The organism is Cupriavidus sp. F041 (genome assembly GCF_057814235.1).
The window spans coordinates 1,929,414-1,986,057 of the sequence record NZ_JBVASY010000001.1; the positions used below are offsets into that span (position 1 = coordinate 1,929,414).

A 56,644-nucleotide genomic window follows, 5' to 3' on the forward strand; every position below is an offset into this window, starting at 1 on the left:
CCTTCTGGCTGCTGGGCATCGGTCGTTGGAATATCTTGCCGCGTCACGCTGGCGCTCCGTCTTGTGGGGTCCCTTGCCAACGAGGCACGGTATTGGGGGCTGTCGGGATTTCGCGAATTCGGTATACTATATTCATTTATTTGCAGAGGGCAAGGCAAATATTCAGACGGCCACGAACCGCCGCTTTCTGGTGCAATGCAACAGAAAATGGCACAAATTCGGGGTTGGAAAGCGAATCTGCGCGGAGGGGCCGCACCTAGATAGGGCGCATTTTTTACGATTTTGGTATACCGTTTTGGCTTGAGCGGCTTGAGGATAGCCGGCCTGGAGCACTACCGCTGTTCGAGCAACGCCTTCAATGCGGCAAGGTCGCGCCGGACCCACTCCGCGTCCGCTTGCAGTTGGGCATCGCTGACGCCTGGACTGCGCAGCAAGGTGAACAGCAGGGTGGCCCCGCCGCCATTGGCGATCACGCGCATCGGGATATAGATTTCCTCGCCCTGCGCCGGCTGCACATAGTGGTCGGCGACGCCATAGGGGTTGGGGGGCGTGAACCGGACCTGCATTGGGCCTTGGGGCGTGAGCGTTGACCAGCTGCCATCCGCCTGCTGCGACAGTTCCCCTAGCCCGCTGGCCCAGCGGGGATAGTTCTCGGGGACCGCAAGGAAGGCGGAGACGGTGGCGGCAGGCAGATCGATATCGATGCCGAGGCTGAGATAGTCGCTTTGCTTGGCCATGGTCTCGCTCCGCCGTGGGGTACTGCTAGTGCTCGAAGAAGGACAGGGTTTGCTGGTCCGGGCTGGATAGCCGGCGCCGGCGTGTGCCGGTTGGGGATGCGGGGGCTGTCCGCTGCGTTTCGCGCCGCGGCATCGAGGGCGCCTGAAGTTCAAATTGCCGGACGTTTCCCAGCGGCACGGCGCTGGCCAGCAAAGCCGCCAGCCTGGGCGCCAGGATCTGGTAGGTGTCCAGGTCGAAGCGCGCGGGCACGCACAACAGGCCGGCCGCTTCATCCAGCGTGGACACGGTGCCCAGGTAGCACCAGTCCTCGAGCACATGCCACCACGCCTTGGCGCCATCCTGCTCGCGCCACGCCACGGCACCCGCGAAAGGCCAGGGCCGCAGCGACAGGTCCGCCAGGGCCGCCACGGCACGTTCGCGGTGCGACGCCAGCGATTCGTCACCCGTGCAAGCCCCCAGGCAACGGTGCAGCTGGCGCGCGAAGCAGGGCAGGCCCCGCCGCACCGTCTTTTCCAGGGTGAGCGCGGCCTGGCAGAGCTGATGGGTTTGCGCCAGTTCGGCCAGGCGCGCCTCGGCGCTCGCCCGGCTGGGAAAGGCGCCATATAAGTTAGGGTGCCGGCTGAAATCCGTGTCGCGATCCGAGCGCAGCATAGGCGCGCTCAGCCCGGGTGCCAGTTCCCAGGAAAACAACCCTGCATTCTGCCGCAGCATCTGGTTGTGCAGTGGTTGCAGCGTCTTGATCAGGTGCGCTTCCAGCAGCAGCGCTCCCGCCTCGCCCCCGGTCTCCCGCCATTCGACCCGGCGCACCGCGCGCGCCAGCCGCATTTCCAGGGCGGCGCGATGATCGCCGGAAAAGTGTGCGCCGATGCGCTGGCGCAGGTGGATGCTCTTCCCTATATAGAGAGGCATATCCTGGTCGCCGTAGAAGAGATACACACCGGCGGTATCGGGCACGTCGTCCAGGGCGGTTTCCTCGAGGCCGGCGGGAAGGCTTGCGCGCTTGACCAGGGACCGCACCGCCGATTCGACCAGATCGACCGTATAGAGCTCGTGGATTTTCTGCCAGAACTGCCACAGCAGTTCGGCATCGGCCAGGGCCCGGTGCCGGCCCTTGGGCTGCAATTGGAACCGGGCGATCAAGGCATCCAGGCCGTGCCGCGCCACTGAGGGAAACAGCGAGCGCGAGAGGCGCACGGTGCACAATACGTCTGCGCGGAACGTCACGCCAACGCGGCGGAATTCATTCTTGAGAAAGCCATAATCGAAGCGTGCGTTATGGGCGACGAAGAGCTTGCCCTGCAGCCGCTCCGCCAGGCTCTCCGCCAGCGACTCGAAGCTTGGCTTGCCGCGCACCATGGCGTCGGTGATACCCGTCAGTTGCTGGATGAAGGGTGGGATGCCGATCCCGGGATCGACCAGGGTATCCCATTCGACAATACCGTCCGGCCCCACTTCCACCACGCCGATCTCGGTGATGCGGTCCCGGGTGGCGTCGGCGCCGGTTGTTTCCAGGTCGACAAAGACGATGGGGCGGGAGAGTGCGTCGGCCAGCGCTTGCGCATCCAGGTGCCGGGACGTGTTGACCCGCTGGCGCGAGGGCTGGTAGATGGGGAGGTCAGGCATCCGTTGATTCTAATAGATAGCAGCCACGTGGAAGCTGCCCCGCGCCGGGGTTCGGCAGCCGGCTTCATCACCGCGTCACAAACCGCTCTGAAGAAATTTCAGAAAACGCTTGCCATGGCCGAGGGGCTCCCTTAAGATTCGCCCCCTCGCAACACAACTACCGCGCTGCAAAGCAGGCGGGGCAAGGGTTGCGGGGTTGGCAGAGGTGGTTGGCGGCGCGAAAGGCGCAGCGAACGGAAGTAAAAAAACCTGTTGACGAAACGCTGATTGCTCTTCATAATCTCGTTTCTCTGCTGCAGAAAACGCAGCGACGCGGTAAGCAAAGCGAACCGCGGCCAGTTCTTTAACAAACAAACAACCGATAAGTGTGGGCGCTTGATAGCGGATGCGGAAGACTTCGGTCTTTTAGCTTACAAGTTATAAAGTGCTCGCACAGTAAAACATGTTGGTTATGTTCGGGGTGCAAATCACGGATGTAGCCAGTCAGTTTTCTGAGAGTGAGCGACCGCTCGAAAGAGCGAGGTTTCAGCAGGTAACTGCGCGGAACCACACAGGTATTAAACTGAAGAGTTTGATCCTGGCTCAGATTGAACGCTGGCGGCATGCCTTACACATGCAAGTCGAACGGCAGCACGGGAGCAATCCTGGTGGCGAGTGGCGAACGGGTGAGTAATACATCGGAACGTGCCCTGTCGTGGGGGATAACTAGTCGAAAGATTAGCTAATACCGCATACGACCTGAGGGTGAAAGCGGGGGACCGTAAGGCCTCGCGCGATAGGAGCGGCCGATGTCTGATTAGCTAGTTGGTGGGGTAAAGGCCCACCAAGGCGACGATCAGTAGCTGGTCTGAGAGGACGATCAGCCACACTGGGACTGAGACACGGCCCAGACTCCTACGGGAGGCAGCAGTGGGGAATTTTGGACAATGGGGGCAACCCTGATCCAGCAATGCCGCGTGTGTGAAGAAGGCCTTCGGGTTGTAAAGCACTTTTGTCCGGAAAGAAATCCCTTGCTCTAATACAGCGGGGGGATGACGGTACCGGAAGAATAAGCACCGGCTAACTACGTGCCAGCAGCCGCGGTAATACGTAGGGTGCGAGCGTTAATCGGAATTACTGGGCGTAAAGCGTGCGCAGGCGGTTTTGTAAGACAGGCGTGAAATCCCCGAGCTCAACTTGGGAATGGCGCTTGTGACTGCAAGGCTAGAGTATGTCAGAGGGGGGTAGAATTCCACGTGTAGCAGTGAAATGCGTAGAGATGTGGAGGAATACCGATGGCGAAGGCAGCCCCCTGGGACGTCACTGACGCTCATGCACGAAAGCGTGGGGAGCAAACAGGATTAGATACCCTGGTAGTCCACGCCCTAAACGATGTCAACTAGTTGTTGGGGATTCATTTCTTCAGTAACGTAGCTAACGCGTGAAGTTGACCGCCTGGGGAGTACGGTCGCAAGATTAAAACTCAAAGGAATTGACGGGGACCCGCACAAGCGGTGGATGATGTGGATTAATTCGATGCAACGCGAAAAACCTTACCTACCCTTGACATGCCACTAACGAAGCAGAGATGCATCAGGTGCCCGAAAGGGAAAGTGGACACAGGTGCTGCATGGCTGTCGTCAGCTCGTGTCGTGAGATGTTGGGTTAAGTCCCGCAACGAGCGCAACCCTTGTCTTTAGTTGCTACGCAAGAGCACTCTAGAGAGACTGCCGGTGACAAACCGGAGGAAGGTGGGGATGACGTCAAGTCCTCATGGCCCTTATGGGTAGGGCTTCACACGTCATACAATGGTGCGTACAGAGGGTTGCCAACCCGCGAGGGGGAGCTAATCCCAGAAAACGCATCGTAGTCCGGATCGTAGTCTGCAACTCGACTACGTGAAGCTGGAATCGCTAGTAATCGCGGATCAGCATGCCGCGGTGAATACGTTCCCGGGTCTTGTACACACCGCCCGTCACACCATGGGAGTGGGTTTTGCCAGAAGTAGTTAGCCTAACCGCAAGGGGGGCGATTACCACGGCAGGGTTCATGACTGGGGTGAAGTCGTAACAAGGTAGCCGTATCGGAAGGTGCGGCTGGATCACCTCCTTTCAAGAGCGTGCATCTAAAGTCGAGCGTTCACACTTATCGGTTTGTTTGCTGTTACAGCCAAGGGTCTGTAGCTCAGGTGGTTAGAGCACCGTCTTGATAAGGCGGGGGTCGTAGGTTCAAGTCCTACCAGACCCACCAAGTTACGGATGGTGGTTCGACGCTGAACCTCCGGACAGAAGTACATGGGGGATTAGCTCAGCTGGGAGAGCACCTGCTTTGCAAGCAGGGGGTCGTCGGTTCGATCCCGTCATCCTCCACCATTTACCGCGCACTTCGGTGTGCACCTTGGATTGGTCGTCAAAGGCAAGCGCTTAGGATTGAGCGTTTGCCTTTGGCCTTGGCCAAGACGTTGCGAGACCAAGTTTCGCACGGCTGTTCTTTAACAATATGGGATGTAGTAAAGGTGTCGTGAGCGTTGATGAGACGCTGAAGTAACACACGATACCGGGTTGTGATTGTATCAACCAAAATGTATTTAAGTGATCGAAAGATGACTTGGAATACGGCACAAATGCGAGAACTCATCCTGTAGCGAGCACGGCTTGAACGCAAGTTTGAGACACACTCGTTATAGGGTCAAGCGAACAAGTGCATGTGGTGGATGCCTTGGCGATCACAGGCGATGAAGGACGCGGTAGCCTGCGAAAAGCTTCGGGGAGCTGGCAAACAAGCTTTGATCCGGAGATGTCCGAATGGGGAAACCCGGCCCGAATGGGTCATCCCTGACTGAATACATAGGTCAGGGAAGCGAACGCGGCGAACTGAAACATCTAAGTAGCTGCAGGAACAGAAATCAACCGAGATTCCCAAAGTAGTGGCGAACGAAATGGGAAGAGCCTTGTACTCTTTAGCAGCATTGTTAGCAGAACGGGATGGAAAGCCCGGCCGTAGCAGGTGATAGCCCTGTATGCGAAAACAGCGTTGTGGAACTAGGTGTACGACAAGTAGGGCGGGACACGTGAAATCCTGTCTGAAGATGGGGGGACCATCCTCCAAGGCTAAATACTCGTGATCGACCGATAGTGAACCAGTACCGTGAGGGAAAGGCGAAAAGAACCCCGGGAGGGGAGTGAAATAGATCCTGAAACCGCATGCATACAAACAGTCGGAGCCTGGAAACGGGTGACGGCGTACCTTTTGTATAATGGGTCAGCGACTTACATTCAGTGGCAAGCTTAACCGATTAGGGAAGGCGTAGCGAAAGCGAGTCCGAATAGGGCGTTCAGTCGCTGGGTGTAGACCCGAAACCAGACGATCTATCCATGGCCAGGTTGAAGGTGCGGTAACACGTACTGGAGGACCGAACCCACTAACGTTGAAAAGTTAGGGGATGAGCTGTGGATAGGGGTGAAAGGCTAAACAAGTCTGGAAATAGCTGGTTCTCTCCGAAAACTATTTAGGTAGTGCCTCGTGTCTCACCTTCGGGGGTAGAGCACTGTCATGGTTGGGGGGTCTATTGCTGATTACCCCGCCATAGCAAACTCCGAATACCGAAGAGTGCAATCACGGGAGACAGACATCGGGTGCTAACGTCCGGTGTCAAGAGGGAAACAACCCAGACCGCCAGCTAAGGTCCCTAAGATTGGCTAAGTGGGAAACGAAGTGGGAAGGCTAAAACAGTCAGGAGGTTGGCTTAGAAGCAGCCACCCTTTAAAGAAAGCGTAATAGCTCACTGATCGAGTCGTCCTGCGCGGAAGATGTAACGGGGCTAAGCCAGTCACCGAAGCTGCGGATGCACGTAAGTGCATGGTAGGAGAGCGTTCTGTAAGCCTGTGAAGGTGTCTTGTAAAGGATGCTGGAGGTATCAGAAGTGCGAATGCTGACATGAGTAGCGATAAAGGGGGTGAAAAGCCCCCTCGCCGTAAGCCCAAGGTTTCCTACGCAACGTTCATCGGCGTAGGGTGAGTCGGCCCCTAAGGCGAGGCAGAGATGCGTAGCTGATGGGAAGCAGGTTAATATTCCTGCACCGTCGTATGATGCGATGGGGGGACGGATCGCGGAAGGTTGTCCGGGTGTTGGAAGTCCCGGTCCCTGTATTGGAGAAGGCGCTTAGGCAAATCCGGGCGCGGAATTCAAGGATATGGGGCGAGCGGCCTAGTGCTGCGAAGCAATTGGAAGTGGTTCCAAGAAAAGCCTCTAAGCTTCAGTCATACGAGACCGTACCGCAAACCGACACAGGTGGGCGAGATGAGTATTCTAAGGCGCTTGAGAGAACTCGGGAGAAGGAACTCGGCAAATTGGTACCGTAACTTCGGGATAAGGTACGCCCTTGTAGCTTGACTGGCCTGCGCCAGGAGGGTGAAGGGGTTGCAATAAAATGGTGGCTGCGACTGTTTAATAAAAACACAGCACTCTGCAAACACGAAAGTGGACGTATAGGGTGTGACGCCTGCCCGGTGCCGGAAGATTAAATGATGGGGTGCAAGCTCTTGATTGAAGTCCCGGTAAACGGCGGCCGTAACTATAACGGTCCTAAGGTAGCGAAATTCCTTGTCGGGTAAGTTCCGACCTGCACGAATGGCGTAACGATGGCCACACTGTCTCCTCCCGAGACTCAGCGAAGTTGAAGTGTTTGTGATGATGCAATCTCCCCGCGGCTAGACGGAAAGACCCCATGAACCTTTACTGTAGCTTTGCATTGGACTTTGAACCGATCTGTGTAGGATAGGTGGGAGGCTTTGAAGCGTGGACGCTAGTCTGCGTGGAGCCGACCTTGAAATACCACCCTGGTTTGTTTGAGGTTCTAACCTTGGCCCGTGAATCCGGGTCGGGGACAGTGCATGGTAGGCAGTTTGACTGGGGCGGTCTCCTCCCAAAGTGTAACGGAGGAGTTCGAAGGTACGCTTGGTACGGTCGGACATCGTACCTAAAGTGCAATGGCAAAAGCGTGCTTAACTGCGAGACCGACAAGTCGAGCAGGTGCGAAAGCAGGACATAGTGATCCGGTGGTTCTGAATGGAAGGGCCATCGCTCAACGGATAAAAGGTACTCTGGGGATAACAGGCTGATACCGCCCAAGAGTTCATATCGACGGCGGTGTTTGGCACCTCGATGTCGGCTCATCTCATCCTGGGGCTGTAGCCGGTCCCAAGGGTATGGCTGTTCGCCATTTAAAGAGGTACGTGAGCTGGGTTTAAAACGTCGTGAGACAGTTTGGTCCCTATCTGCCGTGGGCGTTGGAATCTTGACGGGGGCTGCTCCTAGTACGAGAGGACCGGAGTGGACGTACCGCTGGTGTACCTGTTGTCTCGCCAGAGGCATCGCAGGGTAGCTATGTACGGAAGAGATAACCGCTGAAAGCATCTAAGCGGGAAACTCGCCTGAAGATGAGGATTCCCTGGAGCCTTGAGCTCCTTGAAGGGTCGTTCGAGACCAGGACGTTGATAGGCTGGGTGTGGAAGCGCAGTAATGCGTTAAGCTAACCAGTACTAATTGCCCGTAAGGCTTGATCCTATAACCAGTGTGTTTCTGCTGGTTGAGTATCGCGTGCCGCTGCAGCAGCAACAAGCAGCTTGGCCGATACGCACAACCTCTACTACATCCCTATTCGCTGCGTTGACTCAACCTCAACGCGGCCACCGTTTATGCCTGGTGACCATAGCGAGTTGGAACCACCCCTTCCCATCCCGAACAGGACCGTGAAACGACTCCACGCCGATGATAGTGCGGATACCCGTGTGAAAGTAGGTAATCGCCAGGCTCTCCCTTGAAACCCCCCAGTACGAAAGTACTGGGGGGTTTTGCTTTTGGGGCTTCGTTTACGCTGATCGGTTCACTGTGACCTGATCCTTTGCGCCGGGCGTCAGCAGCACGCATAATCACTGTTCCGGCTGCCTTTGCGCGTCGCCCCTCTTCCCTCTTAAATCATCCGAATGCCAGCCGACGGCGAAGCCTCGTGGTTTCTTTACCTGCTCGAATGCGAGGGCAACACGATCTACACCGGTATCACAACGGATGTCGAACGGCGTTTTGCGCAACATCAGGCAGGAACGGGTGCTAAATATACGCGATCGCGCAAGCCCATCAGGATCCTGGGCTGGCAGCGCTTTGATAACCGCTCCGAAGCTTCAAAAGCCGAGGCGGCGGCGAAGAAGATGACTTCCGCACAAAAGCGGGTATTTTGCGTGCAGTTGACGGAAGAAGTGGCCCAGGCTCCTGGTGTCGATCCTGTTTGAGCTTTACCCCCGTACCTTTGTCCACCGCCTACCGGCGGCACCCTTCTTGCTCCCGACAGTGCCCTCTACCCTTCCTTAAGTCTGGTTTAAGGATCGCCCTTTAGGATGGTCCTGTCGCGTCCAGCCAGCCCGGACGCCTGAGGTAACCAAGAAAGGGAGAACGCCATGATTCGCCAGACGCTCGCACGCTCAGCCATCGGTATTGCTGCCCTGGCCGCTCTTGCCGGGGGGTATACCTATCTGCAGAAGGAGGTCATCACGCCGGGATATGCCGCACAGGCGCCCGTAACGGCCCAGGCCCAACCCCTGGCTGTGGCCGCTCCCACCGATTTCTCCAGCATTGTCGATCAGTATGGCCCGGCGGTGGTCAATATCAGCGTGACGGCACGCGCGCAGCGTACGTCGGCGCAAGTGCCGCAGGGCATGGACCCGGATGATCCGCTGTTCCAGTTTTTCAAGCGATTCGGACCGCAATTCCAGGGCCCGCAGAATGGCCAGCAGCAACTGGTGCGTGGCCTGGGCTCGGGCTTTATCGTTAGCCCGGACGGCCTGATCCTGACAAATGCGCACGTGGTGGACGGCGCGCAGGAGGTGACGGTCAAGCTGACCGATCGCCGTGAATTCAAGGCCAAGGTCCTTGGTGCGGACGCACAAACGGACGTGGCGGTGATCAAGATCGATGCCAAGGATTTACCAACGGTGCGCCTGGGCGACCCCTCGCGCGTGCGCGTGGGTGAGCCGGTGCTGGCCATCGGCTCGCCTTATGGTTTTGAGAATACCGTGACCGCCGGCATCGTCAGCGCGAAATCGCGCTCCTTGCCCGACGATACTTATGTGCCGTTCATTCAGACCGACGTCGCCGTCAATCCCGGCAACTCGGGCGGACCGCTGTTCAACCAGCGAGGCGAAGTGATCGGCATCAACTCGCAGATCTACAGCCAGACCGGTGGTTATCAGGGGCTGTCGTTCTCGATCCCGATCGACGTGGCGACCAAGGTGCAGGCGCAACTGGTGGCGCATGGCAAGGTCACGCGCGGCCGCCTCGGTATCGGCGTGCAGGAGGTCAACCAGGCCCTGGCGCAATCGTTCGGGCTGCCAAAGCCTAGCGGCGCGCTGGTCAACTCGGTTGAGCCGGACAGCCCGGCAGCCAAGGCTGGCCTGAAGCCGGGCGACGTGATCGTGCAACTCGGCAACGACGTGATCGATCACTCTGGCGACCTGCCGGAACATGTTGCGGATATCACCCCAGGTACGCAGACGTCGCTGAAGGTGATCCGCAAGGGCGAGCCCCTGACGTTGACGGTGAAGGTCGGTACGGCAAAGGATGCGGTCGTCGCCGGCAAGAGTCCCGCCAATGACACCGGCGGCAAACTTGGCCTCGCGGTGCGCCCGCTGAGTCCGACGGAGAAGCGCGACAGCGGCATCGAAGGCGGGCTGGTGGTCCAGGACGTCGCGGGCCCGGCCGCAAAGGTCGGCATCCAGCCGGGCGACGTCATCCTGTCGATCAACGGCACGCCGATCAGTTCGGCGGAGCAGTTGCGGGCACTGGTGGCGAAGTCGGGCAAGCAGGTTGCACTGCTGGTGCAGCGCGACGATGCCCGTATCTTTATCCCGCTGGATCTGGGTTGAGAATGAAGTTAACAGCCGAGTTAACCGCAGAGTTAACCGCGGTGTTAACATCGGCATGAAGTACGGGCGGGCCGGCGCGAAGGTATACGTGCCGGCCCGCCAAGCCTTATTGGGCGCGGAATTCCGGTGCAGAAGGGCTGCCAGAACGCTCGGTAACAGGTATTATCTCGACTGCGACGCAAGACACGCCGCGATGGCCCCGGCCATTGATGCGTAAATCATCTTGCTGACTCGATGACACAAGGAAGTCTATGCAGTTGGATTTCACCCGGACGTCCGCGACCACGGGGACCGAAAGGGCGCGGCGCCTGCCGCAAGCCAAGCCCGCCCCGCGCCGGCGCAAGAAGGCCGAAGCCGCTCCGCATTGGGAGCGTGGCTACCGTTCGCACTTCTACCGCAATGAGCGCGGCGAGAAGCTGGGCGAGGTACGCCTGTCCGATCGCGGCGATATGCCGGTGGTCTATCACTGGGCGGCCGGCAATTACTCCGGTGCGGAGGGCTCGCTCGCACATGCCCGCATGCGCGTGGAAGAAACCATTGGCTTTGGCATGCGCCAGCTGGCGCTGTTTTAAGCAGACCGCCAACAGAACGTTTTTTGCGAAGAACAGTACGCGCGCGCCTGGCGCCGCGTTTGAGCGGAGCGAACCGCTCCGGCACGGCCAGTCAGCCCCTCGCGTGGACATGACGCGGCCAGCACGGCAGACAGCTCTGCCTTCTCCCCGGCACCAACCTCCCAGTCGCCGGCAAGCGCTGTTCAATCGAGGCGGCGTTGCGCCAGCATAAAGACAGCTCCCGTCAGGGCAAGCACGGCGATCAGCCGGTAGAGATCCTCGCACGCGATCAGCCTGGCCTGTGTATCCACCAGTCCAGCCAGTTGCACGAGCGCGACCCGGTGGGCATGGATTGCATCGAGCCCGCGCGCGCCCAATACCGCTTGCGTTGTGTCCATCCACTGCTGCGTCTGCGCCGGATGCTGGCCGAGCGCGCTGGTCAGGCTGGTATGCACGGCAAACTGCCGGTTCTGCAGGAGTACCGCGCCAAGCGCTGACGCAAAGGAGGCCGCGATCTGGCGCAGCAGGTTCTTGCTGCGATAGCCGTGGGCGAAATCGTCACCGGCCAGCGAACGAAAGGTCAGGCCCGCAATGGGGATGATGACCATCACGCCAAACAGTCCCTTGCCGACCAGCCCCCATGCCAGCGTAGCCGGACCGGCGTTGGGCGGCATCGAGGAAAACCACCAGGCCGCAGCGGCCATCAGCAAGAGGCCGCCCGCCATCAGCGGCTTCTTGTGCGGCAGGCGCGGGGCGACGTGCAGGTAGATGAAGATGCCCGCCAGGCTAACTGTGGCCGCGAAGGTGTTGAGCCAGCCGGTTGCCGCCAGCGGCAGGCCTAGTGCCTGCTCGGCGTAGATCGGGAACACGTAACCGCTCAGGTTGCTGATCAGGTAGTAAACAAAGTACATGGCCAGCCCGGTCAGGTAGACCGGGTTGCGCAACGCCCGCAGATGGAGCACAGGCGTGCTGTGGTGCCATTGCTGCCAAAGGAACCACATCAACAGGCCGATGCCCAGCGCGCAGATCAGGGCCAGCCGCAGCGGGTGCGAGAAGATATCGAAGCGGGCTTCCGTCAAGGCGGCCTGCAAGCTCACCACGGCGGCACCGAAGAGCAGCAGCGGGCCCAGCGCGGGGCCGGGATCATCCTGGCACGGCTCGGCATCGGGCAGCAGCAGCCAGGCACCCAGCGCCGCCAGCGCGGCGAAGGGCAGCACGCCATAGAATACGTCCTGCCACACGCCGTGCTCGATCAGCTCCGCAGCCATGGCCGGCGCCAGCGCGGATGCCATGAAAATACCGAGCATGAAGATGCGGGAGGCGCGCGGCCGGTCTGCCGGCGCGAACATCACATTGACCAGGATGCGGCAACTGGTAAACAGCGCGCCGCCGCCGACGCCTTGCACAAAGCGCGCACCAACGAGCTGTGGCAGCGAATAGCTGGTGGCCGCCGCCAGCGAGCCCGCCATGAAGATCAGCAATGCGCCGGTAAGGTAATAGCGATAGCCAAAGCGTTGCGCCAGCCATTGTTGCTTAAGGATCATCAACATGCTGCCCACGGCGTAGGCGGCCTGGACCAGGGCGAAGCTGCGCGGGTCGGCATCGACGCCGCCGACGATATGGCTCGATGCGAACACGAACATGATGTTCTCGAGGAATTCCACTGACGTGGCAAGCGCGAGCAACAGCATGACCAGCGTCTGGCGCTGCCGGTGGCTGAGCAGGCGCAGCCAGCGCAGTCCCAGACGCAGCGGCTGCAGTGTGGAAGCTGTTTTCATGGTTCCAGCTTGAGCAGGTTCTGGTGCATGCGGCTCAGGGCGCGCGTGGAGGTGGCCAGGCCGCTTTCTCCCAACGGCTCCCAGGCCTCGGCGTAGGCAGCGTGCACGGCCGGCGCGACGCGCTCCAGCATGTGCAGTCCGGCGGCCGTCAGTACGAGTTCGGTACTGCGGCGGTCCTGTGCCGAGGCGTGCCGCCGCACAAGGCCACGCGCCACCAGGCCGTCCATCAGCCGGGTCATCTGGGTGCGCGTGGCATCGAGCGTGATGCCAAGTTCGGACGGCAGGCTGGGCTGGCTGTCGTCGGTGGCGAGCATGCTGATCGCCAGGTATTGCTGCAGGTCCAGCTCGAACGGCGCCAGCGCCCGGTCGATGTGGCTGCGCAGCAGGCGCGCGGTGCGCATCAGGAGCCGGGAGGCCAGGATGAGGTCTCGCGGTGCTTCCGGATGACTGGCACAGAAGCGGGCGATTCGGTCTTCGAACGACATGGCGGGGGAATCAGGTGATGCCGGCGCGACAGAAACAGATTGCGCCCGGCCATTTAGTTTCATTCGTAACTATATCATATGAAACTAACTGGGACGGCGACGTTCCTCAGCGCGCGAGCTGTCGCGACATCCGCCGCAACGCTTGCCGCAGGCCCGCGAGTTCGCCAGAACGCAGCGCCGGGGCCTGGCGGCCGTAGCGCAGCCGGGTGTAGCGCTCGCTGAAGTCCTGCACCGCTTGCGCCGCGGCAGGGAGGCGGCGCGCGGCCCGCGCGGCAAAATCCTGCGGTCCTTCCGCCGGCCCGCGCACGCACCCGTGGCGCGCCAGGTCGCGGCAGAAGCGGGCGTACAAGGCTTGGACGGGATCGGCCTGGCGGCGCCTGAGCACAAGCGGCACGAGTACCAGCAAGCTCAGCGTCGCCAGCCCGGCCAGCAACGCCTGCGGCAAGCTGTCGCCGATGCCGAGCTGCTGCATCAGGCGGGACTGCTGGTCGCGATCGTATTGCAGCACCCAGCGCTGCCAGGTGTAGACCATGCCGTCCATGCCCCAGCGCAGGTCGCGCAGCCAGCCCGGATCCCGCACCGCACGCAGCGCTTCGATCTCGCTGGCCTCCAGCGCGGCGTCGATGCCGTGTTCGACACGGCTGGGCGCCACCGCGCTGGTGGGATCGACACGCACCCAGCCGCGCCCCTCCAGCCAGATCTCCGCCCAGGCATGGGCATCGGCCTGCCGCACGATGTAGTTGCCGCCGATCGGGTTGTACTCTCCGCCCTGGTAGCCGGTGATCACCCGCGCCGGCACACCGGCCGCGCGCATCAGGAAGACAAAGCTGCTGGCGTAGTGCTCGCAGAATCCTCGCCGGGTGTCGAACAGGAAGCTGTCGACCTGTTCGCGGCCAAGCGGCGCGGGCGACAGCGTATAGCTGAATGGTGCCGCGGCGAACAGGCGCAGTGCGGCCCGCGCCCGTTGCGCGGGATCCGCGTATTGCTCCGCCCATTCGGTGGCCAGCGCCCGGCTGCGCGGATTGCCGGGCGGTAGTGCCAGCGCCAGCTGTCGCGTCGGGAGATCGAGCGCCTGCGCCGTGGCTGGGGCCGAACGCGCGCGATAGCGCAAGCGCCGGTCGATGGGATCGGGGGCGAAAAACTCGCCGTCGGCGTTGACTACCGCACCGGCACCAGAATCGATCGCCTGGCCGCGGTCAAGCAGGAACAACCACTGGTGCTGATTGGGTTCGAGCGTGATGTTGTAGCTGACGCTGTTGCCAGCGGATGCCTTACCCGCCGTTTCGCCAAGGCCTTTGGTATACGGCGGTGCCTCGTCAGCAGCCGGCAGGCCAGGTGCCGGCTGCGCATGCCGTTGCCGCAACGGCGCTGGCCGCCAGGTCTTGCCATCGAATTGCCACAGCACCAGCGCTCGCCAATACAGCGCGCTGGCGGGCAGCGGCTCCCCTTCCACGTCGGCGCGCAGCGCCACTTCGGTGGACTGTGTCAGCTGGCTCACGCTGCCCGGGCTCATGGTGTCGCTGATGCCGGTGGCGGCCACGGTCTCGGCTTGCGGCAGCCGCCACAGCGGGCGATCGAGGCGCGGGAACAAGACGAACAGCAGTAGCGCCCAAGGCAGGCCAATCAACACCAGGCGGCCGAGCAGCGGCCATACCGCGAGATAGCCGCGGGCCTCGGGATGGCCCAGGAACAGCCAGTTGCGCAGCAACCAGGCGGCGATGGCAAGGCCATACAAGGCCAGCCAGAAAGGCTGGTCGAACAGGTACAGGCTCAGCAGCAGGTAAAAGCAAAGCTGGGTCACCAGCGTGGCATCGGCCAGCACGCGGCTCTCCAGCAGCTTGAGCACGACAAAGGCGCCCAGCAGCGCCACCGACAGGTCGCGCCCCATGTTGCCGCCGGCTTGCCAGACCAAGGCGGCCGCCACCAGGATTACCAGCCCGGCGATGAGCGCGAGCATCAGGCGCGAGGGCAACGGCGCGCGCTGGCGCCACAGCAGCCAGCGCCAGCTCATCAGCAACACCAGCAAGACGCTGATGGTGACGGGCAGGCTGCGTGCCTGCGGCGCGAGCACGAGGGCCAGCTGGCCCAGCAGCAAGCCATGTTCCTCGTGCGCGAGGGTGCGTGGCACCGGCTTCACCGAGCACCTTGCCCGGAACGGTCCGGCCACAGCGCCAGGGCTTCGAGGCAGGCGCGGCGATGCGCGCCGCCGCGGCCGGGCGGTATTTCCACGCCGGGCAGGCGTAACCCGATTTCCATCGTATCGCCCGAGGCCAGCACCCAGGCGCACAGGCGCGAAAGCCGCGCCTCGGTGGCCAGCGCCGGCGGCAGCGCCTGCCAGTCCAGCCAGCACGCGGGCTGGCTGCCAGCCTGCCCGGTGCGGCTCAGCAAGCGGCCGGTGCGCGCGCTATGTTTCCAGGCGACGCGATGCAGCGGGTCGCCGCTGCGGTAGCGCCGCAACTGGTCTATGCCATCGTCCGACGGCAGGGACGCCACGCCGTCGTCGTCGGGATGCGCGGCGAACGGCAGCGGCGGCGCGCCGGCTTCTGGCTGCGGATAGACCAACGCGACCAGCGGCAGGTCGGCATGACTCCATACGCGGAACAGGCCAAAAGGAAAACGGCTCGATAACGTGACGCGCGGCAGCGCCAGCCAGCCGCGCTGGCTGGTGGGCAGATGCAGCGTGAGCAGTCCACTGGCATCCCGGGCCAGGCTCAGGCTTGCCGGCAGCACCCCGGCCTGGGATGGCAGGTTTGCCTCGATGCCGATGCGTACCGGTGCGTCGGTGCCGGCAATGCGCAGGCTGAAGGCCGCGGGCTCGCCGGCAAACGCTGGCTCCGCGCCGGCGCCGGCGACCGTCATGTCGAGCAGGTTGCGGTAAGCGTGCCACATGCAGGCCATGCCGATGCCGCCGAGCAGGAAGGTGAGGGCGAAGCCCAGGCTGATGTTGTAGTTCAGCGAGGTCAGCAACATGGCCAGCAGCAACACCGCGAAGCCCAGGCCGGCGCGGCTGGGCAGGATATACAAGTGGCGGCGATCGAGCGTCACCACGCCTTGCCGGGGCGGGCGCTGGCGCTGCAGCCAGGGTGGCGAGGCCCAGGCCCGGCGCTTGCGGGCAGGCGCGGCCGGGGTCGCCATGCGCGGCGATGAGAACGGCCGGCTGCGGGACATCGCGGATCAGGGAATGGCAACGTCGGACAGCAGGCGGGCGAGCGCCTCCTGTCCACCGCCGGCGGCGCCGGCTGGCAGCAGCCGGTGGCCGGCCACCGGCGCGAAGACCGCTTGTATGTCCTCGGGCAGCACCATATCGCGCTGGTGTAGCAGTGCCCAGGCGCGGGCACAGCCCAGCAGCGCCAGGCCCGCCCTGGGCGACAGCCCGGCCGCAAAGGCAGCGTTCGCGCGCGTGGCCTGCACCAGGGCCAGTGCATAGTCCACCAGGGCAGGGCTGGCATAGACCTGGGCCGCGGCTTGCTGCAGCGCGCCCACCTGCTCGGCATCCATCACGGGCGTACCGGCCGCGGGCGCCGCCCCGCCGAGGTAGAGCACGCGCTCGAAGGCCGGATCGGGGTAGCCCAGCGACAAGCGCATGGTAAAGCGGTCGAGCTGCGATTCAGGCAGGGCGTGGGTGCCGATCTGGTCCAGCGGGTTTTGTGTGGCGATGACGAAGAACGGGGACGGCAGGGCATGGGTGACGCCGTCGTGGGTGACCTGCCCCTCCGCCATCGCCTCCAGCAAGGCGCTCTGCGTCTTCGGCGGGGCGCGGTTGATCTCGTCGGCCAGCACCACCTGCGCGAACACAGGGCCCCGATGGAAGCGGAACTCGGCGCTGTCGCGCACGAAGACGGACACGCCGATCAGGTCGGCCGGCAGCAGGTCGCTGGTGAACTGCACGCGCTGGAACTGCAGGCCGAGCGTGCGCGCCAGCGCATGCGCCAGCGTGGTCTTGCCCACGCCGGGCAGGTCCTCCAGCAGCAGGTGGCCACGCGCCAGCATGCAGGCCAGCGCCAGCCGGATCTGCCTGGGCTTGCCCAGGACGATCCGGCCAAGCTGGGCTTCCGCCTCGGAGAGCGATGCGACGATGCGTGGGCGAGCTGTCACTTGAGGCCTTGCGGGTCGGAAGGAGGACCCGGCCATTGTAGCGGCGCGTGTGTATCGGGGAACAGTCTGTTTGCGCACGCAGCACATGCCGGGCGCGCCGGATTGCCCGGCTTCTGGCATTATCGAAGCTGTCGGCCCTGCCAACCCCCACATCCCCTGCAATGAACTCCCCGCTTGCTGTACCGCCGGGCGCCGCTTCCACGGCGATTTCCACGGTTTCCACCGCTTCGGCCTTCGCCCCGACCGCCGCTGAATTGAACGAACTTAACCGAGTCTTCCACGCCGATGGGTATATCGTGCTGCGCGGCTTCGCCCCGCCGCAGGTCTGCGACCGAATCGAGCAGGTAACGCGCGAGCAACTGGCCGCGGCGGTCCCGCCTGTGGAGTACGAAGCCGAACTGGGTTATCCCGGCGCACCCGCCAGCCGCGAAGCCGCGGGCGGCGGCACGGTGCGGCGCTTGCGCCAGGCATACGGGCGCGACGAGGTGTTTCGCCAATGGGCGGCCGACCCCGCGGTAACGAAGGTCGTGGCGACCCTGCTTGGCGAGCCGCCGCTCCTGACGCTGGCGCATCACAACTGCGTGATGACCAAGCATCCACACTATGGCAGCCAGACCGGCTGGCATCGCGATACCCGTTACTGGTCGTTTGCCAGCCCGGAACTGGTGACGGTCTGGCTGGCGCTGGGCCGGGAGGACGAGAGCAACGGCGTGTTGCGCGTCATTCCAGGCTCGCACACGGTTGCGCTCGAACCGGGCCAGCTCGATGCGGCGGAATTCCTGATCGAATCGCATCCGGCCAGCCAGGCCCTGCTGGGTGGCGTGCAGCCCCTGGCCCTGGAGCGCGGGGACGTATTGTTCTTCGATAGCCGGCTATTTCACAGCGCGGGGCAGAATCTCTCGGAGGCGGTCAAGCTGTCGGCCGCCTTTGCGTATTTCGGCGCCGGCAACCATCCGCTGCCGGGCACGCGTTCGGCCGAATTCGGCAGCATTGCGCTGCCCATGCCCGCGGCAAGCTAACCGGCATCCACCATGCTGGCTCGTCGCGGGCCAGCGCCCTGGCCGGCCTGCGGGCAATGCCGCAATGCCGGGCGCATCAGGTGCGCAGGCCGACCAGGTTGGAGATCTTCTCGGACGCGGCCAGCAGTGGCGGCAGAAAGTTGCCGGCCATTTCGTCGGCGCTGGTGCGGTTGGCCTGGCCACTGATATTGATGGCGGCGATGACCTGGCCGCTGCGGCTGCGGATCGGCGCGGCCAGCGACACCAGCCCTTCTTCCAGCTCCTGGTCGTTCTGCGCCCAGCCGCGCGCGCGGATGCCGGCGATGATGGCCTTGAGCGCTTCGATGTCGGTGACGGTGCGGCTGGTACGGGCGCGCAGGTCGGTGGCGCGCAGCACGCGGTCCAGCTCCGCATCCGGCAGGCCCGCCAGCAGCACGCGGCCCATTGACGAGCAATAGGCCGGGAGCCGGCTGCCGATCGACAGGTTGATGGTCATGATCTTGCGCGCGGGCACCCGCAACACATAGACGATTTCGGTCCCATCCAGCACGGAGATCGAGCAGCTTTCATGCACTTCCTGCGACAACGCTTCCATGATCGGCTCGGCCAGGTTCCAGAATGGCATCGAGGTCAGGTAGGCGAAACCGAGGTCGAGGATCTTCGGCGTCAGGCGGAACAGGCGGCCGTCGGCGCGCACATAACCCAGGCCCACCAGGGTCAGCAGGATGCGGCGCGCGCCGGCGCGGGTCAGGCCACTGGCCTGCGCGATCTCGCTGAGGGTCTGGGCCGGGTGTTGCGCGTCGAAGGCGCGGATGACCGAGAGCCCGCGTGCAAAAGACTGCACATAGGAATCGCTCGGCTTCTCCGTGCCCGCGGCGGCGGGCTCCACGGAAGCATCCGTGGCCGGGTTGTCGGGATTGTCGGGAGCGGCAGGGCTGGCCATCGGTCAGTTCGGCGGGTTGCCGAATACGCACGGAAAGGCCGAAAGGGTAGAGGAAATGCGCGCAGTACGCCAGTGGCGCATGGCCGGGGCGCCGCCGCCACGGTGAGAACCGGCGCTGGCATCCCGGCTGCCGCATAATGTCGCGCGTTTGGGCAACATAGCTTGTAAAGGAAACATCGTCCGGTGAACGAGACAATCCAGTGGAATGATTGGGAGGCCTTCTGCTGCGTGGTGGAGCAGGGCACCTTCACTGCCGCCGCGGAGCAGCTCGACTGCCCCAAATCCCGGGTCTCGGCGGCCGTCGCACGGCTCGAGCTGGCGATCGGCTCCAAGTTGCTCCAGCGCACCACGCGGCGCATGCGCCTGACCGATGCCGGCAGCGCGGTGTATCGCGACGTGGCTCCGCTGTTCGCGCGGCTGCGCGAGATCCGCCAGGAAACGCTGGCGCGCGAGGAACGCGTGCAAGGGGTGCTGCGCATCGCCGCGCCGTACGAATTCGGCGCGCACCAGCTTGGCGGCGTCATCTGCCGCACGCTGGCGGCCCACCCGGCGCTCGACGTGAAGGTGGAGATCACACAAGGCATGGTCGATCCCATCCGCGATGGGTTCGATGTGGCCTTTGTGGCGGTTGATGCCGATCTTCCTGATTCAGGGACGGTGGCGCGGCGTATCTATCACGTCGAGCGTGGACTATTCGCGGCGCCGGCGCTGGCCGCGGGCCTGCACCCGCAGTTGCTGCCAGAAGACCTGGCAAACCTGCCGACCCTGACCACACCCGGCGATGACATGTGGGAGTTCATGCGCGAGGGCGAGCGCGTGGCGGTGCCTATCCGGCCGCGCATGCAGACCGCCAACGCCGAACTCCGGCTCCAGGGTGCGCTGGCCGGCCTCGGCATTGCCCGCCTTTCGCTGATCTATTGCGAAGCGGAGGTGGCCCAGGGGCGCCTGGTCAAGGTATTGCCGGACTATCCGCCACCGCCGCTGCGGGTCTTCGCCTTGCTGCCCGACCGCCGGTTGCAGCCGCGCAAGGTGCGCGTGTTCATGGAAGCGGTGGAAGCCATGATGGCTTCCGGACTGTTGGGTGGCGGAAACGACGCAGCCGCGCCAGGCCCGTGAAGGCTGGCGCGGCTGCGGGGTCATGCGCAAGGCGCGGCTGGCTGGCAGGCCGGCCTGTTGGCGCCTGGCCAGGCTGTGGCGACGTTTTGACGACTACGGTTGATAGGCCACAATCGCTGTCTCTTCCATCCCAGGTGAATGCCGGGGCGCAATCAGGCGCCGTCGCTAAAGCTGCTGCGGGCTTCGTTCGCGCCGCGGGCGCCGTCGGTGTACGGGTCGCGCGGGCCGTTGTGGGCACCATCCGTAAACGGGTCGCGGCGGCCGTTGTGGGCGCCATCGGTGAACGGATCGCGCGGGCCGGTGCGGGCGCCGTCGGTGAACGCGTCCACCGTGCGGCCGATGCTGCCATCGAGGCGGGCGAGGTCGGAAACCGGCGAGCTGGCGTGCGCGGAGGCGGCAGCCATCGACAAGCCGATGGCGCAAAGGACGGTAACGGCGAGGGTGCGGGGTTGTGTGAGAGTCTTCATGATGCTGCTTTTTCCTTCTGGCATGTCGTGGTGTGTTCCACGTTGCACGTACTGTAGGCCGCCTCCTGCCCAGGAAAAAGAGCTAATCCTCAAAACACTGTTCGTCAGTCTGGATAATTCCGCCCAGGCTTTCGTCCGGGGCGGCCATTCGTACCCGCGCCGGCTTGGGTCAGAGACCGAAACGTGCGCCAAACAGCCCTGCGCCAAGCCGGGCAATGATCATCAGCAGGATCTGCGCGATCACGAAAAGGACCAGCGGCGAGATGTCAAAGCCGCCCAGGCGCGGCACCACGCGGCGAATCGGACGCAGCAGCGGTTCCGTCAGGTGGTTGATGGCGGGCGTGACCGGCGAATGCGGATTGACCCAGGAAAGGATCGCCATCAGCAGCGTGACCCACATCACCATGCTGATGCCCCATTTCAATACGTTGAGAACGGCAATCAGCAGGACCAGCGGCAAGTAGGGGGCAAGGTCGCCTCCGGAAAGCAGCAGCACGAGCAGCAGGAACACCAGGGCGGTCAGCCAGGCGCCGATCAGGGTCGCCCAGTCGATGCCGCCAAGGCCCGGAATCACCCGCCGCAATGGCCTGACCAGCCAGTCGGTGACCTGGAATACGCCTTGCGAGACGGGGTTGCGCGTGGGTAGCCGTGCCCATTGCATCCACAGGCGCAGCAGTAGCGCCATGCCGAACAGGGTGAAGACGGTATCGAGCAGGAAAAGGGCGATTTCCGTGAACATCGGTTTCGGTTCCGGTGGCAGTAGTGATGTCGGCAGTCAGGAGTGTCTGCGGACGCACAGATTCTGCCATACCCGCACAGGCGGCGGTCGAAACCGGAGCCTGCCTTTGTGAACTGGCTAGCGCCGATGAGTCGCGGGACCGCCGGAGGCAGCCCCTATAATGAGCGTCGAGCCAAGTTCCCCCAGCGTCCGCACGCTGTCCCGCCATGACCCGCCAGCCTGCCGCATCCCGATCCCTGCTCGACAAGCAGGACTTCGAAGCCCTCTCCGATTTCCGCTACCAGTTGCGGCGTTTCCTGCGGTTTTCCGAAGATGCCGCGCACAACGAAGGCCTGACCGTGCAGCAGTACCTGCTGATGCTGCATATCCGTGGCTGCGCCGGCAAGGACTGGGCTTCGATCGGCGAACTGGCGGAGCGCCTGCAAGCCAAGCAGCACGGCGTGGTGGCGCTGGTCAACCGCTGCGAGGCAGCCGGCCTGGTCAAGCGCAAGGCCAATCCGGATGACCGCCGGATCGTGGAAGTCCATTTGCTCGCCAAGGGCGAGCGTTTCCTGAACCGGCTGGCCATGCTGCACCGGAGCGAACTCGAATCGCTGCGCGGCACCTTCCGCGTAGCGCGCCTTACGGCCTTCAACGACGATGGCGCGGAGCGCGCCTGAGCCGTCGTGAAGCAGGCGGCCAGGGTTTTTCGACCCAAGCCGCGTGCGCCGTTACAGGCAGTTACCATTCACAAGGCTCGGTGACACCCGAGGCGGCCCCGCGGCCCTAGACTCGCGCGCATTCCCACTCGCGATATCCGCAGGAGCTACAAATGCCTTTCCCCTCTTTCCCCCTTTGTACCAGCGCGCTCGCCCTGCTTGCCGCGGGCGCCCTGGCCGGTTGCGTGACCGCGCCATATGGCGGCGGGTATGGTGGCTACGGGAGTTATGGCAACTCCGGCGCGTATGGCAGCAGCACGCAGGCAAGCGGCGGCTATCCCGTTGCCTATCCGCAGCAGGGCTACTCGCAACCGGCTTACCCGCAGCCGGAGTATCCGCAGGCGGGCTACCCGCAGCAGGCGCCGGTGCAGGAGAGCTACCCGCAGCAAGGCTATCCCCAGCAGTCCTATCCGCAAGCGGGCTACCCGCAGGCTAATACGGCCCAGGGCGCTTACGGCAGCGATGCCTATGGCGTGCGCTACGGCAACGTCGAATCCATCGAGATGTTGCCCGGGCAGGCGCCGGCAGGCGGCGTCGCCGGCGCGCTGATCGGTGGCGTCGTCGGCGGCCTGCTTGGCCACCAGGTGGGGGGCGGCCGTGGCAATACGGTGGCGACCATCGGCGGCGCGGTGGCCGGTGCCCTGGCTGGCAACGAGGTCGAGAAACGTACCACTACGGCGCCGCCCACCTACCGCATCCGGGTACGCACCACCGACAACGGCTATCTCACGCTGACGCAGTCGACGCCCTACAACCTGCGCAACGGCGACCGGGTCAAGGTGCAGAACGGCGTGGCGATGCCCTACTGACGGTGTGGCTGCCGGGATCTTCCATTGCGTAAGGGGTTCCCAGGTGGCGTAGCCGGTGCCGTGCACCCGCTACGCCACCTGGCGCGATCTGCCCCACACCACGGCGCATAGCCCTTGCTCAAGCGCCGAACAAGCTGGCGTAGTCCTCCCGCAGTTGCCGCTTGAGCAGCTTGCCGGCAGTGTTGCGCGGCAGGTCCGCCACGAACACGATGCGTTTGGGCACCTTGAACGGTGCGAGCGCGGCGCGGGCATGGGCGAGCATCCCCTCCTCATCCGCGCCCGCGCCGCGCTTGAGCACGACGCAGGCCGCCACCGCTTCCACCCACTTGGGATGCGGCAGCGCGAACACGGCCACTTCGGCCACGCCTTCATGCTGGTACAGGCACTCTTCGACTTCCCGGCTCGATACGAGCACGCCGCCGGAATTGATCACGTCCTTGATGCGGTCAACCACGTACAGATAGCCCGCCTCGTCCATATAGCCAAGATCGCCGGAGTGGAACCAGCCGCCGCTGAAGGCTTCGGCGGTCTGTCCCGGCTTGTCCCAGTATTCGGTAAGCAACTGCGGCGAGCGGTGCACGATCTCCCCGAGCTCGCCGGGTTTGGCATCCTGCATCTTCTCATCGACGATGCGGGTTTCCACGTTGAGCACGGGCCGGCCTGCCGAGGCAGGGCGTTCCCGGTGCTCTTCCGGCCCGAGTACCGTGGCCAGTGGCCCGATCTCGCTTTGCCCGTAGCAGTTGTAGAAGCCCAGCGCCGGCAGGCGCTCCCGCAGTTCCCGCAACACCGGCAGCGGCATGATCGACGCCCCGTAGTAGGCCTTGGTCAGCGAGGTCAGTTCGCGCGGATCGAAGTCCTGGTGGCGCAGCAGCGCAATCCATACGGTAGGTGGCGCAAAGAAGCTGGTGATGCCGGCCTCGCGCACAGTGCGCAGGCAGAAACCCGGCTCGGGACTTTGCGCCAGCAAGATGGTGCCGCCTATCAGCAGCAGCGGCATCAGGAAGACATGCATCTGCGCGGAATGGTAAAGGGGCAACGCGGCCAGCGAATAGTCTTCCGGCCTGATATCGCACGTTGCAATTGCGCTCATGTACTCGGCCAGCAAGGCGCGATGCGTCAGCACCGCACCCTTGGGCGCCGAGGTGGTGCCGGATGTATACAGGATCTGCGCCGGCATGGCCTCATCCAGCGTGGCGAGGATATCCGCGCCGGGGCCCTCGGCGGCGGCCAGCACATCGCGCGGGCCGCCGCCATGCAAGCTGCCCAGCAGGGGGCAAGGCAGCCCGCCGACTTGCGCGGCCAGCGCCGGATCGGCGAACAGCGCGCTGGCGCCGGACTGGTTGACGATGTACTCCACCTCCCCGCGCGTCATGGAGAAATTCACCGGCACATGGATCAGCCCGGCACGCAGGCAGCCCAGCCACAGCAGCACATAGGCATCCGAGTTCTTGCCAAAAGCCGCCACCCGGTCGCCGGGGCGCAGGCCCCACCGTTGCAGCGCCGCGCCCACGCTGGCCGCCGCGGCCTCAAGCTCACGGTAGCTCCAGCTGCGCTCGCCGAAGCGCAGGGCGATCTTGTCGGGATTGCGCCTTACCGCACGGGCGAGGGCATCGGGGATGGTGTTGCGCAGGACGCGTTGCTGCTCTGACTGCATGGTGGTCTCCATTCTGTTTTTTTAGGGTCCAGCAAGTCTTGAGCCGATGCCGCAGCGGGTCATGGGCCGGTCATGCACTGATCAGTGCCGATGACGGGCGATGATGCGCGATGGCTGCGGCGTTGGCGCTCGGGAGCCAGGATACGGGCGGGGCGCCCGCGGTGCAAGGCACCCGGGCGAGGGGGAAGCTGGGGGAAGGGCGCTGCGCCGCCGCTTGTGCAGCGCAACGAAGAGACTGGGCTGCGCCGAACGCTTACAGCGCGCCGGCGAGGAAGGTCAGTGCGCGGCCATGTGCCAGCGCGGCCGAGGGCTGGTGATAGGAACCACGCGCCCAGCAGTTGAAGCCGTGATCGGCCTGGGCATAGACGTGGATCTCCGCGCGCGGATTGCCGGCCACCGCGGCGCGCACCTGCTCGACAGCCTCCGCCGGGATGTGCGCGTCGAGCGCGCCATAGTGGAACTGCACCGGCACCTTGATGCTGGCGGCTTCCTTCAGGTTGTTCTGGATGCCGCCACCGTAATACGGGACCGCCGCGTCGACCAGGCCGCGCGCGGCGCTCAGGTAGGACAGCAAGCCGCCGAAGCAGTAGCCGACCGCCGCAATCTTCGCACCCGCGCCGAGCTGGGCGCGCAGTGCCTTGGCGGTAGCGGCGATATCCTTCACCGCCAGTTCCACGTCGGTCTTCTGGCGCAGTTCCATGGCGCTCGCCCAGTCATCGCCGGAGTAGCCCAGTTCCACGCGCGGCGCGTGGCGCCAGAATACATCGGGCGCCAGCACCACATAGCCGTCGAGCGCGTACTGGTCGGCTACCGCGCGAATATGCTCATTGACGCCGAAGATTTCCTGCACAAGCACGATGCCCGGCGCGTTGGAGGCCTTGCCGGCGGGTGGCAGGGCCAGGTAGGCATCGAAGGCGCCGCCTTCGGTTTCGACACGGATCCATTGGCTGTTGTCGGGCATGGTGGCTTGCTCCATCGGTGTTGGGATAAAGGAATGAAAAGGTAACGCGGGGATACGACGGCGGTAAGGCAGTGACGGAACGTAAATCCGGCAAACCGCAAGTGTGCCACTGTCCGGCCAGACGTGCCGGGCGTGCTGCAACCCGTGCCGCCACGCCGCCACACCGGCGCGCGCTTGCCACGCGCCCGCCACTTCCCTGCCGCGTTGGCGCCGGATCAGCTCGCAGGGTGAACGCCAGGCAGGAACTCGATACCGGTGCGCTTCACCAGTTCGCCATAGGAGATCGGCTTGCCGGGCCGCGCGGCGTCTGAATTCTCGATCCAGTGCGCCCAGGCCCGGTTCGTCGACGGGTCATAGACCAGCTTGTAGAGATACGTCGGGACCCAGACTTTCCCGCTGCCGATCGTGCGCACGTTCCCGTCGAATACCGGGCCCGTAATGACATAGACATCGCCGGCCGCGCGCATCGCATACTTGCGCGTGGCCTTTTCGATCGAGGCCCACGCCTTGCGGTTGTTCTGGCTGTATTGCGGCACGACGTTAGCCAGCGTAAAGGATTGCGCCATGGCCTGCGCGGTCGGCTGATCGGCGGCAGGCGACATGTGTCCCCGGTCCAGTCCTTCATTGCCCTTGTAGTCGTCCAGCTCTGCCCGCTCCGAGCGCGGCAGGCGCGCATCGGAGAAGAAACGGTTGGTTCGTTCTTCGTCCTTGGCATCCATCAATTGCGCGCGCGACAGGCGCTCGGCAACAAAAAGCGGTGTCTTGCTGCGGCCGGAGTGCATGACCGCGAATGCGTCGTAGCACAGCGCACGCAGCTTGAGTTCCGGCGAACCCGGCGCCTTGGGTGCTGCCTGTTGCGCGAAGAACTGAGGACACTCGGAAAAGCCACCGGAAGCGCTGGCCAGGCCGGAGGTCAGGCACAGGGCCAGCGAGAGGAAAAGCTTCTTCATTCGGGAACGGAATCCTTAAAGATCAGGGTGAACACCGCAGGCGTGCGCCGTGCCGGCGTTCATCACAGTTAAGCCCGCGCAAGGCGACCGCATGGACGCGAGGGCAGGCCGTGCGGCGCCCGGACAGTAGCTCGGTCCGGGCCGCGGGCGTCGGGCATTCTGCCAGACCGGGGCGCAATGAGCGAGGGAGATAGCGCAGGGCGTCAATGAGAGGGATCTCATCTCGCACGGCAGCAGCTTTTATAATCGCGCTTTGCATACTCATCAGGCGCCCGCACTTCCACGGCGCATATCATCATGCTTAACCGGCTGGAAATGCTGAGGATCTTCTGCGCGGCGGCGGAGTCGGCTTCGTTCAAGGCAGCCGCCACCCGGCTGGGCACGTCCCCGCAAACCGTGACGCGCGCGGTCAAGGATCTTGAGGAAGCCGTGGGCGAACCGCTGTTCCACCGCAATACGCGTCAGATCCGCATCACTGCCGCCGGTGAGCGGCTGGCCGAGCGCGCGCGCTCGGCACTGCTTGATGTGGACAGCCTGTTCGCGCATCCGGCCAGCCGCTCGGACACCGAGCTCAAGGGCATCGTGCGGATTACCGCGCCCAGCACGCTCGGCCGGCTGCATTTGCTGGCGGCGCTGCGGCAGGTGGCGCTGGCGCATCCGGGCATCACGCTCGATATCCGGCTCTCGGACCAGGTTGCCGATGTGGTCGACGACGAAATCGATATCGGCCTGCGCCTTGGCATGTTCCGCGACCAGCGGCTGGTCGCGCGCATGACGACGCGGGTGGGCTTCCATGTGGTGGGCACGCCGGAACTGGTGGCGCGCGTGGGCAAGCCGGCCGACCTGGCCGGGCTGGCCGCGCTGCCCACCACCGGCCTGATCGACCGCAGCAGCGGCCGGGCCTGGCCGTGGTATTTCGCCCAGGGCGAGCAGTTCAACCCGCGCTCTCCGGCCTTTCTTACCGACGATCCGGAAACCGAGATGGAGGCGATCCTCTCCGGACTCGCCTACGGCCAGTTGCCCGACTACCTCGCGCAGCCACACCTGCGCTCGGGCCGCCTGGTCAGCGTGCTGGACCGGCATGCACCGGCACCGTGGGGCTTGTATATCTATCGCTCGCGCCGCAGCCCGGTGCCGATGCGCATCCGGCTGGTGTTCGACGCGCTGGTGGCTTACTTCACTGGCAAGAGCGCCGCCGTGGCGCCCTGAGCTACCTTTCTCTCGCTCGCCGGGGCGAGGCCGGCGGCAGCTATCCGTAGAGATAATTCCATCCGGTGGAATACTGAAATCAAAATATTTCCATTTTTGTTGATGCCGTCAGCCAACATAATCGTCGCGTCGGCAGGCAAACCGCCTGCATTTATACGGAGTGGATGATGAGCACGAATATCGCAGGCAAGGTCGTTGTCATTACTGGCGCCAGCAGTGGACTGGGCGAAGCCACCGCGCGCCACCTGGGCGCCGCCGGCGCCTCGCTGGTGCTGGCCGCGCGGCGCGGCGATCGCCTGGAGACGCTGGCCGCGGAGATCCGCGCCAAGGGCGGCAAGGCCGAAGTGGTGGTCGCCGATGTGAGCCGGCGCTCCGATGTCGAAGCCCTGGTGCAGAAGGCGGTCGACAGCTATGGCCGGGTCGATGTCATGATCAACAATGCCGGCCTCATGGCCATCGCCCCCATGAGCGAGACCAAGGTCGAGGAATGGGAGCGCATGATCGACATCAACATCAAGGGCGTGCTGTACGGCATCGCCGCCGCGCTGCCGGTGTTCCAGAAGCAGGGCGCCGGGCACTTCATCAATATTGCCTCGGTCGCGGGCGTGAAGGTGTTCAGCCCGGGCGGCACGGTGTACAGCGGCACCAAGTTCGCGGTGCGCGCCATCTCGGAAGGCTTGCGCCATGAAGCCGGTGGCGCCATCCGCACCACGGTGATCTCGCCGGGCGCGGTGGACTCAGAGCTCAAGCTGGGCAGCAGCCACGCGGAGAGTGCGAAGACGGTGGGCGAGTTCTACCGGCAGGCCATCCCGGCGGACTCGGTGGCACGCGCGATCGCCTACGCGATCGAACAGCCGGCCGACGTGGATATCAACGAAATCGTGTTGCGTCCTGCCGTGCAGGAATTCTGAGCATGGTGGCAGGCACTACGCGCTCCCGCGCATCAGGCGGCGCGCGGCGTCGTCTTTCGGGTCCGCATGGCCGAGGGCCGCACCTGCTGCAGCGCGCGCAGGCTCTGGATGGCGTCCTCAATGGCCTCGATGCCTTGCGTGAGGCGGTCGCGGGCCTGGCCCAGTTCGGTCTGGGTCTCGGCGTCGAAGATGGCAAGGTGATCCAGCGAGTCGACCTCGGCCTGCAGCTGGCCGACCAGTCGCCTTAACTGCGCGGTACTGTGTGAAGCGGTGGAGCGGATTGCCATTGCGGTCTCCGGAAAGGCAGGGCGCACATTCGTAAGGTAGAACGTATGCGCCGGAAAGGACAAATACTTTCTCGGCGCATGCGTGCGTTTTACGCGTTTGGCAACACATCGCAACGGGCATGCACGATGGCATGGTCCTTGCCAGCGCAAACACCGAGCGCCGGCCGCGCCGTCTCAGAAAATCTGCCGCATGCCAAGCATGACACCGAACCGCGTCGTGCCGACGGACGCAGTCACGGGGCTGCCGCCCCAGTACTCCGTCTCGCGTCCCGCGGCCCCGCCGCGCGCCCTGACCGCATCGACTTCCAGGAACAGGCTGGTTCGCTTGGAGAACGCGTAGTCCGCCACGGCGGCCACGGCATCCGCCGATCCTCCCCCGAGCCACTGGGGGGTGGCCTGGAACTGCGTGGTGACGCCGCCGCTTTGCTGGTAGCGATAGTAGGCGGCCGACAGGTGCAAGGCCGGCGTGGCCTGATGCCCGAGTCCGGCAAAGTAGATGCCGAAGCGCGCGGCGCCGGCATCCTCGTGGCGGCCCATATGCCCCAGGTAGAGGGTGGTCTTGCCGACGGCGTACGAGCCGCCCGCCGACCAGTTGCGGATGGTGCCGGCCCCGTCCGCCGTGCGCCGCTGCTCGTATGACAGGCCAAGCGCGAGCGACCCCTTCTGGTAGATGGCGCCGCCCCCGAGGGTCTGGCCTTTGCCGGCGCCGCCGGGCTGCTCGCCAAAGCCGTAGTCCAGTTGCACCGTCACCGGCCCCAGTGTGCCCTTGTAGACCACGCTGTTGTTGATGCGGTAGTCCTGGAAGAAGATATCGCCGCCGAGGTACAAGGGGTCCGACCAGAAATTGCCCCAGCTCTGGTCCAGCGGATTGAAGCTCCAGCCCACGTTGTTCAGGGCGTTGTACTGCCGGCCGAAGGTCAGGCTGCCCCAGGCGCTGGCCAGGCCGACATAGGCCTGGCGGCCGAACAGCGCGTTGTACGCGGTCTGGCCGTTGTCGGTGCCGAAGCCGTTTTCCAGCAGGAACACCGCCTTGTTGCCGCTACCCAGGTCTTCCTCGCCCTTCAGGCCCCAGCGGCTGCCGCCGATGCCGCTCGCCACCAGTTCCGCCTGGTCGTGATGCAGGCCGTCGATATTGCTGGTGTAGCGCACGGCGGTGCTGACCACGCCGTACAGGTTGACGCTGGATTGCGCGTGGCTACCGCCGGCGGCGGGCAGCAGCGCCCCCGCAAGCAGCCAGCGCAGGGCTGTCTTGTGCATTGATGTCTCCTCCGGTCTGTGGGGTAGCCAGGTGGCCGGGTGCCGTCCCCGGCTTGGCCGCTGCTTACAGGTCGAGCACGATCCGCTGTCCCCTGGCCCGGGACACGCAGATCATCATGGTCTTCTGGGCGGCCTTTTCGGCGTCGCTCAGGTACTGGTCGCAGTGCTGCGCCTCGCCTTCGAGAATGCGCGTCTCGCAGGTGCCGCACACGCCTTCGCGGCACAGGCAGTCGACGCTTGCCGCGTTCTCGCGTTCGATGGCCTTGAGAATGGTTTCGCCGCTGGCCACCTCCACGGTCCTGCCGGATTTCGCCAGCACTACCGAGAAGGCGCCGCCGCCTTGGGGCGCCGCGGCGAACTGCTCCCAGTGCATGCGCTCCCTGGGAACGCCGTGCGCCGCCGCCGCGTCCTGCACGGCTTCGATCAGCGGCTGCGGGCCGCATACATAGACATGCGCGCCGTCGTGCAGCCTGCCCAGCAGCGCGCCGAGGTCGAGTTTCTGGCCCAGGCTGTCGGCGTAGAAGCGGAAGCGGCCGCTGTCCGGCGCGGCGGCGAGCTCGTCGCGAAAGGCGCCATGCTCCGGGCTGCGAAAGGCGTAGTGCAGTTCGTAGTCCGCGCCGCGCCGCCGCAGTTCGTGCAACTGCGACATGAACGGCGTAATGCCGATGCCGCCGGCGATCAGGACGTGGCGCCGCGCCTCCTCGCGCAAACCGAACAGGTTGTTCGGCGTGGTGATCGTCAGCGTATCGCCGGCGCGTACCTTGTCATGCAGGAAGGCGGAGCCGCCCTTGGATCGCTCCTCGCGCCGGACACCGATCTGGTAGCAACTGCGGTCCTCGGGCGAGTTCATCAGCGAGTACGCATTGCTGTAGCGCTGGCCGCCGGCTTCCATCTGCACGATCACATGGCCGCCGCCGGAGAAGCCCGGCAAGGGGCCGCCTTCCGGAAGCGCCATCGTGAAGCGCTTGATCTGTGGCGTGACGTCTTCGATGCGGGTGACGGTGACGCGCATCGACTGGTAGGGGTTGCCCATGCTTCCTCTTTCCTCAGGCTTGGTATCTCTCTCGTGCGCGGCTTACAGCGCCATGCAGAGGTATTTCATTTCCAGGTAGTCGTCGATGCCGTAGCGCGAGCCTTCGCGGCCCAGGCCAGACTGCTTCACGCCGCCAAACGGCGAGACTTCGTTGGAGATCATGCCGGTGTTGATGCCGACCATGCCGTACTCGAGCTGTTCGGCGACACGCCAGACGCGGCCGATGTCGCGGCTGTAGAAGTAGGCGGCCAGGCCATAGATGGTGTCGTTCGCCATGCGCACCACATCCTGCTCGCACGAGAAGCACACGACCGGCGACACCGGCCCGAAGATTTCCTCGTCGAGCACGCGCATGCCGGGCTTGACCCCGGTCAGGACGGTGGGCGCGAAGAACTGCTCGCCAGCGGCGTGCGGCTGGCCGCCGGTGCGCAGCTGTGCGCCCTTGGCGACGGCGTCATCGACCAGCTCGCTGACCTTGGCCAACGCCCTGGGCGTGATCAGCGGACCGATCTCGCTGCCGGCGTCGAAGCCGTTGCCCACGCGCAGTTCGGCCACCTTGCTGGTGAACAGGTTGACGAAACGGTCGTACACGGCGTCATGCACGTACAGCCGGTTCACGCACACGCAGGTCTGCCCGGCGTTGCGGTACTTCGCCTGCAGGGCGCCTTCGACGGCCGCTTCCACGTCAGCATCGTCGAACACAATGAAGGGCGCATTGCCGCCCAGCTCCAGCGACACTTTCTTGATGGTGCCGGCGCATTGCGCCATCAGCAGGCGGCCCACGGGCGTCGAGCCGGTGAACGACAGCTTGCGCACCAGCGGATGGGTGGTGAACTGCTTGCCGATGGCGACTGCGTCGCCGGTGACGATATTGAGCACGCCCGCCGGAATGCCGGCCCGCAGGGCCAGTTCGGCCAGCGCAAGCGCCGTGAACGGCGTCTCGTTGGCGGGCTTCACCACCATTGTGCAGCCGGCGGCGAGGGCCGGCGCCGCCTTGCGAGTGATCATTGCCGCGGGGAAGTTCCAGGGCGTGATGGCCGTGCAGACGCCGATCGGCTCCTGCACCACCACCAGCCGCTTGTCCGCCGTGGGCGAGGGAATCACGTCGCCGTAGAGGCGCTTGGCTTCCTCGGCGAACCACTCGATGAACGAGGCGGCATAGCGCACCTCGCCCAGCGCTTCCTGCAGGGGCTTGCCTTGCTCGCGCGTCATCAGCGCGGCCAGGTCTTGCTCGTGCTGCAGGATCAGTTCGAACCATTTGCGCAGCAGGCCGGAGCGCTCCTTGGCGGTGCGTTGCTTCCAGGCGGGCAGCGCGGCGTTGGCCGCCTCGATGGCGGCGCCGGTTTCCGCCTCGCCCATCTGCGGCACGGTACCGACTTGTTCGCCCAGGGCCGGATCGAACACCGCCACGGTGTCGCCGGAGGCGGCGTCGCACCAGCGGCCATCGATACAGGCCTGTTGCCGGAACAGCGTGTTGTCGTTGCGTTTCATGCTGGCTCCCATGGCTCAGACGGGCTGGTATTGTTTGGCCATCTTCTGATGGAAATGCACGATGCCGTGCTCGCTGATGCCGCTGCGCTGCTGGTCGACCATGATGCGGCCCTGGCCGCGATAGCCGCGCGACTTCAGGCCGCGCTGCACGCTCTCCACCAGGCGCAGGTCTTCAGGGCGGAACACGTATCGGTACCACTCCACGAGCTTCTGCTGCTCCTCGGTCAGCTCCTTGTTCAGGAAGTAGATCTCGTAGTGCTGCAGCGTGACTTCGGCGCTGGCCGGGAACTCGTAGATCACCGTCATGAAGTTGGCGCCGGGCGGCACGTTGAACATCGTGCAAGGCCAGGCCCAGAAGCCGGCGAAGCTCGGGTCCTTGACCGACTCGTCGAGCTTGAACGACTTCTCGGACGATTTGGCATGGCCGAACTGCAGCGACCAGTTCTCGTGCAGCGTGTGCCAGTACTTGTCCACCTGCACCGAGTCCGCGAAGCTGGGATGGGCCGGGCCGCAGTGGTAGCACTCCATGTAGTTGTCAACGATGCTCTTCCAGTTGGCCGGGGTCTCGGTCACGAAGCGCGCGCCCAGGTGCAGGTCGTCGATCACGGGGCAGGCTTCGCGCATGCGGGCCTGCAGGCCCGGCAGCTGCGCTTCCACCGTGCCGGCGTCCGGGTTGAGGTTGATAAAGACGAAGCCGGCGTACTCCTCGACCCTGACCGGCACCAGGCTGGACTTGTCCTTGTCGAAGTTGGCGACGTTCTCGCAATTGCGCGCATGGGCCAGCTCGCCGTCGAGCTTGAAGGTCCAGGCGTGGTACGGGCAGGTGATCACGTTCCTGGCGCGGCCGCTGCCCGACAGCAGTTGGTGGCCGCGATGCGGGCACACGTTGTAGAACGCGCGCAGCACGTTGTCGCGGTCGCGCAGCACCACGATGTTCTCGCCGATCACCTCGCGCGTGATGTAGTCATTGGGCTGGGCCAGTTCGCTGCGATGGGCGACGCAGATCCAGCTGTTGGCGAAGACCTTTTCTTTCTCGAACTCGAAGATCGCTTCGTTGGTGTAGTACGACTTGGGCAGGGTCCAGGCGTTTTCGGGGTCGGCGCAAAAGTCTGGAGCGAGCGGAGCAATGTCTTTCATGATCGTTGTCTCTGATGGTTAACGGTTAGTTAATATTTAACAAATCAGGCAAAAAGAAGACCCGTTGCCGGGCCGGCGTTTCAAAGCGTGGCGGCGGCGGACTGGTCGCGCGGCAGGGCTTCGGGCGGCTGGCCGACGGGCGCCGGGGCGCCGGCATTGCGCTCGGGCACGAAGCCAGCTTCGATGTCGTGCGCGGATACCGTGCCGTAATCCTGCAGCAGCCAGCGGAACAGGCCGAACAGCTTGATGGCCAGGATCGCCAGGAACGGGATCGCGGTCAGCACCACGGCGGTCTTCATGGTGTCCAGCGATGCCTTGGTGAACAGCATGGCCAGGGGCACCAGCGTCAGCAGCACGCACCAGAACACGCGGCTGCCTGGCGCGGGGTCTTCGCCTTCGCGCATATTCCGGGTGGTGGTGGCGGCCACCGCATAGGCCACGGCATCCACGTGCGCCGCCAGGAAGATGATCATGATGAACAGGTAGGCCGCCAGGAACAGCTTGCCGGCAGGCAAGGCCAGCAACAGCATTTCCACCGCGGATTCGCCGCCATGTTCCTTCAGGATGCGCGGCACGTCGATGGCGCCGCTGATGTACTGGTGCATGCTGTAGCTTTCCAGCGCTCCGAAGAAGAACCAGCAACCGACGCTGCCGCCGAGCAATAGCGCGTAAATCACTTCCTTGATCTTGCGGCCCTTCGACACGCGGGCCACGAACATCGCCACGCCCGGCGAGTACGACACCCACCACAGCCAGTAGAACACCGTCCAGCCACGGCTGAAGGCGCCGTCGCCGGTGGGATCGGTAAACAGGCTCATGTGGATGTAGTTCTGCAGCATCAGGCCCAGGCCGTTGACGACATTGTTCGCAGTGAACAGCGTCGGGCCCACCGCGAGCACCAGGGCGGCCAGCAGCAGCGCGCCCCAGCACACCATATGGCTAAGGCGCTGCATGCCGCCGGCGATGCCGACATAGGCGCTGAGCGAGAAGATTACCGAGACGCCGACGATCGCGATCAACTGCGTGACGAACGTATCGGGCACACCGCTCAGGCCCGACAGGCCGCGCGTGAAGGTGGAGGCTGTCAGGGCGATCGATACCGTCAGTGCGCCGAACATGGTCAGCAGGAAGATCAGGTCCACCGCCCGGCCCACGGGACCGCTGGCCTTGAAGCCGGTCACGGCCTGCACCATCGAGGCCAGGTTCAGGCCCTTGTTCTTGCGCACATGGAAGTGATACGCCATGGCGAGCGAGGGCAGGGCGTAGACCGCCCAAGCGCTCAGGCCCCAGTGGAAGAACGAATAGCTGACGCTGTACTCGAGCGCCTGGCGCGTACCGGTGGCGATGTTCAGGCCCGGCGATTGGTAGTAATAGACCCACTCCATCACGCCCCAGTACATGGTCGACGACCCCATGCCGGCGCAGATGAACATGAAGACCCACGACAGCGTGGCGTATTCCGGCTTGCCTTCGCCCAGGCGCACATTGCCGTACTTGCTGAACGCCAGCGCCACGCAGGCGATGACGCAGCCGAAAACGAACACCTGGACAAAGGATCCGAACGAGCGCGTGGCCCAGTTGAACAGTTGCGACGCGGCGGCGGCTGCCTGGCTGGGCCACATGGTCATGGCGACCACCGTGGCAGCGACCGCAGCCACGGTGCAGCCTGTCAGGAACAAGTCCCTGCTGCTTTTTGTAGTACTCAATTTAGTCTCCTCCTCCATGCGTCCGTGCGCACGGAATGGTTGACAGTTGCGGGGGATGGAGCCTTCTCCGGGTTCCTTGATGATTCTTGAAAAGTTAACCAATAAGTTACCATAACCATGGGTTAACGAAACGTAGTCTAATGAAGGATTCCGGCTTGCACAAGCGGGATTTCGCCTTACCTGCATGCGCTCCTGAAAATGCCGGGGCGGGCGTGGAGAACGATGCACTTCGTGCCTCGCTGCGCGTTCGGGACACGTTGCGGAAGGTGCCCGCGTGTCGGCGGTGTATCCTTTCGGACTCTTAGGATTCGTTACTGGCCTGACCTCGGGTGACCCAGGCTCATGTGGCCGCTACCATGACAGAAAACAGCTTTGCTTTCCGCCTGAAGGAATTGCTCGAGCACAAGAAGCTCACGCTCCAGGCCGTCGCCACCGCGCTGGGGCTGTCGCGCCCCGCCGTCCATAAATGGACACGCGGCGGCGAGATCGACTATGACAACCTGCGCAAGCTGGCCGCGTTCCTCAACGTCAACTGGATCTGGCTGCGCTACGGCGAAGAGGCCCAGCGCGAGGCCGAGTCGTCCAGCGCCGTGCCGTTGCCGTTGCCGATGACGGATGTGCGGCGCAAGTACACCGCCGAGATCATGGATAGCGAAGCCCGGATGAAACTGGCGCAGGAGGCCGCGCGCATCGTGACCTGGGAGTGGAACCTCATCACCGATGCCGTCACCTATTCGCCGAACGTGGAAAGCGTGTACGGCTGGCCGATCGCCAACAATGCCGACTTCTGGAAGCGCGCGCACCCCGACGATATCCCGATGATGGAGCGGATCTACGAGGACTCGCTGCGCACCGGCGAGCCGCACGAATTCGATTTCCGCATCCTGCCGCCGGATGGCGGCATCCGCTGGATTTCCTCGCGCGCGACGCCGATCCGCGATGTCGAAGGCCGCCTGGTCAAGATGGTCGGCATCAGCATGGACAACACCGCGCGCAAGAAGGTGGAGCAGTCGCTGCGCGATCAGCAGGCGCGCTTTCGCGCGGTCTTCGAGCTTGCCTCCGAAGGCATGGCGCTGATCGGGATCGGCTGGCAATGGGAGTCGGTCAACGCGGCGCTGACCGGCATGCTCGGCTATGCGGAGGCGGAGCTGGCGGATATCACCCTGCCGGATCTGCTGGCGGGCGATGGCGAAGCGCTGCAGGCCCTGCTGACGGGTAGCGAGGAGCGTTGCGCGTTCGAAGCCCGCCTTGTGCGCAAGGACGGGCGGCAGTTGCCGGTCAGCATCCGGGCCGCGCTATGCCGCGACGAAGAGTCCGGGCAGCCGACGCACGTGATCGTGGCCGTCCAGGCGACCGGCAAGGCGACTGGCAAGGCGACCGGCAAGGCGAAATAGTGCCGCGCCCCGCGGCGCGAGGCACGGCCAGAGCGCTTCAGGCGGCGAGGGCCTGCGCATGGCCTTGGCGCACCAGCGCGGCGATCGCCTCGCCCACGTCCCCGGTATGCGCGTCGCCGCCCAGGTCAGGTGTGCGCGGGCCCTGCGCCAGCACGGTCTCGATGGCGCGCAGGATGGCGTCGTGCGCCTCGCGGTAGCGCGCGCTGCCGGCTTCATCCATGCCTTCGGCGCCGCCGAGGAACTCCAGCATCAGCGCGCCGGACCAGATCATGGCGATCGGGTTGGCGATGGCTTTGCCGTAGATGTCGGGGGCGGAGCCATGCACCGGCTCGAACAGCGACGGGAACTTGCGGTCCGGGTTGAGGTTGGCGGAGGGCGCCAGACCAATGGTGCCGGCGCAGGCGGGGCCCAGGTCGGAGAGGATGTCGCCGAACAGGTTGGAGGCCACCACCACGTCGAAGCGGTTGGGCTGGAGCACAAAGCGCGCGGTGAGGATGTCGATGTGCTGGCGGTCCACCGTCACGTCGGGATAGTGCTGCGCCATCGCGTCCGTGCGCTCGTCCCAGTACGGCATACTGACCGCAATGCCGTTGGACTTGGTGGCCACGGTGAGGTGCCGGCGTGCGCGCGAGTTGGCCAGTTCGAAGGCGTAGCGCAGCACGCGGTCGGTGCCGACGCGGCTGAATACGGATTCCTGCAGCACCACCTCGCGCTCGGTGCCCTCGAACATGCGGCCGCCCAGCGAGGTGTACTCGCCCTCGGTGTTCTCGCGCACCACGAAGAAGTCGATATCGCCCGGCTTGCGGTTTGCCAGCGGGCAGGGCACGCCCTCGAACAGCCGCACCGGGCGCAGGTTCACGTACTGGTCGAAGTCGCGGCGGAACTTCAGCAGCGAACCCCACAGCGAGACGTGGTCGGGCACCTTGGCGGGCCAGCCCACGGCGCCGAAATAGATCGCATCGAACCCTTCCAACTGCTCGCGCCAGTCGGCGGGCATCATGGCGCCGGTCCGCAGGTAGTAGTCGCAATGCGCCCAGTCGAAGCGCACGAATTCCAGGCCCAGCGAAAAGCGCTCGGCGGCGGCTTCGAGCACGCGCAGGCCCTCGGGCATGACTTCATTGCCGATGCCGTCGCCAGGGATGACGGCAATGCGGAAGGGGGCGGGGGAGGTGGTTGTCATGACGGATGGTTCACAGTCTGGATTGGGATGGCCCATGGTAAGGAATTCCGGTCGGAATATAATCAGCCAATCCGTGAACCGATAAAACACACTTCGTGAAGAATGACCTGCTCAACGAGGACCTGCGCGTCTTCATCGAAGTCGCCCGCAAGTCGAGTTTCTCCGCCGCCGCGGAGGCGCTTGGCGTGTCGCCGGCCTACATCAGCAAGCGCATCCATATGCTGGAAGCTGCGCTTGCGGTCAAGCTGTTCCACCGCACCACCCGCCGCGTGGTGGTGAGCGAGGAGGGCGAGCGGGTCTACGCGCTGGCGCAGCGGATCCTGGACGATATCGATCATCTCTACGAGGAAGTCTCCAGCACGCGCCGCAACCCGCGCGGCCTGCTGCGGGTTTGCTCCAGCTTTGGCTTCGGGCGCCGGGTGGTGGCGCCGGCCATCTCGGAACTGTCGACCCTGTACCCCGCGTTGCAAGTGCGCTTCGAAGTGTTCGACCGGCTCATTGACGTGGCGACCGAAGGCTTCGATCTCGACATCCGCGTGGGCGATGAGATCGCGCCGCACCATATCGCGCGCCGGCTGGGCGACAACCGCCGCGTGCTGTGCGCGTCGCCCACCTACCTGGCACGCCGCGGCCGGCCGCGCACGCTGGCCGACCTGGCCAGCCACGACTGCCTGGTGATCAAGGAGCGCGACCATCCCTTTGGCGTGTGGAAGCTGCGTAACGGCAATGCCGAGCAGACCGTCAAGGTCACCGGGCCGCTGTCGTCCAACAACGGCGAGATCGTGGTGCGCTGGGCGATGGATGGACGCGGCATCGTGCTGCGTTCGCTGTGGGATGTGGGCCCGATGCTGGCCAGCGGCGAACTGGAGCAGATCCTGCCGGAGTGCGGTCAGGACGCGAATATCTGGGCGGTGTACCCGTCGCGCCTGACCAGTTCGGCCAAGATTCGCGTTTGCGTGGAATTCTTCGAGACGTTCTTTCGCGAGCGGGTAGCCTCGCATGGGGCCATGCGAGGCTGATACCGGCTTAGTCCGCGTGAATATTCGCCGCCTGCGCGATCTTGCGCAGGCGCGCGATCTCGCTGGTGACGCGCGCGCGGTACTCGGCTGCGCTGCCGTACTCCGGCTCGAAGCCGTTCGCGGTCATGCTTTGCTGCAGCGCCGGATCTTTCATCATGCTGGCGATGGCGGTCTCCAGCGTCTGGCGTACCGGGACGGGAATCCCCTTGGGCGCGACGATGGCGAACCAGGTGCTGAGCGACACGCCGGGAAAACCGCTTTCGATTGCGGTTGGCACCTGGGGCAGCAGCATCGAGCGCGTGGTGCTGGTGACGGCGATGGCCTTGACCTTGCCGCCCTTGATCTGCGGGGCCGCCGCCACCACGGTATCGACCGACAGCGGGATCTGGTTGCCGATCAGGTCGGCCATGGCCGGTGCGCTGCCCTTGTAAGGCACGTGCAGCAAGCCCATGCCGGTGGCCGCGTTGATCATCTCGCCGGCAAAGTGCGCGGTGGTGCCGGCACCATAGGAACCGTACGACATGCCGCCCGGCGTGGCCTTGGCCACGGTCACCAGTTGCTTGAGCGTATCCGCCTTGACCGCGGGGTTGGCCAGCAGCACCAGAGCGGTAGAGCCCACCATGCCAAGCGGCTCGAAACTCTTTAGCGAATCGTAGGGCAGGCGCGAGTAGGTGACCGGGTTGACGGTGAAAGTGGTGGCCGCGCTGAGCAGCAGGGTATAGCCGTCCGGCGCGGATTTCGCCACGTAGTCCGCGCCGACGATGGTGCCGGCACCGGCCTTGTTCTCGACCACCACGGACTGCTGCAGCACTTCGCCGAGCTTGCGCGCCACCAGGCGGGCGAGCACGTCGGTGGAGCCACCGGGCGGGAACGGCACCACCAGCTTGACCGGCTTGTCCGGGTACGGCGCGGCCAGCGCCGGCCAGGCAGCAGCCAGGGCGGCGCAGGCCGCTACACCCAGCGCGAAGCACCGGGCCGCGCTGCCGGTGCTATTCAGGGTCCATCTCGTCATGCGCGTTGCAAACATCTGTGTTTCCCCTTGGTGTTGCGATCAATGTGGTCGATGGGATCGAATGGCCGGCGCCAGCCGTGGCCCCTTACAAAGCCGGCCGGATGCGCCCGGCCGGATTGGCCTGCTCGAACAATTGCGCGAATGCCAGCAGCGCGCGTTCGCCGCGATACTTGCCGACGACCTGCAGGCCCACCGGCAAGCCGTCTTCCGTGAAGCCGCAAGGCACCGAGATGGCGGGATGCCCGGTGATGGTGATGCGGTAGCAGGAACGCATCCAGCCAATATAGCTCGGCATGGCCACGCCCTCGATGCTTTGCGGGTATTCGGTGTCGACCGCGAACGGCAGGACCTGCGACACCGGCGCAATCAGGAAGTCGTAGCGCTCCAGCAGCGCCTGCATGCGCGCGAACATGCGGCTGTGCGCACGCTCGGCTTCGGCTATCGCAGCGCCGTCCTGGGTCAGTCCCAGGTCGATATTCCAGCGCACGGTGTCCTTCATCAGTTCGCCGTGCTCGGCCCGCGCGGGGCCGTAGTTGGTCGCGAACGCCAGCGCCCGCAGCACCTCGAAGGCATGGTCCGCGCCGCTGAAGTCCGGCTCGGCTTCATCCACCGTGCAGCCCAGCGCCTGGCAGTGAAGAATGCCCTCCTGCAGGATGCGGCTCACCGCCGGCTCGAACGGCAGCCCGCCCAGCGTCGGGCTGACGGCGATGCGCAGGCCCTTGCCGTCGAGGCAGGGCAGCGCGGCGAATTCCGCCGCGCCGCTGGCCATCGCCAGCGGGTCGGCGGGATGGTCGCCTGCCAGCACGCTGAACATCAGCGCCACGTCGGCCACCGAGCGGCCCATCGGTCCACCCACCGTGAGCGTGTTGAACGCATGGCTGGCCGGCGTCATCGGCACCCTGCCGATCGAAGGCCGCAAGCCCACCACATTGCAGAAGCTGGCCGGGTTGCGCAGCGAGCCGCCCATGTCGGAGCCATCGGCCAGCACGACCATGCCCGCGGCCAGCGCGGCGGCGCTGCCGCCACTGCTGCCGCCGGCGGAGACGTCGTGGCAGTACGGGTTGCGGGTGGCGCCGAATACAGCATTGAAGGTGTGCGAACCGGCGCCGAACTCCGGCAGGTTGGTCTTGCCCAGCATGATGGCGCCCGCTGCACGCTGGCGAGCCACCACGGCGCTGTCCTGGGCTGGCACGAAGTCCCGGTACACGGCGGACCCGAAGGTAGTACGCACCCCGGCGCTGAGGAACGAATCCTTGTGCGCCACCGGCAGGCCGAACAGCGGGCCGGGCACGGCGCCGCGCGCCAGCGCCGTGTCGGCCGCATCGGCAGCCGCCAGCGCCTGCTCGAAGCTGGTGGTGACGATGGCGTTGATGGTGGGGTTGACGCGTTCGGTGCGCGCAATGTGTGCGCTGACGGCTTCGCGCACGCCCAGTTCGCGGCTGCGGATGGCGCCGGCCATCTCCACGGCGCCGAGGTAGCAGATGTCTTCCATGAGGTCCTGGTCTCCTTCGTTGGCTTGCGGTGCTCTCTCTCGACCCGCCGCGACGCATCAAGCTGTGGTCCGGAAGGCAGAGCGAGGTAGGGGGCATGCCATAACGATAATGGCAGCCGTCCCTGCGTTGGCGCAGGCCGTGTCGCAATGCCAACAGCGTTCCCGGCGCTCGCGGGCGGCTTCGTGCCCACCTATGGCGTGGCGCGGCGCATTATCCGCACCGCCGAGGTGCCGTTTGCGCGAGAAGGTGCCGCAGCGGCGGCAATGGGCGGCATTTCGGCACCATCGGCACCCGGGGCGGACAGAAAGCTGCTTTCTAAAATCGGCAAAGCAAATACCGTGCAGGCTTATCATTGCGCAAAGGCCGATGCACCCGCTGGCGGCGGCAGCGGCCTGTCTTCCCCACCAGCGAAACAGCAACCATGAAGCTCACATCGATCCATGCCGTTCCTCTCGCCTATTTCCTGGAAGTAGCGGAGCGCGGCTCGCTCAGCGCGGCGTCGGCCTCGCTGCATGTGGCGGTATCGGCGATCAGCAGGCAGGTAGCGCGGCTCGAGGCCGAACTGGGCGCGCCGCTGTTCGAGCGCGAGCCGCGCGGCATGCGGCTGACCGAGGCCGGCCTCGTGGTGCAGCAATACGGGCGCCGCGCCTTCCTGGATGCGCAGACCTTGCAGGCCGACCTGCAGGGCCTGCTAAGCGTGGCGCACAGCACGGTCAGGCTGGCCTGCACCGACGGCTTTGCGCGCGACTACATGCCGTACGCAATGGCCTTGTTCCAGCGCCGCTATCCCGGTGTGAGCTTCTCGCTGGAAGTGTGCGCCCCTGCCGCCGCCACCCGCATGGTGCGCGAAGGCCTGGCCGACTTGGCGCTCACGTTTGCCATCGCGGCGCAGGAGGGCATCGAGGTAGTGTATTCGGAGGCTGCGCCGGTCTATGCCTATGTGGCGCGCAAGCATCCGCTCGCGGCGCTCAAGCGCGCCAGCCTGAAGGAGGTGGTGGCATACCCGCTGGCGCTGCCCAGCGAGAGCAATACCATCCGCCAGCTATTCGAGCTGGCCTGCGGGCTGGAAGGCCTGCGCCCGCGCATATTGCTCAGCAGCAATTCGCTGAGCGCGCTGGTGGGTTATCAGGCGTATGCGGATGCGGTGTACCTGACCGGGTCCCTGGCGGTGCGCAACAACCTGCGCGCGGAGCGCCGCGTACTGGTGCCGATCGCCAGCCGGGCCATGCAGCAGCGCGCCCTGCAGATCCAGACCATGGCGGGGCGCCACTTGCCGCCGGCGGTGCGCGCCTTTGCCGAATGGCTGGAGGAGGACATCGCCGGGCGGCGCCGTGCCGTGCCGGGCCTTCCCGCGCGCCGGCGTGCCGGCGTATCGGGGGCCGCTTCGGCATGATCCGGCACCGGCCCGGTGAGCGCTGCAACAATCCCTTGTTAGCGCGTAACCGCGCTTGGGCTTTGCCTTGCCCGCTGCCTATGATGGAGGGGTGTATCGCGCGCACCGGACTGGCCGGCGTGCACGATCGTCTGCGGCCATCGGGCCAAGGAGAGCGGACATGTCAAACCACACCTACAAGCTGGTCGAGATCGTTGGCTCGTCGCCGGACGGTTGCGATGCGGCGATCCGTAGCGCCATCGACAAGGCGAGCGAAACCATCAAGAACATCGACTGGTTCGAGGTGGTAGAGACGCGCGGCCACATTGCCGATGGCAAGGTCGCGCACTTCCAGGTCACGCTGAAGATCGGCTTTCGCGTGAGCTGAGCCGCGCGGCGGCGTCCGCGTGGCTGAACAGCCGGTTAAGCACCGCGTCGGGCGCGTCGCGCAGGAAGTCGAGCATCTTCTCGACAAAGGGCGCAGTGGCGGTGCGCGGCACCTCCCGCACCCAGCGGATGGCCTCGTGCTCCTGGCCGCACAGCGCTAGCGCGCGCGCATAGTTGAACTGGCCACGGAAGTCGCCGCCCTCGGCCGCGCGGCGATAGTAGTCCATCGCCATCGCCGTGTCGCGTTCGACTTCCCAGCCGTCCTCGTAGAAGCCGCCCACGATGTTGAGCGACTTCGCATGGCCCATGCCGGCGGCCCGCCGGTACCAGTCCAGCGCTTCGGTCCGGCTGGCGGCTATGCCGCGGCCGAGCACCAGCGCGGTGGCCAGGTTGTACATGCCCCAGTCGGAACCGCGTTGCGCGGCCAGTGTGTACCACTGCGCCGCCGCGTTGTCGTCTTGCGTGGTGCCCCAGCCGTTTTCATAGCAACGGCCAGCCATGTTCGCGGCGCCGGCATGGCCCGCGTGCGCGGCGTGCTTGAACCAGGCGAAGGCGCGCGCATCGTCGCGGTCAAGCCCGTGGCCGGCGAGGAACCACTGGCCCAGGATCATCTGCGCATCGAGGTTGCCCTGCACGGCTGCGCCGCCCAGCCAGGGCAGCGCGAGGCGCGGGGGCTCGCGCAGCTTGTCCGCCAGCCCGGCGGTGCCGAGCTGGTCGAGTTCGCCCGGGGAGGCGATGCGGAAGGGGAGCGTGTCCAGTGTGTCCATGCGGGGCGGATAAAGTAAAAACGGCACACCGTGCCGCAAGGGCGGTGTGCCGTGTGCGGGCGCCGCGGCGTTTGCCGGGCGCTTGCGGCCGCTTAATAGCGCACGTTCAGGCTCAGGATGCCCTGGCGTCCGGGAGCGATCGACGCATAGTGGCTGGCGTAAGCCTGGTTGTAATAGACCTTGTCGGCCAGGTTCATCACATTGAGTTGCAGCGCCACGTTCTTGTTGATGCGGTACGAGGCCATCGCATCGAAGCGCCAGTACGAGGGTACCCACTTGTTGCTGGCTTCGCTGCCCCACACCTTGGACACATAGTAGGCACCGCCGCCCACCGTGAAGTTGGGGAACAGTTGATAGGTGCTCCACAGGCTGAAGCTGTCCGCGGGCGTGTTGGGGAAGGACTGGCCGTTGGTGGCGCCAAAGGCCGAACCGGCCCCGCCGTTGTTGCGCAGTTCGCTCTTCAGGTGGGTATAGCCGCCGAACACGGCCCATTTGTCGGTGACGTTGCCGGAAAAGCCCAGTTCCACGCCATCCACGCGCTTGTCGCCGGCCATGGCAGCAGTGCCATCCTGCATCGTGATGCGGGCATTGGTGGTTTCCACCCGGAAGATCGCCGCGGTCAGCGCCAGGCGCTTGCGCAGCACGTCCCACTTGGTGCCGATTTCGAAGGCGCGGTTCTTTTCGGGGGCAAGGTTGGAACCGGGATTGCGGCCATTGCGATCCGGTGCCAGCGCGTTGCCGTCGCTGCCCTGGGCCAGGAAGGAGCCGGCCGGCGTCGACGAGGTGCCGTAGGAGATATAGAAGCTGGCGTTCTCCACCGGCTTGTAGACCACGCCCAACTGGTAGTTGAAGAGGTTGTCGTCGCGTGAATACTCGGCGCGGGTGCTGTTGGCGGCGCGGGCTGCCTGGAACTCGGTGCTGTAGTGGTCGAAGCGCACGCCGGCATTGACCAGCCACTGCTTGTTCAGCTCGATCGAGTCGAAGGCGTAGACCGAGTTGGTGTTGGTCTTCGAGTTGGTCGGATTGTTCACGCGGCTGATCGCGCCGGCCCAGGGATCGTTGGGGTTCGGGTTATACAGCGTGGTGCAGTTGTAGCCGCCGGCAGCGCCCGGGCCATTCGGGCAGCGGTTGTTGCCCGTGTCCACGTTGTAGGTGTCGTTCTGGCTTTTTTCTTGCGCGAACTCCACGCCGAAGGCGTACTTGTGCTTGATCGAACCGGTGGCGAACTCGCCGGACAGGTCCGTCTGGTTGGCGATGGTATTGGCGGTGGAGATGCGCGTATTGGCGCGGCGCCAGATCATGTCGTAGTACAGGTTGCCCTGGCTGTCGTCGGGCTGGGTCCAGATGTAGTCCTGCGTCGTGCGTGCGATACGGGTCTGGTTGCGGAATTTGAGCGTCGGGCTGAAATCGTGCTCGAAGCGGATCGTGCCCATATCCGCGTTGTCCTTGCGGAAATCGCGGTCCGCCAGGCCGTAGTAGGTGTTGCGCGGCACGTTCACCGGCGAGCCGTCGCCGGCCACGCGCGTGCGCGGGCGGCCGTCGGTGCGGGCGTTGAAGGTGGGGTTGTTATACGGAATGCCGGTGTCTGGCGTGTCGTCAGACTGCATGTGGTAGTACGACAGCGTCAGGCGCGTGTCGGTACCCAGGCCAAACGCCACGGACGGTGCAATGCCCAAGCGATTCTGGTGGGTGGTATCGCGCCCGGCGACACCGGCATCGTAAGCCATGGCATTCAAACGGAAGGCCGCATGCTCGGCGAACTTCCAGTTGCCGTCGACGGTGGCGCGCTTGTACTCCGCATTGCCGACGCCGATGTTGCCTTCGGCGAAGCTGGTCAGCTTGGGCGCCTTGCTGACGATATTGATGCTGCCGCCGGCCGAGCCGCGGCCGTCATAGGCGCCAGCCGGGCCCTTGGTGACCTCGACCGACTCGACATTGAACAATTCACGGCTCTGCGAACCGATGTCGCGGAAGCCATCGAGGAAGGTGCTGGCCTGCGCGTCGTAGCCGCGGATGAAGGGCCGATCGCCAACCGGGTTGCCGCCTTCGCCGGCGCCGAAGGAAATGCCGGGTACTGTGCGCAGCACGTCGCTCAGGTTGGTCGAGGCGGTGCTCTGGAACACTTCCTGAGGAATGACGGTGATCGACTTGGGCGTGTCGAGCAGGGCGCCGGGCGTCTTGATCGACGAAGCGGTATCCGCCTTGAAGCCGCTTTCCGATGCGCCGTTGACGGTTACCGCCGGCAATTCGACCGCCGCGAGCTTGGTATCAGCGGATTGGGCAGCCACCGGAGCGGCAGCCACGGCCATGCCTACCGCACCGGAGAGGCGCGGGATGACGTTGTGTTTTTTGTTCTTCCTGATGACGACAGCGGTTTGCACAAAAATCCCCGATTGCTTGAATAGTATTGCGAATGAGATGGATTATCATTTGTGTTTATATGTCAGTCAAGGCATACATACGGAACGTCTGTAGCGAAAACGTTACATTTCGGCTTGTCGACGTGGTGTTGCCTGCCATGGCGTACCCGCGCGGGTGGCCACTCCACAGGCTGAAGCTGTCCGATGGCGTGTTGGGGAAGGCGTGGCCATCGCTCGCGCCGAAGTCGGCGCCGGATCCGCCGTTGTTGCGCAGTTCGCTCTTCAGGTGGGTGTAGCCGCCGAAGACCGCCCACTGGTCGGTGACGTTGCCGGAAAAGCCAAGTTCGACGCCGTCCACACGCTTGTTACCGGCCATGGCCGCGAGGCCGTCTTCCAGCGTGATGCGCGCGTTGGTGGTTTCCACGCGGAAGATGGCGGCGGTTAGTGCCAGGCGCTTGTGCTGCACATCCCATTTGGTGCCGAGTTCAAAACTGCGATTTTTCTCGGGAGACAGCGCGCTGCCTGCCTTGGTCGGCGCCAGCCCGCTCGGCTCGCTGCCTTGCCCGACCACGGCGCCGGCGGGGGTGGACGAGGTACCGTAGGACGCGTAGATGCTGGCGTTTTCCACCGGTTTGTAGACCACGCCGAACTGGTAGTTGAAGAGATTGTCGTCTCGCGCATACGTACTGCGCGGGCCGGCGCCGCTGCTGGCGCGGGAGGTCTGAACCTCGCCGCGGTAGCGGTCGAAGCGTAGTCCGGCATTCACCAGCCATTGCTTGTTGAGCTCGATCGAGTCGAAGGCGTAGACCGATGCGGTGGTGGCCTTGTGGTTGGTCGGGTTGTAGGTGCGGGTGATCCGGCCGGTCCACGGGTCGTTCGGGTTCGGGCTGTACAAGGTAGTGCAGTTGTAGCCGCTGGCCGCGCCCGGACCACTTGGGCATCGTTTGTTGCCTGTGGCTACGTTGTAGCTATCGTTTTCGCTTTTATCCTGGGAGAACTCCACGCCGAAGGCGTACTTGTGCTTGAGGGCGCCAGTGAGGATCTCGCCAGACAAGTCGGTCTGGTTGGCCAGCGTATCGGATATGCCGTGGCGCTGGTTGGTCCGGCGCCAGACCATGTCGTAATAGATATTGCCATCGAAGCTGCCGTCGGGCAGCGTCCAGAGATAGTCCTGCATGGTGCGGGCGATGCGCGTCTGGTTGCGGAACTTGAGCGCGGGGCTGAAATCGTGCTCGAAGCGGATCGTGCCGACGTCCGCACTGTCCTTGCGGAAGTCGCGGTCGACCAGCCCGTAGTAAGTGTTGCGCGGCACCTTGAGCGGCGAACCGTCGCCGGCCAGCCGCGTGCGCGGGCGGCCATCGGTGCGCGGGACGAAGTTCGGATTGTTGTAGGGCATGCCGGTGTCGGGCAGCCCGTCCGATTCCATGTGGTAATAGGACAGCGTCAGCCGCGTATCGGAGCCAAGGCCGAAAGCCACCGAAGGGGCAAAGCCCCAGCGCTCCTGGTGCGTGGCGTCGCGGCCGGGCACGCCGGCATCGTGGTACATGGCGTTCATGCGCACCGCGGTGCGTTCGCCGAACTGCCAGTTGGCGTCGGCGGTGGCGCGCTTGTAACTGGCGTTGCCAACGCCGAAGTTGCCTTCGGCGAAGTTGCCGAGCCTGGGCGCCTTGCTGACGATGTTGATGCTGCCGCCGGCCGAGCCGCGTCCGTCATTAGCACCGGCGGGGCCCTTGGTGACTTCCACCGATTCGATATTGAACATTTCGCGCGACTGCGCGCCGATATCGCGGAAGCCATCCAGGAAGGTGCTGGCCTGCGCATCGTAGCCGCGGATGAACGGCCGGTCGCCGACCGGGTTGCCGCCCTCGCCGGCGCCGAAGGCGATGCCGGGAACGGAGCGCAGCACCTCGCTGAGGCTGGTCGACGCCGTACTCTGGATCAGTTCGTGCGGGATGACGGTGATGGACTTGGGGATGTCGAGCAGAGGTCCGGGCGTCTTGATCGACGAGGTGCCGTCAGCCTTGAACTCGCTGTGCTGCGAGCCGCTGACGGTGACAGGCGGCAACTCCACCGCTGCCACTTTCAGGTCCCTGCCCGCCTGGGCGGCCACCGGCGCGGCCGCGATGGCCGCGCCAACCGCGCCCGTGAGGCGCGGGATCGCCTGCTTCTTTCTTCTGGTCCTGATAACTAGGGCGCTTTGCATGATTCTCCGTCGGCTACGGTGGATAATGAATACGAATAAGTGTCATTCGTATTCATTCCGCGAAACGTCGGAAAAATCTGCAATGTGTTCGGAAATTTCCCAAAGGCGTGTTCTGATCGAATCGGCAGCGGCAGGCCGCATTCAAACGCGGTCGCCGCCAGGGTTACCGTCCGCTGGCGCCTCAGAAGGTCCTCTTGCCGCCCTGGTAAGCGCTCACGATGCGGTTCATTTCCGCCACCAGCGCGGCGGGCTCACCGTGCAGGGTGCGCGCGATGCCTTGCATATAGCCGAGCAGTTCCTGCCTGGCGGCTTCGGCGAAGTCCATGGTCACCGCCTGGTCCTCGTACAGCAGCACGTAGGAGCGGGCAAAGCCGTAGAGCAGGAAGTAGGCAGCAGCGTGCGCCGGATCCGTGTTCGATCAGTTCGCGCGTGGCGTTCTTCACCATCACGAAGGCGTCGGTGCCAGGGAGCGAGTCCTGGAATTGCTGGAGGGTGGTTTCAAGCGTCATGGCGCAATGTCGGTTAGTGAAAACTGGGTCGGATACAAAGTGAGGGGACGCGCTGGCGATGGATCCGCGTGTCCGCTCATACGCTGTTCAACATGCGCCGCAGCAGCGCGGCACCATCGCGCCCCTTATAGGCGCGCTGCCACAGGTCATTGACCATGGCGGTGTAGAGCCGTACCGCCTCGGGCGCGGCCGTCACCGTGGCAATGCCGGTGGAGACATTGGGAAACTCCCCGAAACGGAACGGGCTGGTTGCCACGTAGGCCTTGCCCGGCCGCTCGAAGACCTGGAAGGTGACGTTGGGCATGCTGCCGTCGACAATGCCGATTTGCAGGCCGATCGGCTGCGCGTCGAGCAGCTCGATCACGCGTTCGATCTCGCGCCGGGCAGCCAGCGAGCGTTCCATGCGTACCGCCGGCGGCAGGTCCAGGCGCCCCACCAGCCCGAAATGCACGAAGCGCTCGAGCGAGCGCAGGTCGATCAGGCTGGTAATGGGCGGCACGCTGCGCGCGAACGATTGCTTGCGTTCCTCAAGCAGGGCCAGCAAGGCATCGATGGTCGCCGCCGGCGCCGGCTGCGGGCTCTCGGCCAGCATCTGCCGCAGGTGGCCGGCGTAGTGGGGCGATGTCAGCAGGTAGGAAACCGGTTCGAAATGGGCAAGGATGCGCGTCGCGCCATGTTCGAGCTGGCGCATGCGCTCGATATAGGCCACCGCCGAGCGGTAGTACTCGGACTCGACCCCCAGCATCGACGCCAGCGAAGTGCCAAGCAACTGGGCCAGCCGGCCGAGTGTCTCGATCTTGACGATGTCGCCCTTTTCCATGCGGTAGATCGCTGCGCGCGACACGCCGAGCTGCTCCGCAATGGCTTCCGCCCGCATCCCCGCGCCCAGGCGATAGGCGCGCAGCCGATTGCCGATCTCGACGAAATCAACGGGTGGGCCAGCAGCAAGGAGAGTGTCCATCCCGTGAAAATCTCAAAAAGAAGACAAGGCCTATCCTAGCACGGTCCGCCGCCGCATGGGGCGAGATGTATCACGCCAGGAAGCAATGCTGTCGGGCTTTCCCTTGATGCAGGCCTGGTTGGCCCGGGCAACGACGGCGACGACGCCGGCGGGCCCGCGAGTGCTCGGGTGTTGTGCATCAATGTGCATTTCTGGCGCATTCCTGGTGCGGAAGAGGAGAGAATTCCTGCTTTTCTATCTCGTAAATGAGACTTGGCTAGATTTTTGGATGGCATGTATATTGCAAACCGCACGCCGGGATGGCAATCCGCCGATCCTTCGCATCACGCAAGACACACAAACCACACAAGACGCACAGATAGGAGCGCCCCCGGCGCCAGAAAAGGAATCCGATGAAGAAGTCCCTTGCCACGGCGCTGTCCGCCGCCGTTACGCTCACTCTTGCCGTTGCCGCCGCGCCCGCTCGTGCCGCCGGCTATCCGGACCGCCCGATCACCATCGTCGTGCCCTACGCCGCCGGCGGCAGCAACGACATGGTGGCGCGCGTGCTGAGCCAGCGTCTTGGCCAGGATCTCGGGGTATCGGTGGTTGTGGACAATGCGCCGGGCGCCAGCGGCACCATCGGTGCCATCAAGACCATCAACGCCCCGGCCGACGGCTATACCTTGCTGCTGGGCTCCAACAGTGAAATATCCATCGCCAGGCTGACCAACCCGAAGATCAAGTACGACGGCCAGCGCGATCTGGTGCCGCTGCGCATGGTCGGCTCGCAGCCCATGGTGCTGGTGTCCGGCGCGCAATCGGGCATTCGTGGCGTGGACGGCTTCCTGGCGCTGGCCAAGAGCAAGAAGGCGGTGAACTATGGCACCTCGGGCATCGGCACGCCGCTGCATCTGTCGGGCGAACTGATCCGCGGCGCCAGCAAGGTGGATATGACGCACGTCCCCTACAAAGGTGGCGCGCCGGCGATCGCCGACCTGATGGCCAACCAGATCGAGTTGGGCGTGCTGGTGCTGTCGACGGCGCTGCCGCAGATCAAGTCAGGCAAGCTGCAGGCCATCGGCGTGACTTCGGCCACGCGTTCGCATGCCGCGCCCAATATCCCCGCGCTGGCTGAGAACAAGGCGCTGGCTGGTGTCGATATGCGTTTGTGGTTCGGGTTGTTCGCGCCGGCCAATACGCCCAAGGCGGTGACCGACAAGCTGGCCGACGCGCTCGCCCGCGCGATCAATGCGCCGGAGGTCAAGAACAAGCTGTCCGAGGCTGGCGTGGATGTCGATGCGAAGGACGCGGTCGCCTTCCGTGGGTTTATCGCCAAGGAAACCGAGGCTTACCGCAAAATCGTCAGCGAAGCGAATATCCAGGAGTAAGGATGCCGATGCCCGGGTTCTCCGGGCATCGTGCCTGCATCCTTACAGGATGCGGATCTGCTTGACCTTGAACTTCGAGTCGCCGAAGAGTTCCTTGTCGTATTCGCCCAGCAGTTCCACCTGGGTGGACGCATCCACCGGCTGGCCGGCCGGCCACAGCTTCTTGTCGATCTTGATCCGGATCTGCCCGGTGCCGTCGTCGAACTGGTAGAGCTCGTGGCCGACGCTATTGACGATTTTCCCGCGCAGCACGGCGTGCTGGTCGTCCTTGCCTTGCTCCGTCAGCGCCTTGACGGTAGTCGCCGGTACCGTGGAAGGGCCTACGTACTGCGCCTGTGCCATGACGGCCGTAGCCGTCAGAACTGCCGCGATCAGGATGCGTTTCATGGTTTCTCTCTCAAGAATGATTGGAACGTACCGGCTGTGGGGCGGCCACCTGGCCGGACCATTGTGCCGGAGCCGGTGCTTTTGCACCAGCACGCAGGCGATTGTGGGTGGCAGGGGCTGAACCGAAGCTGAACGCGAACGGGCAACGTTATGATGGCGCCTGCCGCGCTGTCCGCTCCGGACCATGCCCGGCTCACTCGTGCTCACCCACCAAAGGGATTTACATTGCGTTTTCTTCACACTGCCGACTGGCACCTCGGGCGCGTGTTTCACGCGCGCAGCCTGCTCGAAGACCAGGCCTGGGTGCTCGATCAATTTGTCGTGCTGGTGCGCGACGCGCGGCCCGATGCGGTGCTGATCGCCGGCGACGTCTATGACCGCGCGGTGCCGCCTCCCGAAGCGGTCGCATTGCTCGACGACGTGCTGGCGCGCATTGTGGTGGACGCGGGTGTGCCGGTGGTGATGATCTCGGGCAACCACGACAGCGCGCAGCGGCTCGGCTTCGGCGCGCGCCTGCTGACGGCGCAGGGTTTGCATGTGGCTGGCCGCACCGAGCGCGAGGCGACCTGCGTGACTTTGTCCGACCCGGCCGGCGAAGTGAAGATCTATGCCTTGCCCTATGCCGAGCCCGCTGCGGTGCGCGATGCCTTCGGCGTGGACCTGCCCGGCCACGAGGCGGCGCTCGCGGCGCGCCTGGAAGCGATCCGTGCGAGCCATCCGGCGCATGCGCGTTCGGTGGTGGTGGGGCATGCCTTCGTGATCGGCGGCGAGGCCAGCGAATCGGAGCGGCCGCTTTCGGTGGGCGGCAGCGGCGCCGTTGCCGCTGGCGTGTTCGACGGCTTCGACCTGGTCGCGCTCGGCCATCTGCACCGGCCGCAGACCTTTGGCCAGCGCATTCACTACGCCGGCTCGCTGCTGAAATACTCGCTGTCCGAAGTCACGCACGCCAAGTCCGTCTCGCTGATCGAGCTGGCGGGCGATGGCACGGTGACGATCGAACCGATTGCGCTCTCGCCCCGGCGCGACTTGCGCATCATCGAAGGGCAACTGGCCGACCTGCTGGCGCATGGCGCGGAGGACCCGCACCGCGACGACTATATCCACGCGGTGCTGACCGATACCGGCGCCTTGCTCGATCCGATGGCCCGCCTGCGCCAGGCCTATCCCAATGCCCTGGCCATCGAGCGCGCCGTGCTGGCGCGATCCGGCGAAGCCAGCGCCGCGGGCCACCGCCTGCGCCAGCTCGATACCGCCGAGCTGTTCGCCAACTTCTTCAAGGAGGTCGCGGACGAAGAACTGGACGACGACAAGCGCCGCGTGCTGGCCCAGCTGCTGGAAGGCATGGCTGCCGCCGAGAGGGAGTCCGCATGAGACCGCTACGCCTGAAGCTGCAAGCCTTCGGCCCGTTTGCCGCCAGCGAGGAGATCGATTTCAGCCAGCTTGGGGAGCGTGCCTTCTTCCTGATCCACGGCCCCACCGGCGCCGGCAAGACCACGCTGCTCGACGCCATCTGCTTCGCGCTCTACGGCGATACGTCCGGTGGCGAGCGCAGTGCGCAGGACATGCGCAGCGCCAACGCCGATCCAGGTTTGCGCACGGAAGTGACGTTCGAATTCAGCCTGGCCGGCCAGCGCTACCTGGCTACGCGTTCGCCCGCGCAGGAGCGGCCGAAGCTGCGCGGAGAGGGCACCGTCAAGGAAACGCCCAAGGCCCAGCTCGACACCATGGGCGAGGGTGGCTGGACCAGCATGGCCAGCCAGCCCAACAAGGTCGATGACTATGTGCGCAACCTGCTGGGTTTCGACAGTAGCCAGTTCCGCCAGGTGATCGTGCTGCCGCAGGGACGTTTTCGCGAACTGCTGACTGCCGATTCCAAGAGCCGTCAGGCGATCCTGGAGCGCTTGTTCCGCACCGAGTTGTACCGGCGCGTGGAAGAACTGCTCAAGGGCCAGGCCGCCGGCATCCGCCAGCAGGCCGAGCGGCTGCGGATCGAACAAACGGCCTTGCTGCAGCAGTATCAGCTCGAATCCGTGGACGCCTTGCGCGAGCAGGCAGCGGCGTTGCAAGTCCGGCTGGATGAACTCAAGCAGCGCGACGGCGCGGCACGCACCGTGCTTGAACTCGCCACGCTGGCGAGCAAGCAAGGCGAGCAGACCGAAGCCCGCCTGCGCGAACAGCGCGAGACCGAGGCTGCCCATGCCGCGCTGATGGCGCAGCGGCCCGAGGTGGAAGCCGAGCGCCAGCGGTTGCTGGCCGCGCGCCGGGCCGCGCAGGTCCAGCCTTTCGATCAGCATCTCGGGCAGGCCGCGCAGGAACACCTGCAGGCGCAGCAAGCGCTTGCCGCGGCGAATGCGCGCGCCAGCGAAAGCGCCGTGGCGTCGGCGGCGGCGGCGGCAGCGCTCGAAGCCGAAATTGCCCGCGCCGGCGATCGGCAGGCGGCGCAAAAGCGTGTGACGGAACTGGAGGCCATGCTGCCGCAGGCGCAACGGCTTGGCGTGCTGCAGCAGGACTTGCAAAGCGCCGCCCGTGGGCAGACACAATCGGCGGCGGCCCATGCTGGTGCCGTGCAGGCGCAGCAGCAAGCGGCGGCCGCGCTGAAACAGGCGGAGGCCGAACTGGCCCAGGCCCAGGAGGGCGCTCGCGGACTAGAGACGATCCAGTTACGGCTGGCGGGCCTGGCGCAGCAGGCGGCCACGCTGGACAAATACGCGGCCACGCTGGCGCACTGGGAACAGGCGCGCCGCCAGGCCGAAGCCGGCCGGCTTGCTGCCGAGCAAGCCGCCACACTTCAGGCGGCAAGCGCGCTCCGCTTGCGCGAGACGGAGCAGGCCTGGCGGGCCGGACAAGCCGCGCGGCTGGCTGCGGGCCTGCACGACGGCGAGTCGTGCCCGGTATGCGGCAGCGCCGACCATCCTCAGATGGCCCGGCATATCGAGGCACCGGTCTCCGACGAGGCGCTCGATCACGCCCGCGAGGCCGCGCGGCTTGCCGACCAGGCCGCGCACAGCGCGGCCAGCCAGGCGCAAACCGCGCAGCAAGCGCTGACGCACCGTCAGGAGCAACTGGACGAACTGCGCGAAGCCGTGACCGCCGCGGACATGCCGGCAGGCGCGGCGCAGGATCCGGCCGCTGCCAAGGCGCAACTGGCCGAGGCTATCCAGGCGTTACGCGCGCAGCAGCTGGCTGCCGGGTCGGCGGCTGGACGGTGCGCGCCGCTGGCAGCGGAACTGGAGCGGCTGCGCGGCGCGCTTGCCGCCGCCGATGCGTCCATTCGCGTAGCCGATGCGGCGGCGCAGGACGCCGGCCAGCGTCACGCCAAGCTGCAGGGCGAGTGGCAGGCGGCCAGCGCCCAGGTGCCGTCCGAATGGCGTGAGCCAGAGCGGCTCACCCTCGCGCTGGGACAAGCACGGCAGGATCTGGCCGCGCGCGAAGCCGCGCTGGCCGCCGCGCAGTTGGCGGACAAGCAGGCCGGCGCCGGCCTGGCCGCGGCCCAGGCCGCGCAAGCCGGCGCGCAAGCCAGCCTGGCCAGCCACGCGCTGCGCGAGCAGCAGGCTGGCGCAGCGTTCGCAGACGCGCTTGGGCAGGCGGGCTTTGTCACGCGCGAGGCCTATGCCGAGGCGCGGATGCCTGCCGCGCAGGTGGCGCAGCTCGAAGCCCGCGTCAATCGCTTCGACCTCGACCTGGCTGCCGCCGCGGACCGGCGCGAGCGCGCCGCGGTCGCCGCGCGCGACCTGGCCGCGCCCGACCTGCCGGCACTCAGGCAGGCCCAGGCGGATGCCACCAGCGCGCTCGAAGCGCTGGTCCGGGAGCAGGCCGACCTCAACCGCAGCCGCGAAAACCTGCTGCAATGCCAGCAGCGCCTGGACGCGCTGGCTGCCGCGGGCGCGGACATCGAGCGCAGTTACGCGGTGCTCGGACGGCTGGCCGAAGTGGCCAACGGCAACAATCCGCGCCGCATCACCTTCCAGCGTTTCGTGCTGGCGACCTTGCTCGACGAGGTGCTGGAAGCCGCCTCGCTGCGCCTGATGCGCATGAGCCGCAACCGTTACGAACTGCAGCGCGTGCGCGAACTGGGCGACAAGCGCGCCGCCGGCGGGCTCGATCTGGAGGTGTTCGATCATGACACCGGCATGACGCGCCCGGCGAATACCTTGTCCGGCGGCGAGGGGTTCCTGGCATCGCTCTCGCTGGCGCTGGGACTGGCCGATGTGGTGCAGTCGCGCGCGGGCGGGATCCAGCTCGATACGCTGTTCGTCGACGAGGGCTTCGGCACGCTCGATCCCGAGAGCCTGGATTTCGCCATCCGCACGCTGATCGACCTGCAGCAGGCGGGAAGGCTGGTGGGCATCATTTCCCATGTGGCCGAGCTGCGCGAGCGCATCGACGTGCGCCTGGAAATCCGTCCCGGGGCGGGCGGCAGCCGGGCCGAACTGCAATTGCCATGAGGGGCGGGAGGTGACCGCCTCGCGGCAGCCTGAAGCGCGTAAGCTATGGTTTGCTCAGGCATCCGCGGGCAGGTGCGCAAGGTAGCTTTCAACTGGCCTACGATCGTGTCCGACAAACGCACAAGCGATTTGCCGCCGCCTTGACCACCGTCGGATAGGGGGTGTAATCTGTTCATTCTGCGAATTGAAGTTCGCAGTTAGAACAAATCAGAATAATAAGAAAAACCAAAGTCTGTTGGATTCGTGTCCGGCGG

46 protein-coding genes, 2 tRNA genes and 3 rRNA genes (1 of these 51 running past the window's edge) are annotated in these 56,644 nt (G+C 65.0%); 22 read left to right on the forward strand and 29 right to left on the reverse strand.

Going from position 1 to position 56,644, the window contains the following annotated elements:
* The 3 genes from ACZY0R_RS08715 to ACZY0R_RS08725 all read right to left on the reverse strand — a co-directional run.
* Nucleotides 1-47, reverse strand: the start of a protein-coding gene (locus tag ACZY0R_RS08715) for an amidase (protein WP_488858020.1). 1,471 nt of this gene lie to the left of the window's left edge; the window shows 47 of its 1,518 coding nt (coding positions 1-47); its start codon is at nt 45-47; the stop codon falls past the left edge of the window.
* 285 nt (nt 48-332) lie between these two features.
* Complete coding sequence (locus tag ACZY0R_RS08720) at nt 333-737, reverse strand: SRPBCC family protein (RefSeq protein WP_488858021.1); 405 nt, start codon at nt 735-737, stop codon at nt 333-335.
* Nucleotides 738-762: 25 nt separating this feature from the next.
* Complete coding sequence (locus tag ACZY0R_RS08725; protein WP_488858022.1) at nt 763-2,361, reverse strand: exonuclease domain-containing protein; 1,599 nt, start codon at nt 2,359-2,361, stop codon at nt 763-765.
* A 559-nt stretch (nt 2,362-2,920) separates the two neighbouring features.
* Between ACZY0R_RS08725 and ACZY0R_RS08730 the strand changes: the two genes are divergently transcribed.
* From ACZY0R_RS08730 to ACZY0R_RS08765, 8 genes are all read left to right on the forward strand, one after another.
* Nucleotides 2,921-4,452, forward strand: a 16S ribosomal RNA gene (locus tag ACZY0R_RS08730).
* 61 nt (nt 4,453-4,513) lie between these two features.
* Nucleotides 4,514-4,590 (forward strand) — tRNA-Ile (locus ACZY0R_RS08735).
* 46 nt (nt 4,591-4,636) lie between these two features.
* A tRNA-Ala gene (locus ACZY0R_RS08740) sits at nt 4,637-4,712 on the forward strand.
* A 314-nt stretch (nt 4,713-5,026) separates the two neighbouring features.
* Nucleotides 5,027-7,905, forward strand: a 23S ribosomal RNA gene (locus tag ACZY0R_RS08745).
* 134 nt (nt 7,906-8,039) lie between these two features.
* Nucleotides 8,040-8,152, forward strand: a 5S ribosomal RNA gene (rrf, locus tag ACZY0R_RS08750).
* Together the 16S, 23S and 5S rRNA genes with 2 tRNA genes alongside form the textbook arrangement of a ribosomal RNA operon.
* 172 nt (nt 8,153-8,324) lie before the next feature.
* Nucleotides 8,325-8,627, forward strand: a complete 303-nt coding sequence (locus ACZY0R_RS08755; RefSeq protein WP_488858023.1) for a GIY-YIG nuclease family protein — start codon at nt 8,325-8,327, stop codon at nt 8,625-8,627.
* A 165-nt stretch (nt 8,628-8,792) separates the two neighbouring features.
* The gene (locus ACZY0R_RS08760) at nt 8,793-10,256 is read left to right on the forward strand and encodes a DegQ family serine endoprotease (protein ID WP_488858024.1); all 1,464 of its coding nucleotides are present in this window, start codon (nt 8,793-8,795) and stop codon (nt 10,254-10,256) included.
* 251 nt (nt 10,257-10,507) lie between these two features.
* Nucleotides 10,508-10,828, forward strand: coding sequence for a hypothetical protein (locus ACZY0R_RS08765; RefSeq protein WP_045235519.1), 321 nt, complete (start codon nt 10,508-10,510; stop codon nt 10,826-10,828).
* A gap of 182 nt (nt 10,829-11,010) precedes the next feature.
* Here the strand turns inward: ACZY0R_RS08765 and ACZY0R_RS08770 are convergent, their stop codons facing one another.
* The 5 genes from ACZY0R_RS08770 to ACZY0R_RS08790 all read right to left on the reverse strand — a co-directional run bounded on the left by ACZY0R_RS08770 (nt 11,011) and on the right by ACZY0R_RS08790 (nt 17,165).
* Nucleotides 11,011-12,585 (reverse strand): MFS transporter, encoded by a 1,575-nt coding sequence (locus ACZY0R_RS08770; RefSeq protein WP_488858025.1) that lies wholly within the window; start codon nt 12,583-12,585, stop codon nt 11,011-11,013.
* A complete protein-coding gene (locus tag ACZY0R_RS08775) occupies nt 12,582-13,070 on the reverse strand; it encodes a MarR family winged helix-turn-helix transcriptional regulator (RefSeq protein WP_045235526.1) in 489 nt (162 codons plus the stop codon). Before ACZY0R_RS08775 ends, ACZY0R_RS08770 begins: the two co-directional genes overlap by 4 nt.
* 106 nt (nt 13,071-13,176) lie before the next feature.
* Nucleotides 13,177-15,207, reverse strand: a complete 2,031-nt coding sequence (locus ACZY0R_RS08780; RefSeq protein ID WP_488858026.1) for a transglutaminase TgpA family protein — start codon at nt 15,205-15,207, stop codon at nt 13,177-13,179.
* Nucleotides 15,204-16,238 carry a DUF58 domain-containing protein gene (locus tag ACZY0R_RS08785; protein WP_488858027.1) on the reverse strand — a complete coding sequence of 345 codons (1,035 nt, stop codon included), beginning with the start codon at nt 16,236-16,238 and terminating at the stop codon, nt 15,204-15,206. The genes ACZY0R_RS08780 and ACZY0R_RS08785 overlap by 4 nt, the downstream gene beginning before the upstream one ends.
* Nucleotides 16,239-16,244: 6 nt before the next feature.
* Nucleotides 16,245-17,165 (reverse strand): AAA family ATPase, encoded by a 921-nt coding sequence (locus tag ACZY0R_RS08790; RefSeq protein ID WP_045235516.1) that lies wholly within the window; start codon nt 17,163-17,165, stop codon nt 16,245-16,247.
* Between the two features lie 161 nt (nt 17,166-17,326).
* Here ACZY0R_RS08790 and ACZY0R_RS08795 point away from each other — a divergent pair, with 161 nt between their 5' ends.
* Nucleotides 17,327-18,184: a phytanoyl-CoA dioxygenase family protein gene (locus ACZY0R_RS08795; protein ID WP_488858028.1), complete on the forward strand. Its 858-nt coding sequence runs from the start codon at nt 17,327-17,329 to the stop codon at nt 18,182-18,184.
* A 76-nt stretch (nt 18,185-18,260) separates the two neighbouring features.
* Here ACZY0R_RS08795 and ACZY0R_RS08800 read toward each other — a convergent pair whose 3' ends face one another.
* The gene (locus ACZY0R_RS08800) at nt 18,261-19,106 is read right to left on the reverse strand and encodes an IclR family transcriptional regulator (protein WP_488858029.1); all 846 of its coding nucleotides are present in this window, start codon (nt 19,104-19,106) and stop codon (nt 18,261-18,263) included.
* A gap of 183 nt (nt 19,107-19,289) precedes the next feature.
* On the opposite strand from ACZY0R_RS08800, the gene ACZY0R_RS08805 reads away from it, so the two are divergent.
* Nucleotides 19,290-20,222, forward strand: coding sequence for a LysR family transcriptional regulator (locus ACZY0R_RS08805; RefSeq protein ID WP_488858030.1), 933 nt, complete (start codon nt 19,290-19,292; stop codon nt 20,220-20,222).
* Nucleotides 20,223-20,374: 152 nt separating this feature from the next.
* On the opposite strand, the gene ACZY0R_RS08810 is transcribed toward ACZY0R_RS08805, so the two are convergent.
* Together ACZY0R_RS08810 and ACZY0R_RS08815 are read right to left on the reverse strand one after the other, a co-directional pair.
* Nucleotides 20,375-20,689 (reverse strand): hypothetical protein, encoded by a 315-nt coding sequence (locus tag ACZY0R_RS08810; RefSeq protein WP_488858031.1) that lies wholly within the window; start codon nt 20,687-20,689, stop codon nt 20,375-20,377.
* 169 nt (nt 20,690-20,858) lie between these two features.
* Nucleotides 20,859-21,428, reverse strand: a complete 570-nt coding sequence (locus tag ACZY0R_RS08815; RefSeq protein ID WP_276288986.1) for a YggT family protein — start codon at nt 21,426-21,428, stop codon at nt 20,859-20,861.
* 206 nt (nt 21,429-21,634) lie between these two features.
* On the opposite strand from ACZY0R_RS08815, the gene ACZY0R_RS08820 reads away from it, so the two are divergent.
* Nucleotides 21,635-22,087 carry a MarR family winged helix-turn-helix transcriptional regulator gene (locus ACZY0R_RS08820; protein WP_045235510.1) on the forward strand — a complete coding sequence of 151 codons (453 nt, stop codon included), beginning with the start codon at nt 21,635-21,637 and terminating at the stop codon, nt 22,085-22,087.
* 152 nt (nt 22,088-22,239) lie between these two features.
* A complete protein-coding gene (locus ACZY0R_RS08825) occupies nt 22,240-22,935 on the forward strand; it encodes a glycine zipper 2TM domain-containing protein (RefSeq protein ID WP_488858032.1) in 696 nt (231 codons plus the stop codon).
* Between the two features lie 118 nt (nt 22,936-23,053).
* Here ACZY0R_RS08825 and ACZY0R_RS08830 read toward each other — a convergent pair whose 3' ends face one another.
* The 3 genes from ACZY0R_RS08830 to ACZY0R_RS08840 form a co-directional block, all read right to left on the reverse strand.
* Nucleotides 23,054-24,589, reverse strand: a complete 1,536-nt coding sequence (locus ACZY0R_RS08830; protein ID WP_488858033.1) for an acyl-CoA synthetase — start codon at nt 24,587-24,589, stop codon at nt 23,054-23,056.
* Between the two features lie 253 nt (nt 24,590-24,842).
* The gene (locus ACZY0R_RS08835; RefSeq protein ID WP_045235525.1) at nt 24,843-25,550 is read right to left on the reverse strand and encodes a dienelactone hydrolase family protein; all 708 of its coding nucleotides are present in this window, start codon (nt 25,548-25,550) and stop codon (nt 24,843-24,845) included.
* Between the two features lie 215 nt (nt 25,551-25,765).
* Nucleotides 25,766-26,500, reverse strand: coding sequence for a DNA/RNA non-specific endonuclease (locus ACZY0R_RS08840; protein WP_045235507.1), 735 nt, complete (start codon nt 26,498-26,500; stop codon nt 25,766-25,768).
* Nucleotides 26,501-26,797: 297 nt separating this feature from the next.
* Between ACZY0R_RS08840 and ACZY0R_RS08845 the strand changes: the two genes are divergently transcribed.
* Together ACZY0R_RS08845 and ACZY0R_RS08850 are read left to right on the forward strand one after the other, a co-directional pair.
* A complete protein-coding gene (locus ACZY0R_RS08845; RefSeq protein ID WP_488858034.1) occupies nt 26,798-27,709 on the forward strand; it encodes a LysR family transcriptional regulator in 912 nt (303 codons plus the stop codon).
* A 167-nt stretch (nt 27,710-27,876) separates the two neighbouring features.
* Entirely contained in the window at nt 27,877-28,620 is a 744-nt protein-coding gene (locus tag ACZY0R_RS08850) for an SDR family oxidoreductase (protein ID WP_488858035.1), read from the forward strand.
* Nucleotides 28,621-28,652: 32 nt separating this feature from the next.
* Here the strand turns inward: ACZY0R_RS08850 and ACZY0R_RS08855 are convergent, their stop codons facing one another.
* The 6 genes from ACZY0R_RS08855 to ACZY0R_RS08880 form a co-directional block, all read right to left on the reverse strand.
* On the reverse strand, nt 28,653-28,907 hold the full coding sequence (locus tag ACZY0R_RS08855) for a hypothetical protein (protein WP_488858036.1): 255 nt from the start codon (nt 28,905-28,907) through the stop codon (nt 28,653-28,655).
* Nucleotides 28,908-29,081: 174 nt separating this feature from the next.
* The gene (locus ACZY0R_RS08860) at nt 29,082-30,164 is read right to left on the reverse strand and encodes a porin (RefSeq protein ID WP_488858037.1); all 1,083 of its coding nucleotides are present in this window, start codon (nt 30,162-30,164) and stop codon (nt 29,082-29,084) included.
* Nucleotides 30,165-30,228: 64 nt separating this feature from the next.
* A complete protein-coding gene (locus ACZY0R_RS08865) occupies nt 30,229-31,197 on the reverse strand; it encodes a PDR/VanB family oxidoreductase (RefSeq protein ID WP_488858038.1) in 969 nt (322 codons plus the stop codon).
* Between the two features lie 42 nt (nt 31,198-31,239).
* Entirely contained in the window at nt 31,240-32,688 is a 1,449-nt protein-coding gene (locus ACZY0R_RS08870) for an NAD-dependent succinate-semialdehyde dehydrogenase (RefSeq protein ID WP_488858039.1), read from the reverse strand.
* A gap of 15 nt (nt 32,689-32,703) precedes the next feature.
* Nucleotides 32,704-33,825: an aromatic ring-hydroxylating oxygenase subunit alpha gene (locus tag ACZY0R_RS08875; RefSeq protein ID WP_488858040.1), complete on the reverse strand. Its 1,122-nt coding sequence runs from the start codon at nt 33,823-33,825 to the stop codon at nt 32,704-32,706.
* Nucleotides 33,826-33,905: 80 nt separating this feature from the next.
* Nucleotides 33,906-35,531, reverse strand: a complete 1,626-nt coding sequence (locus ACZY0R_RS08880) for a BCCT family transporter (RefSeq protein WP_488858041.1) — start codon at nt 35,529-35,531, stop codon at nt 33,906-33,908.
* A gap of 356 nt (nt 35,532-35,887) precedes the next feature.
* Between ACZY0R_RS08880 and ACZY0R_RS08885 the strand changes: the two genes are divergently transcribed.
* On the forward strand, nt 35,888-36,925 hold the full coding sequence (locus ACZY0R_RS08885) for a PAS domain-containing protein (protein ID WP_488858042.1): 1,038 nt from the start codon (nt 35,888-35,890) through the stop codon (nt 36,923-36,925).
* Between the two features lie 37 nt (nt 36,926-36,962).
* On the opposite strand, the gene ACZY0R_RS08890 is transcribed toward ACZY0R_RS08885, so the two are convergent.
* A complete protein-coding gene (locus ACZY0R_RS08890) occupies nt 36,963-38,105 on the reverse strand; it encodes a tartrate dehydrogenase (protein WP_488858043.1) in 1,143 nt (380 codons plus the stop codon).
* Nucleotides 38,106-38,200: 95 nt separating this feature from the next.
* On the opposite strand from ACZY0R_RS08890, the gene ACZY0R_RS08895 reads away from it, so the two are divergent.
* Nucleotides 38,201-39,124, forward strand: a complete 924-nt coding sequence (locus ACZY0R_RS08895) for a LysR substrate-binding domain-containing protein (protein ID WP_488858044.1) — start codon at nt 38,201-38,203, stop codon at nt 39,122-39,124.
* Between the two features lie 7 nt (nt 39,125-39,131).
* On the opposite strand, the gene ACZY0R_RS08900 is transcribed toward ACZY0R_RS08895, so the two are convergent.
* Nucleotides 39,132-40,136: a Bug family tripartite tricarboxylate transporter substrate binding protein gene (locus ACZY0R_RS08900; protein WP_488858045.1), complete on the reverse strand. Its 1,005-nt coding sequence runs from the start codon at nt 40,134-40,136 to the stop codon at nt 39,132-39,134.
* An 85-nt stretch (nt 40,137-40,221) separates the two neighbouring features.
* Entirely contained in the window at nt 40,222-41,628 is a 1,407-nt protein-coding gene (locus ACZY0R_RS08905) for an amidase (RefSeq protein ID WP_488858046.1), read from the reverse strand.
* 147 nt (nt 41,629-41,775) lie between these two features.
* Here ACZY0R_RS08905 and ACZY0R_RS08910 point away from each other — a divergent pair, with 147 nt between their 5' ends.
* The 3 genes from ACZY0R_RS08910 (at nt 41,776) to ACZY0R_RS08920 (ending at nt 43,389) form a co-directional block, all read left to right on the forward strand.
* Complete coding sequence (locus ACZY0R_RS08910; RefSeq protein WP_488858047.1) at nt 41,776-42,054, forward strand: hypothetical protein; 279 nt, start codon at nt 41,776-41,778, stop codon at nt 42,052-42,054.
* The gene (locus ACZY0R_RS08915; RefSeq protein WP_488858048.1) at nt 42,051-43,022 is read left to right on the forward strand and encodes a LysR family transcriptional regulator; all 972 of its coding nucleotides are present in this window, start codon (nt 42,051-42,053) and stop codon (nt 43,020-43,022) included. The genes ACZY0R_RS08910 and ACZY0R_RS08915 overlap by 4 nt, the downstream gene beginning before the upstream one ends.
* 160 nt (nt 43,023-43,182) lie before the next feature.
* Entirely contained in the window at nt 43,183-43,389 is a 207-nt protein-coding gene (locus ACZY0R_RS08920) for a dodecin (protein WP_045235494.1), read from the forward strand.
* On the opposite strand, the gene ACZY0R_RS08925 is transcribed toward ACZY0R_RS08920, so the two are convergent.
* The 5 genes from ACZY0R_RS08925 to ACZY0R_RS08945 all read right to left on the reverse strand — a co-directional run bounded on the left by ACZY0R_RS08925 (nt 43,358) and on the right by ACZY0R_RS08945 (nt 50,188).
* Entirely contained in the window at nt 43,358-44,155 is a 798-nt protein-coding gene (locus tag ACZY0R_RS08925; RefSeq protein WP_488858049.1) for a tetratricopeptide repeat protein, read from the reverse strand. The genes ACZY0R_RS08920 and ACZY0R_RS08925 overlap by 32 nt on opposite strands.
* A gap of 92 nt (nt 44,156-44,247) precedes the next feature.
* Nucleotides 44,248-46,464: a TonB-dependent receptor gene (locus ACZY0R_RS08930; protein ID WP_488859594.1), complete on the reverse strand. Its 2,217-nt coding sequence runs from the start codon at nt 46,462-46,464 to the stop codon at nt 44,248-44,250.
* Between the two features lie 127 nt (nt 46,465-46,591).
* Nucleotides 46,592-48,718 (reverse strand): TonB-dependent receptor, encoded by a 2,127-nt coding sequence (locus tag ACZY0R_RS08935; RefSeq protein WP_488858050.1) that lies wholly within the window; start codon nt 48,716-48,718, stop codon nt 46,592-46,594.
* Between the two features lie 181 nt (nt 48,719-48,899).
* Entirely contained in the window at nt 48,900-49,043 is a 144-nt protein-coding gene (locus tag ACZY0R_RS08940) for a hypothetical protein (RefSeq protein ID WP_488858051.1), read from the reverse strand.
* 260 nt (nt 49,044-49,303) lie between these two features.
* The gene (locus ACZY0R_RS08945) at nt 49,304-50,188 is read right to left on the reverse strand and encodes a helix-turn-helix domain-containing protein (RefSeq protein ID WP_488858052.1); all 885 of its coding nucleotides are present in this window, start codon (nt 50,186-50,188) and stop codon (nt 49,304-49,306) included.
* 392 nt (nt 50,189-50,580) lie between these two features.
* Here ACZY0R_RS08945 and ACZY0R_RS08950 point away from each other — a divergent pair, with 392 nt between their 5' ends.
* Nucleotides 50,581-51,558 carry a Bug family tripartite tricarboxylate transporter substrate binding protein gene (locus ACZY0R_RS08950; protein ID WP_488858053.1) on the forward strand — a complete coding sequence of 326 codons (978 nt, stop codon included), beginning with the start codon at nt 50,581-50,583 and terminating at the stop codon, nt 51,556-51,558.
* Nucleotides 51,559-51,600: 42 nt separating this feature from the next.
* On the opposite strand, the gene ACZY0R_RS08955 is transcribed toward ACZY0R_RS08950, so the two are convergent.
* Nucleotides 51,601-51,945, reverse strand: coding sequence for a YgiW/YdeI family stress tolerance OB fold protein (locus ACZY0R_RS08955; protein ID WP_488858054.1), 345 nt, complete (start codon nt 51,943-51,945; stop codon nt 51,601-51,603).
* Nucleotides 51,946-52,170: 225 nt separating this feature from the next.
* Between ACZY0R_RS08955 and ACZY0R_RS08960 the strand changes: the two genes are divergently transcribed.
* Nucleotides 52,171-53,316, forward strand: a complete 1,146-nt coding sequence (locus ACZY0R_RS08960) for an exonuclease SbcCD subunit D (protein WP_488858055.1) — start codon at nt 52,171-52,173, stop codon at nt 53,314-53,316.
* Complete coding sequence (locus tag ACZY0R_RS08965; RefSeq protein ID WP_488858056.1) at nt 53,313-56,390, forward strand: AAA family ATPase; 3,078 nt, start codon at nt 53,313-53,315, stop codon at nt 56,388-56,390. Before ACZY0R_RS08960 ends, ACZY0R_RS08965 begins: the two co-directional genes overlap by 4 nt.
* Nucleotides 56,391-56,644: the final 254 nt, after the last annotated feature.

Coding starts and splice junctions, on each gene's coding strand:
- ACZY0R_RS08720 (WP_488858021.1), bottom strand. CDS start 737: ATGGCCAAGCAAAGCGACTATCTCAGCCTCGGCATCGATATCGATCTG.
- ACZY0R_RS08725 (WP_488858022.1), bottom strand. CDS start 2,361: ATGCCTGACCTCCCCATCTACCAGCCCTCGCGCCAGCGGGTCAACACG.
- ACZY0R_RS08755 (WP_488858023.1), top strand. CDS start 8,325: ATGCCAGCCGACGGCGAAGCCTCGTGGTTTCTTTACCTGCTCGAATGC.
- ACZY0R_RS08760 (WP_488858024.1), top strand. CDS start 8,793: ATGATTCGCCAGACGCTCGCACGCTCAGCCATCGGTATTGCTGCCCTG.
- ACZY0R_RS08765 (WP_045235519.1), top strand. CDS start 10,508: ATGCAGTTGGATTTCACCCGGACGTCCGCGACCACGGGGACCGAAAGG.
- ACZY0R_RS08770 (WP_488858025.1), bottom strand. CDS start 12,585: ATGAAAACAGCTTCCACACTGCAGCCGCTGCGTCTGGGACTGCGCTGG.
- ACZY0R_RS08775 (WP_045235526.1), bottom strand. CDS start 13,070: ATGTCGTTCGAAGACCGAATCGCCCGCTTCTGTGCCAGTCATCCGGAA.
- ACZY0R_RS08785 (WP_488858027.1), bottom strand. CDS start 16,238: ATGTCCCGCAGCCGGCCGTTCTCATCGCCGCGCATGGCGACCCCGGCC.
- ACZY0R_RS08795 (WP_488858028.1), top strand. CDS start 17,327: ATGAACTCCCCGCTTGCTGTACCGCCGGGCGCCGCTTCCACGGCGATT.
- ACZY0R_RS08800 (WP_488858029.1), bottom strand. CDS start 19,106: ATGGCCAGCCCTGCCGCTCCCGACAATCCCGACAACCCGGCCACGGAT.
- ACZY0R_RS08810 (WP_488858031.1), bottom strand. CDS start 20,689: ATGAAGACTCTCACACAACCCCGCACCCTCGCCGTTACCGTCCTTTGC.
- ACZY0R_RS08815 (WP_276288986.1), bottom strand. CDS start 21,428: ATGTTCACGGAAATCGCCCTTTTCCTGCTCGATACCGTCTTCACCCTG.
- ACZY0R_RS08820 (WP_045235510.1), top strand. CDS start 21,635: ATGACCCGCCAGCCTGCCGCATCCCGATCCCTGCTCGACAAGCAGGAC.
- ACZY0R_RS08825 (WP_488858032.1), top strand. CDS start 22,240: ATGCCTTTCCCCTCTTTCCCCCTTTGTACCAGCGCGCTCGCCCTGCTT.
- ACZY0R_RS08830 (WP_488858033.1), bottom strand. CDS start 24,589: ATGCAGTCAGAGCAGCAACGCGTCCTGCGCAACACCATCCCCGATGCC.
- ACZY0R_RS08835 (WP_045235525.1), bottom strand. CDS start 25,550: ATGCCCGACAACAGCCAATGGATCCGTGTCGAAACCGAAGGCGGCGCC.
- ACZY0R_RS08840 (WP_045235507.1), bottom strand. CDS start 26,500: ATGAAGAAGCTTTTCCTCTCGCTGGCCCTGTGCCTGACCTCCGGCCTG.
- ACZY0R_RS08845 (WP_488858034.1), top strand. CDS start 26,798: ATGCTTAACCGGCTGGAAATGCTGAGGATCTTCTGCGCGGCGGCGGAG.
- ACZY0R_RS08850 (WP_488858035.1), top strand. CDS start 27,877: ATGAGCACGAATATCGCAGGCAAGGTCGTTGTCATTACTGGCGCCAGC.
- ACZY0R_RS08855 (WP_488858036.1), bottom strand. CDS start 28,907: ATGGCAATCCGCTCCACCGCTTCACACAGTACCGCGCAGTTAAGGCGA.
- ACZY0R_RS08860 (WP_488858037.1), bottom strand. CDS start 30,164: ATGCACAAGACAGCCCTGCGCTGGCTGCTTGCGGGGGCGCTGCTGCCC.
- ACZY0R_RS08865 (WP_488858038.1), bottom strand. CDS start 31,197: ATGGGCAACCCCTACCAGTCGATGCGCGTCACCGTCACCCGCATCGAA.
- ACZY0R_RS08870 (WP_488858039.1), bottom strand. CDS start 32,688: ATGAAACGCAACGACAACACGCTGTTCCGGCAACAGGCCTGTATCGAT.
- ACZY0R_RS08875 (WP_488858040.1), bottom strand. CDS start 33,825: ATGAAAGACATTGCTCCGCTCGCTCCAGACTTTTGCGCCGACCCCGAA.
- ACZY0R_RS08885 (WP_488858042.1), top strand. CDS start 35,888: ATGACAGAAAACAGCTTTGCTTTCCGCCTGAAGGAATTGCTCGAGCAC.
- ACZY0R_RS08890 (WP_488858043.1), bottom strand. CDS start 38,105: ATGACAACCACCTCCCCCGCCCCCTTCCGCATTGCCGTCATCCCTGGC.
- ACZY0R_RS08900 (WP_488858045.1), bottom strand. CDS start 40,136: ATGACGAGATGGACCCTGAATAGCACCGGCAGCGCGGCCCGGTGCTTC.
- ACZY0R_RS08905 (WP_488858046.1), bottom strand. CDS start 41,628: ATGGAAGACATCTGCTACCTCGGCGCCGTGGAGATGGCCGGCGCCATC.
- ACZY0R_RS08910 (WP_488858047.1), top strand. CDS start 41,776: ATGCCAACAGCGTTCCCGGCGCTCGCGGGCGGCTTCGTGCCCACCTAT.
- ACZY0R_RS08915 (WP_488858048.1), top strand. CDS start 42,051: ATGAAGCTCACATCGATCCATGCCGTTCCTCTCGCCTATTTCCTGGAA.
- ACZY0R_RS08920 (WP_045235494.1), top strand. CDS start 43,183: ATGTCAAACCACACCTACAAGCTGGTCGAGATCGTTGGCTCGTCGCCG.
- ACZY0R_RS08925 (WP_488858049.1), bottom strand. CDS start 44,155: ATGGACACACTGGACACGCTCCCCTTCCGCATCGCCTCCCCGGGCGAA.
- ACZY0R_RS08930 (WP_488859594.1), bottom strand. CDS start 46,464: ATGGCCGTGGCTGCCGCTCCGGTGGCTGCCCAATCCGCTGATACCAAG.
- ACZY0R_RS08935 (WP_488858050.1), bottom strand. CDS start 48,718: ATGCAAAGCGCCCTAGTTATCAGGACCAGAAGAAAGAAGCAGGCGATC.
- ACZY0R_RS08940 (WP_488858051.1), bottom strand. CDS start 49,043: ATGGACTTCGCCGAAGCCGCCAGGCAGGAACTGCTCGGCTATATGCAA.
- ACZY0R_RS08945 (WP_488858052.1), bottom strand. CDS start 50,188: ATGGACACTCTCCTTGCTGCTGGCCCACCCGTTGATTTCGTCGAGATC.
- ACZY0R_RS08950 (WP_488858053.1), top strand. CDS start 50,581: ATGAAGAAGTCCCTTGCCACGGCGCTGTCCGCCGCCGTTACGCTCACT.
- ACZY0R_RS08955 (WP_488858054.1), bottom strand. CDS start 51,945: ATGAAACGCATCCTGATCGCGGCAGTTCTGACGGCTACGGCCGTCATG.
- ACZY0R_RS08965 (WP_488858056.1), top strand. CDS start 53,313: ATGAGACCGCTACGCCTGAAGCTGCAAGCCTTCGGCCCGTTTGCCGCC.